The 56,164-nt window shown below is 71.5% G+C and carries 55 protein-coding genes, 1 tRNA gene and 2 pseudogenes (1 of these 58 running past the window's edge); 37 read left to right on the top strand and 21 right to left on the bottom strand.

What is annotated here, in order from left to right:
• Positions 1-3 carry the 5' portion of a carboxymuconolactone decarboxylase family protein gene (locus ACPA54_RS13515; protein ID WP_423529314.1) on the bottom strand. Its footprint begins 453 nt before the window's first position, so only the first 3 of its 456 coding nucleotides appear in the window; it begins with the start codon at positions 1-3; its stop codon lies off the left edge, out of view.
• Positions 4-200: 197 nt separating this feature from the next.
• On the opposite strand from ACPA54_RS13515, the gene ACPA54_RS13510 reads away from it, so the two are divergent.
• The gene (locus ACPA54_RS13510; protein ID WP_423529312.1) at positions 201-2,645 is read left to right on the top strand and encodes an ATP-binding protein; all 2,445 of its coding nucleotides are present in this window, start codon (positions 201-203) and stop codon (positions 2,643-2,645) included.
• 115 nt (positions 2,646-2,760) lie between these two features.
• Positions 2,761-3,498, top strand: coding sequence for an SAM-dependent methyltransferase (locus ACPA54_RS13505; RefSeq protein ID WP_423529311.1), 738 nt, complete (start codon positions 2,761-2,763; stop codon positions 3,496-3,498).
• 6 nt (positions 3,499-3,504) lie between these two features.
• Here the strand turns inward: ACPA54_RS13505 and ACPA54_RS13500 are convergent, their stop codons facing one another.
• Positions 3,505-3,759 carry a hypothetical protein gene (locus ACPA54_RS13500; RefSeq protein ID WP_423529309.1) on the bottom strand — a complete coding sequence of 85 codons (255 nt, stop codon included), beginning with the start codon at positions 3,757-3,759 and terminating at the stop codon, positions 3,505-3,507.
• Between the two features lie 235 nt (positions 3,760-3,994).
• Between ACPA54_RS13500 and ACPA54_RS13495 the strand changes: the two genes are divergently transcribed.
• Positions 3,995-5,488 carry an APC family permease gene (locus ACPA54_RS13495; protein WP_423529307.1) on the top strand — a complete coding sequence of 498 codons (1,494 nt, stop codon included), beginning with the start codon at positions 3,995-3,997 and terminating at the stop codon, positions 5,486-5,488.
• The gene (locus ACPA54_RS13490; protein WP_423529305.1) at positions 5,488-7,068 is read left to right on the top strand and encodes a serine hydrolase domain-containing protein; all 1,581 of its coding nucleotides are present in this window, start codon (positions 5,488-5,490) and stop codon (positions 7,066-7,068) included. Before ACPA54_RS13495 ends, ACPA54_RS13490 begins: the two co-directional genes overlap by 1 nt.
• On the opposite strand, the gene ACPA54_RS13485 is transcribed toward ACPA54_RS13490, so the two are convergent.
• Positions 7,032-8,624: a helix-turn-helix domain-containing protein gene (locus ACPA54_RS13485; RefSeq protein WP_423529303.1), complete on the bottom strand. Its 1,593-nt coding sequence runs from the start codon at positions 8,622-8,624 to the stop codon at positions 7,032-7,034. The genes ACPA54_RS13490 and ACPA54_RS13485 overlap by 37 nt on opposite strands.
• 183 nt (positions 8,625-8,807) lie before the next feature.
• On the opposite strand from ACPA54_RS13485, the gene lysA reads away from it, so the two are divergent.
• Positions 8,808-10,130: a diaminopimelate decarboxylase gene (lysA, locus tag ACPA54_RS13480; RefSeq protein WP_423529301.1), complete on the top strand. Its 1,323-nt coding sequence runs from the start codon at positions 8,808-8,810 to the stop codon at positions 10,128-10,130.
• Here the strand turns inward: lysA and ACPA54_RS13475 are convergent.
• Complete coding sequence (locus tag ACPA54_RS13475) at positions 10,127-10,558, bottom strand: hypothetical protein (RefSeq protein ID WP_423529299.1); 432 nt, start codon at positions 10,556-10,558, stop codon at positions 10,127-10,129. The two genes, lysA and ACPA54_RS13475, sit on opposite strands and share 4 nt — an antisense overlap.
• Before the next feature lie 175 nt (positions 10,559-10,733).
• Between ACPA54_RS13475 and ACPA54_RS13470 the strand changes: the two genes are divergently transcribed.
• The 3 genes from ACPA54_RS13470 (at position 10,734) to ACPA54_RS13460 (ending at position 12,787) form a co-directional block, all read left to right on the top strand.
• Positions 10,734-11,618, top strand: coding sequence for a LysR family transcriptional regulator (locus tag ACPA54_RS13470; RefSeq protein ID WP_423529297.1), 885 nt, complete (start codon positions 10,734-10,736; stop codon positions 11,616-11,618).
• A gap of 141 nt (positions 11,619-11,759) precedes the next feature.
• Positions 11,760-11,942 carry a 4-oxalocrotonate tautomerase DmpI gene (gene dmpI, locus ACPA54_RS13465; protein ID WP_423529295.1) on the top strand — a complete coding sequence of 61 codons (183 nt, stop codon included), beginning with the start codon at positions 11,760-11,762 and terminating at the stop codon, positions 11,940-11,942.
• Positions 11,943-12,406: 464 nt separating this feature from the next.
• Positions 12,407-12,787, top strand: coding sequence for a hypothetical protein (locus ACPA54_RS13460; protein WP_423529293.1), 381 nt, complete (start codon positions 12,407-12,409; stop codon positions 12,785-12,787).
• Between the two features lie 27 nt (positions 12,788-12,814).
• On the opposite strand, the gene ACPA54_RS13455 is transcribed toward ACPA54_RS13460, so the two are convergent.
• Both ACPA54_RS13455 and ACPA54_RS13450 read right to left on the bottom strand, forming a co-directional pair.
• Positions 12,815-13,255 (bottom strand): nucleoside deaminase, encoded by a 441-nt coding sequence (locus ACPA54_RS13455; protein WP_423529291.1) that lies wholly within the window; start codon positions 13,253-13,255, stop codon positions 12,815-12,817.
• A 206-nt stretch (positions 13,256-13,461) separates the two neighbouring features.
• Positions 13,462-13,644, bottom strand: coding sequence for a hypothetical protein (locus ACPA54_RS13450; RefSeq protein ID WP_423529289.1), 183 nt, complete (start codon positions 13,642-13,644; stop codon positions 13,462-13,464).
• Positions 13,645-13,992: 348 nt separating this feature from the next.
• Between ACPA54_RS13450 and ACPA54_RS13445 the strand changes: the two genes are divergently transcribed.
• From ACPA54_RS13445 to ACPA54_RS13435, 3 genes are all read left to right on the top strand, one after another.
• Entirely contained in the window at positions 13,993-14,553 is a 561-nt protein-coding gene (locus ACPA54_RS13445; protein WP_423529287.1) for an RNA polymerase sigma factor, read from the top strand.
• On the top strand, positions 14,550-15,941 hold the full coding sequence (locus tag ACPA54_RS13440; protein ID WP_423529285.1) for a hypothetical protein: 1,392 nt from the start codon (positions 14,550-14,552) through the stop codon (positions 15,939-15,941). Before ACPA54_RS13445 ends, ACPA54_RS13440 begins: the two co-directional genes overlap by 4 nt.
• Before the next feature lie 96 nt (positions 15,942-16,037).
• Entirely contained in the window at positions 16,038-16,289 is a 252-nt protein-coding gene (locus tag ACPA54_RS13435; protein WP_423529283.1) for a hypothetical protein, read from the top strand.
• A 191-nt stretch (positions 16,290-16,480) separates the two neighbouring features.
• Here ACPA54_RS13435 and ACPA54_RS13430 read toward each other — a convergent pair.
• A pseudogene (locus ACPA54_RS13430) lies at positions 16,481-17,339 on the bottom strand (IS5 family transposase).
• A 532-nt stretch (positions 17,340-17,871) separates the two neighbouring features.
• Positions 17,872-17,942, bottom strand: a tRNA-Gly gene (locus ACPA54_RS13425).
• Positions 17,943-18,171: 229 nt separating this feature from the next.
• Here ACPA54_RS13425 and dcd point away from each other — a divergent pair.
• Together dcd and ACPA54_RS13415 are read left to right on the top strand one after the other, a co-directional pair.
• Positions 18,172-18,747, top strand: coding sequence for a dCTP deaminase (gene dcd, locus ACPA54_RS13420; protein ID WP_345674130.1), 576 nt, complete (start codon positions 18,172-18,174; stop codon positions 18,745-18,747).
• 72 nt (positions 18,748-18,819) lie between these two features.
• Positions 18,820-19,317 carry a phosphoribosyltransferase gene (locus ACPA54_RS13415; protein WP_423529280.1) on the top strand — a complete coding sequence of 166 codons (498 nt, stop codon included), beginning with the start codon at positions 18,820-18,822 and terminating at the stop codon, positions 19,315-19,317.
• A 200-nt stretch (positions 19,318-19,517) separates the two neighbouring features.
• On the opposite strand, the gene ACPA54_RS13410 is transcribed toward ACPA54_RS13415, so the two are convergent.
• The 3 genes from ACPA54_RS13410 to ACPA54_RS13400 form a co-directional block, all read right to left on the bottom strand.
• On the bottom strand, positions 19,518-20,162 hold the full coding sequence (locus ACPA54_RS13410) for a bifunctional DNA primase/polymerase (RefSeq protein ID WP_423529278.1): 645 nt from the start codon (positions 20,160-20,162) through the stop codon (positions 19,518-19,520).
• 197 nt (positions 20,163-20,359) lie between these two features.
• Positions 20,360-21,433, bottom strand: a complete 1,074-nt coding sequence (locus ACPA54_RS13405; protein ID WP_423529276.1) for a Yip1 family protein — start codon at positions 21,431-21,433, stop codon at positions 20,360-20,362.
• 195 nt (positions 21,434-21,628) lie between these two features.
• Positions 21,629-23,890: a (Fe-S)-binding protein gene (locus tag ACPA54_RS13400; protein WP_423529274.1), complete on the bottom strand. Its 2,262-nt coding sequence runs from the start codon at positions 23,888-23,890 to the stop codon at positions 21,629-21,631.
• A 443-nt stretch (positions 23,891-24,333) separates the two neighbouring features.
• Between ACPA54_RS13400 and dnaK the strand changes: the two genes are divergently transcribed.
• The 4 genes from dnaK to ACPA54_RS13380 are packed head-to-tail and all read left to right on the top strand — an operon-like array spanning position 24,334 to position 28,516.
• Positions 24,334-26,187 carry a molecular chaperone DnaK gene (gene dnaK, locus ACPA54_RS13395; RefSeq protein ID WP_423529272.1) on the top strand — a complete coding sequence of 618 codons (1,854 nt, stop codon included), beginning with the start codon at positions 24,334-24,336 and terminating at the stop codon, positions 26,185-26,187.
• Complete coding sequence (gene grpE, locus ACPA54_RS13390; RefSeq protein WP_423529271.1) at positions 26,184-26,807, top strand: nucleotide exchange factor GrpE; 624 nt, start codon at positions 26,184-26,186, stop codon at positions 26,805-26,807. The genes dnaK and grpE overlap by 4 nt, the downstream gene beginning before the upstream one ends.
• Positions 26,808-26,844: 37 nt before the next feature.
• Positions 26,845-28,023, top strand: a complete 1,179-nt coding sequence (gene dnaJ / locus ACPA54_RS13385) for a molecular chaperone DnaJ (protein WP_423529270.1) — start codon at positions 26,845-26,847, stop codon at positions 28,021-28,023.
• A gap of 1 nt (position 28,024) precedes the next feature.
• Positions 28,025-28,516 carry a heat shock protein transcriptional repressor HspR gene (locus ACPA54_RS13380; RefSeq protein ID WP_423529268.1) on the top strand — a complete coding sequence of 164 codons (492 nt, stop codon included), beginning with the start codon at positions 28,025-28,027 and terminating at the stop codon, positions 28,514-28,516.
• Between the two features lie 58 nt (positions 28,517-28,574).
• Here the strand turns inward: ACPA54_RS13380 and ACPA54_RS13375 are convergent, their stop codons facing one another.
• Positions 28,575-28,916, bottom strand: a complete 342-nt coding sequence (locus ACPA54_RS13375) for a hypothetical protein (RefSeq protein WP_423529266.1) — start codon at positions 28,914-28,916, stop codon at positions 28,575-28,577.
• 102 nt (positions 28,917-29,018) lie between these two features.
• Positions 29,019-29,456: a pyridoxamine 5'-phosphate oxidase family protein gene (locus ACPA54_RS13370; RefSeq protein ID WP_423529264.1), complete on the bottom strand. Its 438-nt coding sequence runs from the start codon at positions 29,454-29,456 to the stop codon at positions 29,019-29,021.
• A 177-nt stretch (positions 29,457-29,633) separates the two neighbouring features.
• Between ACPA54_RS13370 and clpB the strand changes: the two genes are divergently transcribed.
• The 5 genes and pseudogenes from clpB (at position 29,634) to ACPA54_RS13345 (ending at position 35,030) form a co-directional block, all read left to right on the top strand.
• Positions 29,634-32,246, top strand: coding sequence for an ATP-dependent chaperone ClpB (clpB, locus tag ACPA54_RS13365; RefSeq protein WP_423529263.1), 2,613 nt, complete (start codon positions 29,634-29,636; stop codon positions 32,244-32,246).
• 96 nt (positions 32,247-32,342) lie between these two features.
• Positions 32,343-32,600 (top strand): type II toxin-antitoxin system Phd/YefM family antitoxin, encoded by a 258-nt coding sequence (locus ACPA54_RS13360; RefSeq protein WP_423529852.1) that lies wholly within the window; start codon positions 32,343-32,345, stop codon positions 32,598-32,600.
• Positions 32,601-32,630: 30 nt separating this feature from the next.
• Positions 32,631-32,942 (top strand): annotated as a pseudogene (locus ACPA54_RS13355) (citrate/2-methylcitrate synthase); the annotation flags it as partial.
• A 53-nt stretch (positions 32,943-32,995) separates the two neighbouring features.
• Positions 32,996-33,541 carry a SigE family RNA polymerase sigma factor gene (locus tag ACPA54_RS13350; RefSeq protein ID WP_423529261.1) on the top strand — a complete coding sequence of 182 codons (546 nt, stop codon included), beginning with the start codon at positions 32,996-32,998 and terminating at the stop codon, positions 33,539-33,541.
• Between the two features lie 154 nt (positions 33,542-33,695).
• The gene (locus ACPA54_RS13345; protein WP_423529259.1) at positions 33,696-35,030 is read left to right on the top strand and encodes a hypothetical protein; all 1,335 of its coding nucleotides are present in this window, start codon (positions 33,696-33,698) and stop codon (positions 35,028-35,030) included.
• Positions 35,031-35,095: 65 nt separating this feature from the next.
• On the opposite strand, the gene ACPA54_RS13340 is transcribed toward ACPA54_RS13345, so the two are convergent.
• Positions 35,096-35,461, bottom strand: a complete 366-nt coding sequence (locus ACPA54_RS13340) for a cupin domain-containing protein (RefSeq protein ID WP_423529257.1) — start codon at positions 35,459-35,461, stop codon at positions 35,096-35,098.
• A gap of 70 nt (positions 35,462-35,531) precedes the next feature.
• Between ACPA54_RS13340 and ACPA54_RS13335 the strand changes: the two genes are divergently transcribed.
• Positions 35,532-36,614 (top strand): RNA ligase (ATP), encoded by a 1,083-nt coding sequence (locus ACPA54_RS13335; RefSeq protein WP_423529255.1) that lies wholly within the window; start codon positions 35,532-35,534, stop codon positions 36,612-36,614.
• Between the two features lie 136 nt (positions 36,615-36,750).
• Positions 36,751-37,233 (top strand): type III secretion system chaperone family protein, encoded by a 483-nt coding sequence (locus tag ACPA54_RS13330; protein WP_345674150.1) that lies wholly within the window; start codon positions 36,751-36,753, stop codon positions 37,231-37,233.
• Between the two features lie 133 nt (positions 37,234-37,366).
• Here ACPA54_RS13330 and ACPA54_RS13325 read toward each other — a convergent pair whose 3' ends face one another.
• The 4 genes from ACPA54_RS13325 to ACPA54_RS13310 all read right to left on the bottom strand — a co-directional run bounded on the left by ACPA54_RS13325 (position 37,367) and on the right by ACPA54_RS13310 (position 41,772).
• Positions 37,367-38,266 carry a hypothetical protein gene (locus ACPA54_RS13325; protein WP_423529253.1) on the bottom strand — a complete coding sequence of 300 codons (900 nt, stop codon included), beginning with the start codon at positions 38,264-38,266 and terminating at the stop codon, positions 37,367-37,369.
• Positions 38,263-38,871 (bottom strand): RNA polymerase sigma factor, encoded by a 609-nt coding sequence (locus tag ACPA54_RS13320; RefSeq protein WP_423529850.1) that lies wholly within the window; start codon positions 38,869-38,871, stop codon positions 38,263-38,265. Before ACPA54_RS13320 ends, ACPA54_RS13325 begins: the two co-directional genes overlap by 4 nt.
• A gap of 131 nt (positions 38,872-39,002) precedes the next feature.
• Complete coding sequence (locus ACPA54_RS13315; protein WP_423529251.1) at positions 39,003-40,379, bottom strand: LPXTG cell wall anchor domain-containing protein; 1,377 nt, start codon at positions 40,377-40,379, stop codon at positions 39,003-39,005.
• A gap of 223 nt (positions 40,380-40,602) precedes the next feature.
• Positions 40,603-41,772, bottom strand: coding sequence for a pyridoxal phosphate-dependent aminotransferase (locus tag ACPA54_RS13310; RefSeq protein ID WP_423529249.1), 1,170 nt, complete (start codon positions 41,770-41,772; stop codon positions 40,603-40,605).
• Between the two features lie 290 nt (positions 41,773-42,062).
• Here ACPA54_RS13310 and ACPA54_RS13305 point away from each other — a divergent pair, with 290 nt between their 5' ends.
• From ACPA54_RS13305 to pyrE, 4 genes are all read left to right on the top strand, one after another.
• Positions 42,063-42,560, top strand: coding sequence for a DUF2617 family protein (locus tag ACPA54_RS13305; RefSeq protein ID WP_423529247.1), 498 nt, complete (start codon positions 42,063-42,065; stop codon positions 42,558-42,560).
• Entirely contained in the window at positions 42,557-43,441 is an 885-nt protein-coding gene (locus ACPA54_RS13300; protein ID WP_423529245.1) for a hypothetical protein, read from the top strand. The genes ACPA54_RS13305 and ACPA54_RS13300 overlap by 4 nt, the downstream gene beginning before the upstream one ends.
• A gap of 101 nt (positions 43,442-43,542) precedes the next feature.
• Positions 43,543-44,208 (top strand): SRPBCC family protein, encoded by a 666-nt coding sequence (locus tag ACPA54_RS13295; RefSeq protein WP_423529243.1) that lies wholly within the window; start codon positions 43,543-43,545, stop codon positions 44,206-44,208.
• Positions 44,205-44,744 (top strand): orotate phosphoribosyltransferase, encoded by a 540-nt coding sequence (gene pyrE / locus ACPA54_RS13290; protein ID WP_423529242.1) that lies wholly within the window; start codon positions 44,205-44,207, stop codon positions 44,742-44,744. The genes ACPA54_RS13295 and pyrE overlap by 4 nt, the downstream gene beginning before the upstream one ends.
• Before the next feature lie 133 nt (positions 44,745-44,877).
• Here the strand turns inward: pyrE and ACPA54_RS13285 are convergent, their stop codons facing one another.
• Positions 44,878-45,582: a DedA family protein gene (locus ACPA54_RS13285; protein WP_423529240.1), complete on the bottom strand. Its 705-nt coding sequence runs from the start codon at positions 45,580-45,582 to the stop codon at positions 44,878-44,880.
• Between the two features lie 152 nt (positions 45,583-45,734).
• Between ACPA54_RS13285 and ACPA54_RS13280 the strand changes: the two genes are divergently transcribed.
• Both ACPA54_RS13280 and fbaA read left to right on the top strand, forming a co-directional pair.
• The gene (locus tag ACPA54_RS13280) at positions 45,735-47,108 is read left to right on the top strand and encodes an FAD-dependent oxidoreductase (RefSeq protein WP_423529238.1); all 1,374 of its coding nucleotides are present in this window, start codon (positions 45,735-45,737) and stop codon (positions 47,106-47,108) included.
• A gap of 243 nt (positions 47,109-47,351) precedes the next feature.
• The gene (gene fbaA / locus ACPA54_RS13275; protein WP_423529236.1) at positions 47,352-48,374 is read left to right on the top strand and encodes a class II fructose-bisphosphate aldolase; all 1,023 of its coding nucleotides are present in this window, start codon (positions 47,352-47,354) and stop codon (positions 48,372-48,374) included.
• A gap of 114 nt (positions 48,375-48,488) precedes the next feature.
• Here fbaA and ACPA54_RS13270 read toward each other — a convergent pair whose 3' ends face one another.
• Positions 48,489-48,728, bottom strand: coding sequence for a hypothetical protein (locus ACPA54_RS13270; protein WP_423529234.1), 240 nt, complete (start codon positions 48,726-48,728; stop codon positions 48,489-48,491).
• A gap of 98 nt (positions 48,729-48,826) precedes the next feature.
• On the opposite strand from ACPA54_RS13270, the gene ACPA54_RS13265 reads away from it, so the two are divergent.
• Positions 48,827-49,240 (top strand): DUF3151 domain-containing protein, encoded by a 414-nt coding sequence (locus ACPA54_RS13265; protein WP_345674162.1) that lies wholly within the window; start codon positions 48,827-48,829, stop codon positions 49,238-49,240.
• A gap of 73 nt (positions 49,241-49,313) precedes the next feature.
• Here the strand turns inward: ACPA54_RS13265 and ACPA54_RS13260 are convergent, their stop codons facing one another.
• Positions 49,314-50,291 carry a diacylglycerol kinase family protein gene (locus ACPA54_RS13260; protein WP_423529232.1) on the bottom strand — a complete coding sequence of 326 codons (978 nt, stop codon included), beginning with the start codon at positions 50,289-50,291 and terminating at the stop codon, positions 49,314-49,316.
• Between the two features lie 122 nt (positions 50,292-50,413).
• Here ACPA54_RS13260 and ACPA54_RS13255 point away from each other — a divergent pair, with 122 nt between their 5' ends.
• The 6 genes from ACPA54_RS13255 (at position 50,414) to ACPA54_RS13230 (ending at position 56,144) form a co-directional block, all read left to right on the top strand.
• A complete protein-coding gene (locus ACPA54_RS13255) occupies positions 50,414-51,697 on the top strand; it encodes an adenylosuccinate synthase (protein ID WP_423529230.1) in 1,284 nt (427 codons plus the stop codon).
• Between the two features lie 101 nt (positions 51,698-51,798).
• The gene (locus ACPA54_RS13250; protein ID WP_345674165.1) at positions 51,799-53,151 is read left to right on the top strand and encodes an aspartate aminotransferase family protein; all 1,353 of its coding nucleotides are present in this window, start codon (positions 51,799-51,801) and stop codon (positions 53,149-53,151) included.
• Between the two features lie 259 nt (positions 53,152-53,410).
• Complete coding sequence (locus tag ACPA54_RS13245; RefSeq protein ID WP_345674166.1) at positions 53,411-54,121, top strand: GntR family transcriptional regulator; 711 nt, start codon at positions 53,411-53,413, stop codon at positions 54,119-54,121.
• A 69-nt stretch (positions 54,122-54,190) separates the two neighbouring features.
• Positions 54,191-54,796, top strand: coding sequence for a hypothetical protein (locus ACPA54_RS13240; RefSeq protein WP_345674167.1), 606 nt, complete (start codon positions 54,191-54,193; stop codon positions 54,794-54,796).
• Between the two features lie 137 nt (positions 54,797-54,933).
• Entirely contained in the window at positions 54,934-55,488 is a 555-nt protein-coding gene (locus ACPA54_RS13235) for an RNA polymerase sigma factor (RefSeq protein ID WP_345674168.1), read from the top strand.
• Positions 55,479-56,144 (top strand): hypothetical protein, encoded by a 666-nt coding sequence (locus tag ACPA54_RS13230; RefSeq protein WP_423529227.1) that lies wholly within the window; start codon positions 55,479-55,481, stop codon positions 56,142-56,144. The genes ACPA54_RS13235 and ACPA54_RS13230 overlap by 10 nt, the downstream gene beginning before the upstream one ends.
• The last annotated feature ends 20 nt before the right edge of the window (positions 56,145-56,164 follow it).

Raw genomic sequence — 56,164 nt, 5'->3', positions numbered from 1 at the left:
CATCAGGGGTGCTCCTCGTCGGTGCGGCTCTCGCGTTCTCCGGGGCCGGCGGCTTGCCGTCCCGGGCATGGCTCCATCACAGCCCGTGGGGATTGCCAGGACGACGGCGATGGGACAGCCTGGGACACCCGGAACACCGCTGACCAGCGACGATCCGGTCCGAATCGGAGACCGCGGGGCGGGACAGGAAGGCCGGAACGGTGGCGGGACAGCAGCACACGGAGACGACCGACGCGGCCGACGAGCTGGCCGCGCGGCTGCGGCTGCTGCAGGAGCGCTCGGGCCTCGGCGTCCGCGCCCTCGCCCGGGAGACCGGCCTCAGTTCGTCGTCGCTGTCCCGCTACCTGGGCGGCCAGACCGTGGCCCCGTGGCCTGCCGTCGTCGCGCTCTGCAAGCACACCCGCCGCGACCCGCGCCCGCTGCGCCCGCTGTGGGAGCGCGCCGCGAACCCGCTGCCCGCACCCCCGAAGTCCAGCCGTCAGATGCACTTCCCGCCGCGCAACGACCTGCCGCGCGACGCCCCCGACTTCACCGGACGCGCCGACCAGCTCGCCGCCGTGCTGGCCGCCGTCGACGCGCACCGCGTGGTAGCCCTCGACGGTATGGCGGGCGTCGGCAAGACCTGCCTCGCCGTCCACGCCGCGCACCGGCTCGCCGCCGACTACCCCGACGCCCAGCTGTACGCCGACCTGCACGGGTTCACCGAAGGCCGCGACCCGCTGGACGCCGACTCGGCGCTGCGGTCGCTGCTCACCGCGCTCGACGTGCCGTCCGAGAAGGTGCCCCGGGAAGGCGTCGAGCAGCTCGCCGCGTGCTGGCGCGCGGAGCTGGCCCGGCGCCGGGCCGTCGTGGTGCTCGACAACGCCGCCGACGCCGAGCACGTCCGGCCGCTGCTGCCCGGGGCGGGCCCGTCCGTCGTCCTCGTCACCAGCCGCAACCGGCTCGTAGGCCTCGACGAAGTGCCCCCGGTCTCCCTCGACGTGCTGACCCCGGAGGAGAGTGCCGAGCTCCTGGCCCGCGCCAGTGGCGAGCCCGGCGCCGGCGGCCGCCTGGACCGCGAACCCGAGGCGGCCGCCGAGGTGCTGCGGCTGTGCGGGCACCTGCCGCTGGCCCTGCGGCTGGCCGCGGCCCGGCTGCGGCACCGGCCGGGCTGGACGGTCGGCATCCTCGTCGAACGCATGGCCGAAGGCGCCGACGAGTTCGACACCGCGTTCGCCATGTCGGTGCGCCAACTCGACCGCACCCAAAGCCGCTTCTTCCGCCTGCTCGGACTGCTGCCCGGCACGTCGTTCGACGAATACCTGGCGGCGGCGCTGGCGGACGTCCCGCCGCGCACCGCCCGCGCCATCCTCGAAGACCTCCTCGACGCCCACCTCGTGCAGCAGCCGTCCGCCGGCCGGTACCGCATGCACGACCTCGTCCACCAGCACGCCCGCCGCGCCTCCGCCCACCAGGACACGCCTGCCGAGCAGCAGCGGGCCATCGGGCGCCTGCTCGACTACTACGTGCACGCGGCCGCGGCCGCCGACGCCGCCATGCCGTTCCTCAGCCGCGGCGAAGCCCCTGCCGCGGGCAATGCCCCGGCGGAGCTCCCGCCGTTCGCCGACAAGAACGCGGCCTTCGCCTGGTACGCCGCCGAGTACGAGAACCTCATCGCCGCCTTCGAGATCGCCCTCGCCACCGGCGCCGACGCGCACGCCTGCGAACTCCCGCGCTTCATGCGGGCCTTCTTCGCCCGCCGCTGCGGCACCACGCACCTGAACTTCCTCTTCGAGCGCTCCCTCGCCGCCGCCGAACGCCTCGGTGATCCGCGCCGCCGCGCCGAAATCCACAGCGACCTGGGCTTCGCCCGCTACAACGCGGGCCGGATGGCGGAGGCCCACGCCGAGTACCGGGCCGCCGCGGAGCTGCTCGGCGACGACCCCTGGATGCTGGCGGAACTCACCCTGCGCCGTGCCTACTTGACGTGGGACGAGGGCCAGGTGGACGCGCCGCTGGAACTGTTCCGCGAGGCCGGACGCCGCTACGCCGCCGCCGACTGCCCGGCAGGCGCAGCACACGCGACCGCCGCCGAGGCGTGGGCCACCCTCCAACTCGGCCACCGCGACGAAGCCGCCCGGCTGGCCCGCGAAACCCTCGCCGTCCCGCAGGCCGACCCGGCTTGGCCGCCCGCCCTGACCGCCCGGATCACCCTCGGCGTGGCCATCGCCCACGACCACCCTGACGAGGCCGCCGAACACCTCCACCAGGCCCTCGAACTCGCCCGCTCCGACGGGCACAAGCACAACGAGGCCTGGTGCCTCAACTGCCTCGGCGTCGCCCTGCGCCGCATGGGCCGCTACGACGAGGCCCTGGCCAGCCACCGGCAGGCCTTCGCGCTTCTCGACGAACTGTTCGAGGAGCACTGGAAGATCCACTTTCTGGACAGCTACGCGGAGACCTGCCGGGAGGCCGGGCTTCCTCAGTTGGCGTTGGAACTGCACCGGGAAGCCCTCGAATTGGCGCCGAAGGTCGGTTTCCGCCAGAAGGAGGCGCTGGCCCACGAAGGGATCGCCGCGGTGCTGGCCGCGAGCGATCCGGCGGCCGCGGCGGAGCACCGGGCCGCCGGGGAAGCGATCGTGCGGGAGCTTGGTGCGGGGGTGTAGGCGGTCGCGCGTGCGCCGGGCGCGTTCGTCCGGCTCGTGTGCCGCAGGGCGGTGACCTCGGCTTTCGGAACTCCGATGTGGTGACATCGCGTCCGCGAAATGCCAGGCTCCCCTGATGGATCGCGACGACATCTCCCGCCTGGCCCATGCCCACCACCCCATCGCGGCGCCGCTCGACGACGCTGCGGTGCACCGGCTGCTGGAGAGCGGCATCACCCGCGAGGACGCGCGCGTGCTGGATCTCGGGTGCGGCGGAGGGGAGTGGCTGGTGCGCGTGCTCGACGCGTATCCGGACGTGCGGGCCGAAGGCGTCGACGTATCCGAGCCGTCCCTGGAACGGGCCCGAACGGCCGCCCGCGGCCGCGGAGTCGAGGACCGGCTCGTCCTCCACCACGCGGACGCCGCGGAATTCACCACGGCCGAACCGTTCGACCTGGTGCTCAGCGTCGGCGCCGCGCACGCCTTCGGCGGCCTCCTCGAGACCCTCGCGGCCGCGCGCAAACACCTCGCCCCGCACGGCCGCGTCCTGATCGGCGACGGCTTCTGGGCCGCCGACCCCACCCCGGAAGCCGTGGACATGCTCGGTGCCCTCACCGATCTGCCGACCACCATCGACCGCGTGGTCAACGACGGGTGGACGCCGATCTACGGCCACGTCAGCACCCGCCACGAACTCGACGACTACGAGTGGTCCTGGACCGGGTCGCTGGCCTCCTGGGCCCTCGACCACCCCGACGACCCGTCCGGCCCCGACGCCCTCGCGGCGGCCACGGCGCACCGGACCGAATGGCTGCACACGTACCGGGAGGCCTTCGGCTTCATCACACTGATACTGCGGCCCACCGTCGGCTGAGCGCGGTCAGGCTGCGCCGGAGGCCTTCCTCATCTCCGCGTAGCCGCCCGCGGCGACGACGCACAGCCCGGGGACCACAATCCACAGCATGTGGACAGCGGCCGCCCGATCGCCCTCTTGCCCGGTGTACGTCCCGAGAGGTTGCGAGTAGCTGGTCCAGAAGGTCAGCGCGTCGAAACAGGCCAGCCCGAGCACGGCCAGCCCGGCGACACCCAGCACCATCCAGCGCGCCGGCCGCCCGATGAATCCCAACGCCCCCACCCCGCCCCCGCCTTGCGGCCAATCGTGAACCGATCAAACCAGGTCGGCACGCCGGTTCTCTCGAAGCCCCGGGTGACCTCGTCGCCCGGGGCTTCGTCGTGAGCCGGGCACATCAGCCCCGCATTGGTGGCCGCGTCAAATGACGGCCCGCGGCTTTGACGTTTGCGACGAGGACGGCCCCGGTGCCGGCCCGTACGTTGTGCCGACCAGGCGCGAACGGAGAGTGGGGCCAAGGATGAGCGAACTGATCCCGTCGGAGACCACGCGGTCGGCGCCCGGGGCGGGCAGACGCACGCTCGGCGTGCTGCCCTTGGTCGGAATCTTCTTCTTCACGGTGTCCGGCGGCCCCTTCGGACTCGAAAACTCGCTCTCCGGCGCCGGTCCCGGCATGACCCTGCTGATGATCGTCCTGGTGCCCGTGGTCTTCGGCGTGCCGAACGCACTGGTGGCAGCGGAGTTGAGTGCCGCGATACCGGTCGACGGCGGCTACTACTACTGGACGAAGATCGCGCTCGGCAAAGGCGCGGCATTCGTGTTCGGCGCCTGGAATTCGATCGGGTCGGTGCTCAACCTCGCCCTCTACCCGATCCTGCTGGTCGACTACCTGGCCACGTGGGTTCCCGGCATCGCCCGCGGAAACGGCCTGGTGATCGTGGACCTGTTCCACGGCGGTTTCGTCGTGGATCTCCACTGGATCGTCACCGTCGCGCTCATCCTCCCGATGGCGTACCTGAACTACCGCGGCTCCAAAGCGGTGAGCGAGTACTCGATCGGGATGATGCTGGCGATCCTCGCCCCGTTCGCGGTGCTGACGGTCCTCGGCATCTGGCATGCGGCCACCCACGGGATCAACGTGCTCTCGCCCTTCACGGTGCCGGACCAAAGCGTCCACGCGTCCGTGGCCGGCGCGCTCAGCGTGATCGTGTGGCTCTACCTCGGCTTCGACGGCCCGAGCACCGTGCTGGGCGAGATCGCCGACGCGCACCGGACCTACACCCGGGCCCTGCTCATCTCCGTTCCGCTGATCATCACCGCCTACCTGCTGCCCACCATGGCCGCCGTCGGCAGCGGGCTGCACCGGGATTCGCCCGCCGACTGGGTCCCGGGCGACTTCGTCGTGGTCGGCGACGCGTTGGGCGGGATCTGGCTGAAGGTCCTGATCTCCGTGGGATCCGGACTCTCCCTGGTAGGCCTGTTCATGGCGATCCTGCTGACCAGCACCAGGGTCCCGCGGGCGCTCGCCGCGGACGCGTACCTGCCGCGCTGGATGGCCCGGGACAGCAAACGCTTCGACACGCCCGTGGGTGCGCTGCTGACGAGCACCGCCGTCGTCATCGTGCTCGCCGCTGTGGACTTCAGCGCGATTCTGCAGGCCACGGTGCTGCTCACCCTGGCCGCGATCCTGCTGGAATTCGCGGCCTTCCTGGTCCTGCGCTGGAGGTTTCCGCAGATGCTCCGGCCGGTTCGGGTCCCGGGCGGCTGGCCCGGCGCGCTCCTGGTCGTCGCACTGCCGACGGCGATGATCGTGTACCTCGCTTGGAACACGGCACTCAGCGAACGCGCGACGTTCGGCACGAGTGTCGCGGTGGCGCTGCTGGCCGTGCTGCTGTACCCGTTGTGCCGACGGTTCGTGAAAGGCGACCGGCCCGACGCCGAGATCGACACGTCCCAGTTCGAGTTGGGGCCGGACCGCTTCGCGGGATTCGGTGCGCGGAAGGCGGGCGGCTGATGGACAGGCAAGCCGAGCTCTCGGAGCTTGCGGAACGGCTGCGGGCCTGGTGGCCGGTGCCGGGAATCGCCATCAGTGTCGTCGACCGAGCCGGCGAGTCCGCGTTCGTCACCGCGGGATTCGCGAACGCGGATTCCCAGGCGCCGATTTCGCGGCGCACGCGCTTCGAGATCGGCTCTGTCAGCAAGACCTTCACCGCCTTCTTGCTCGGCATCCTGGCGGACGAGGGGAAGGCGGACCTCGACGCGGCGGTCGCCGACCACCTGCCTTGGTTCGCCCCGAACGGCGGATCCCGCGCCATCACCATCCGGCATCTCCTGCAGCACACTTCCGGCCTGGTGGCCGGGGCCGACGCGATGCCCGATGCCGCCGCACGCGGCTACGCGCTGCGCCATGCGCGGACCTGGGCCGAACCGGGGGAGCTGTTCCACTACTCCAACGAGGGCTACAACCTGCTGGGGCTGATCGTCGAGCAGGTGACGGGGCAGTCCCTGGCGGACGCCATGGCCGAACGGCTGCTGCGGCCCCTGGGGATGCGCGATTCGGCGGCGCGGATCGTGCACGAGGACATCGCCGAACTCGCCACCGGGTACCGGTTCCTGCGCGACGACCGCCCGCCGCTGCCGTCGGCCCCCCTGGCCCCGGCCGGCTTCTTCGAGTATTCGGCCGCCGACGGGAACGTGCTGGCCACCGCTTCCGACCTGGGCCTGTTCGCCCGCATGCTGTTGGGCCAAGGCGTCCTGGACGGCACCCGGATCATCGGGCCGGAGCGTTTCCGGCAGCTCCTCACGCTGCCCGCCGACCCGGTCGATTCCGGCTACGCATGCGGCGTGGACGTGGAAGAGGTCGACGGCCACACCTGGCTGACGCACGCCGGCGGGATGGTCGGATACCGCTCGTACCTCGCCGTCGACACCGACGGCGGGCACGGCGTCGCCGTGCTGACCAACGCGCCCGGCGAGTGCCAGATCATCGACCGCTTCGCGCGCCACGTGCTCGCCGTCGTCCAGGGAGCCCCGGCGGACCCGGCGCTGTTCGACCCGGAGCGGATCCCCGACGCCCGGCGCTACGTCGGGATCCACGGAACGGCGGAACGCCGGATCCGCATCGAGTCCGCGGGGGACGACCGTCTCGCGCTCACCTCGGACGGGGTGACCGGCAGGCTCTACGACTCGGGGGACGGGCGGCTGGTGTGCGACCACCCGGGATGGTCCGCCTACCACCACTTGTGGGACGGACGCTGGCTCTACGGACCCGAGTCACTGGGCCCCGACCCCGCAACGCCGACCGACCCACCGCACCCGCTCGCGGGCCACTACCGGAGCTACACCCCCTGGTATCCCGCGTTCGGCATCGTGCAGCGGGCGGGGCGCCTGCACATGGTCGCCGCGACCGGCGTGGAAGCGCCCTGCGATGAACCGGAACTCGTCCCGCTCGACGACGGGACGTTCCGCATCGGAGCCGATCCCCGGCTGCCGGAGCGCCTGACGGCCGGCCCCGCACCGGACGGCTCGGTCCTCTGGGTCGACGTGGACGGGTGCCGCTACACGCGCTCGTTCCGGGACCGGCCGGAGCCCTGAGAAGCGCCCGTCCGCAGCTCGCGCACCCGGAGTTGGAGGTGCGCGAGCAGCATGGCGTCGGCATCGCCGAAGTCCAGCCCGGAGACCTCCCGGATACGGCGCAGCCGGTAGCGCATGGTGTTGGGGTGGATATGCAGGACTTCCGCCGCGGTGTCGGTGGCTCCCGCGGCGGCGAGATAGGCGGCCAGGGTTGCCGCCAGCGGACCATCCGGGCCCTCTTCTCGGCGCAGCCGATGCAACGCGCCGCCGGCATCGGGCAGGCCGAGCGCCTCCGTGGCATCGGCGAGGTGCAGCAGCAGCACCGCCAGTGCCATGTCCTCCACGGTGCGCACGGCCGGTCCGCGGTCGGCGGGATGCCGCAGCGCCCGCAACGCGGCGTCCGCCTGTGCCCGCACGTCGGCGATCCGGCCCATCGATTCGGCCGGGCCGCCGACGGCGACCACGTAGTCGCCGGCCAGCGGGGTCCGCGCGAGGAAGTCGCGGGCCAAGGCGACGGCCGACTCCAGGGCCGTGGCGTGTTCCGCGGGCCAGGCGGCCAGGACGTACACCACGCCGGTGCCCGCCACCACGGCTGAACGCGGGTGCACGGCCGCCAGAAAGTACTCCAGCGTGTCCGCGAACCGGCGCAGCCCGGCGGCGTCCAGCGCATCGGAACCCGTGCCCTCGGCCAGCCGCGGGGCCGCGGCCAGGACGCAGACCGGGCCGGAGCCCAGCTGCAGCCGGCTCGCCTCCACCGGTTCGGCCGCTCCGCCGAGTACCGCGGCGGCCAGCTCGCCGCGCTGGCGGCGGGCGTAGCTGGTCTCCGTGCGCAGACCCACCAGTTGCAGGGCGACCACCGGCGCGAATTCGCGGAGCCGGGCCGTGGCCGCCTCGTCGAGCGGCCCGGTGACGGCGGCCCAGATGTAGCCGAGGACGTCCGAACCGGCCCGGACCGCGATGGCAACCCGCGCCAGCTGATCCGCCCCGGTCGCCGCCATGTACACCGGTTCGGTGCTGGCGTGGAGCCGCTCGAACTCCTGGCGCTCGCGCTGTTCGGCGAGCGTCCGCTGGTGCACGGCCCGCCCCAGGATGGTCTCGATCCGTTCGGAGTCGGTCCGGTCCTGCCCCTGCGACCAGGCGACCAGGGCGGAGAAGCGGTCCTCGATGGTGACCGGGGCGCCGACGGCCTCGTAGACGGCGTTCGCCAGGGCGAACAGCTCCGCACCGCTGTCGGCCGAGCGCACGCGCGTCCTCGCGTCCGCGAGCAGCTGCTCGCGCACCGTCGTCGCGACGTGCATCCAGGACGCGTCCCGGTTGACCTCGATGATCGCGGGCGTGTCGTCGTCCGACGGCGGCACCGGGGCCTTCACCGCGAGCACTTCCGCGCCCGCCTCCCGCATGGCCGCGGTCAGCTCGCGCAACTCGGCTTCCGTGCTCACACCGACCCCCAGCACCACGCACCCGGGGCCGAGCCGTGCCGGCGCACCCGGGGCATGGATGGCGACGTCGGTGAGCGGCCCGCCGCTGCCGGTCCCCTCCTGGACGAGACGCAGCAGCGCGGGGCCGATGCTGTCCACGAGCTGACGGACGGGCGAGTTCCCCCGAGCGCCGGACTCCCGCATGGTGCACTCCCGACTCGACGGACTGTTGCGGCCGTCAAGTCTGGGAGGTCCATATTGACGATGTCAACGATGATCCGGAGTGCCCGGAGCGCGAGCATGGCAGGAGAGCAGGACGGATCAGAAGCACGAGGAGCACCGATGGCAGCGACGGAGACGCGGGCGGGCCGGGAACTGCTGGGGCTGTTCCCGCCCGGCACCACCCGGGACGGGAACGGCGGCCTGGTGATCGGCGGCGTGCCGGCGGGCGAACTCGCCGCGTCCTACGGCACCCCCGCGCTGATCCTCGACGAGGCGTCGGTCCGCGCCCGCGCCCGCCGGTACGCCGACGGCCTGGCCGCCCGTTGGCCGAACTCCCGTGTTGCCTTCGCCTCCAAGGCATTCCCCTGCACCGCCGTCATCCGGCTGCTCGCGGAGGAGGGCATCGGCATCGACGTGGCCGGCGGCGGCGAGCTGACCCTCGCCCTCGCCGCGGGCGCGGACCCGGACGGCCTCATCGTCCACGGCAACGCCAAGACCGAGGAGGAACTGCGCCTCACCGTCGACGCGGGCGCCGGGACGGTCGTCGTCGACAACTTCGACGACATCGACCGGCTGGAGAAGATCCTCGCCGGCACTTCGGCGGAGCAAGGCGTGCTGGTCCGGCTCACTCCCGGCATCCGCCCCGACACCCACGCGGCGGTGTCCACCGGCCAGAACGGCTCCAAGTTCGGCCTGCCCCTGCCGCAAGCCCGGGAGGCGATCGCGCGGCTGCGCGGCAGCGACCGGCTGCGGCTGGACGGCGTCCATGTGCACGTCGGGTCGCAGATCCTGGACCTCGCACCCTTCGCGCAGGCCGTCGAAGCGGTCGCTGAACTCGGCGAGTTCGCGGTCTACGACCTGGGCGGCGGCCTCGGCTCCCGCTACACGTACGCCGACCGGCCGCCCACGGTGGAGGCATACCTCGACGCCGTCACCGACGTCGCCCGACGCCTGCTGCCCGCCGACGCCCGCATCCTCCTCGAGCCGGGCCGCTCGCTGGTCGCCGAATCCGGCGTCTCGCTGTACCGGGTCGTCTCCGTCAAGCGCAGCGAAGGCCACACCTTCGTCGCCGTCGACGGCGGCATGGGCGACAACCTCGAAGTCTCCCTCTACCAGCAGCGCTTCGAGGCCGCCGTCGTCGGCCGCCCGACGGGTGAGGGCGAGCTGTGCCAATTGGTGGGCCGGCACTGCGAGTCCGGCGACACCCTCAGCTACGGCGTCCCGCTGGCGGACCCGCGCGTCGGCGACCTGATCGCCGTGCCGGTCACCGGCGCGTACACCTACGCGCTGAGCAACAACTACAACGGCGCGCGCCGCCCGCCGGTCGTCTTCGTCCGCGACGGCGAGCACCGCGCCGTGGTGCGCCGCGAAACGTACGCCGACCTGATGCGCCGGGATCTGCCGTACGCCGGGTCTGGTGGATCTACACCAGACAGGACCTAGGCGTCTTCCACGCCGAAGGGGGCGGCGTCCGGCGCCACCGAGATCCTCACGCCCGAGGTCGACCGGAACACGGCCTGGCTGCAGCCGACTTCGATCTCCGTGAAGGGGTTGGCGCACTCGAGGTACACGAGCCAGACGATTCCGCCGTCCGCAGCCAGTCTTCCGAAGAAGCCTTCACTGCCCCAAGAGCCTTCGCCGACACACAGGAACCCGCCGTCGGGGAGCGGCGAACGGGCGGTCGTCAGAACGTTGGTGACGTTCTCGGGCGACGATTCGAGCTGCACGCCCAGGTCGAACCGGGCGCCGACCCGCCCGCCGGACGGGGCGGCGGCGTCCACGGCGAAGTCATAGGCCCGTCCGTCGGCGAGGTACAGGCCGTCGCGGATGGGCAGCTGTTCCCGGGCCCAGAGGTCGGCAATAGCTGTCACGACTCACTATCCCCGCGTCCGCGTCCCTTTTTGCTTCCGCCTCTGTCGGACGCGCGGAGTGTATCCACGGGCGTAACGCGGCCGGTCGGATGCCTTCCCCGGGCCGACCGCCGCCTCGGCCGCGGCCTAGACTCATCACCATTCGTGATGAAGCAGTCGGCCGAAGGCAGAGCACATGGAACTGCGCCAGATCCGCTACTTCCTTGCGGTCGCGGAGGAGCTGCACTTCGGGCGGGCCGCGGAGCGGCTGCACATCGTCCAGCCGACCGTCAGCCAGCAGATCCGGCGGCTGGAACGCACGCTGGGGGTCGAGCTGTTCGACCGCAGCACGCGGAGCGTCACGCTGACGGCGTCCGGCGCCGCCTTCGTCCCCTACGCGCGCACCATCGTCGAGGCGGAACGCGCCGGGCGGGAGGCAATGGCCCGGTTCCGCGCGGACCAGGACGCGGCGCTCCGCGTCGGCACCAGCGTCGGCCTCGGCTCGCGCCTCGACCGCCTGCTCGCGGCCCTCGCGGAGAACAGCCCCGAGACCCCGGTCGAACTGGTCAGCTCCCCGCCCGCGACCCGCATGCGCCAGGTCCGCGACGGCGAGCTGGACGCGGCGTTCATCCGCGGTGTCGACGCCGTCCCCGGCCTCGACCTCGTGCCCGTCTGGCGGGACCGCCTCGTCGTCGCACTGCCCGCCAAGCACCCGCTCGCCCACCACGAGACGGTCGCGGTCGCCGACCTGGCCGGGCTGCCGCTGCGGATCGTCCCACGGGAGAAGAACCCGCACCTGGTCGACCTGATCCTCGGCCTGTGCCGCGACGCGGGCTTCGAACCGGTCGTCGGCCCGACGTTCACCACCGACCAGGACACCCTCGCCGCGGTCGGCTCCGGCCGGCCCAGCTGGACGGTGATGTACGCCACGAAGGTCGACCAACTGGCGGCCCGAAGCGTCGTCTTCCGCTCCTTCGCCGAGCCCGCACCGGCGATGCAGGCGTACCTGGCGGTACGCCCCGACGCCCAGGTCCGCCGCCTCGCCCCGCTCCTCGCCGCCTGCCACGCCCAGGCCGACTGAACCGGGCTACATTGATCATGATTCGTGATGAGTGTCATCGCGGACTGCGTCTGGGTCCGCGCCCCGATCTGCGATGGACTTCTTCCCGAAGCAACCCGGAACTCCCGGGACGCCGTCGGAACTCGGCACGAGGAGAAGACCATGCCTGTCATCACCGTTCAGCAGGGCCCGCGCAGCGTCGAACTCAAGCGCGAACTGGTCCGCAAGCTCACCGACGCGATGGTCGAGGCGTACCGGATCCCCGCCGAGGCCGTGCAGGTGTGGATCAACGAGACACCTACCGACAGCTGGGGGCAGGCGGGCACGCTGACGGCGGACAAGTAGTCGTGTTTCACCGGCCGGGGCCCGGCCCGGGATCGTGTCCTGTGCCGGGCTCGGGCCTCGGCGCCGATGTCGTCGCTGGTGCATGCGGGCCGACCGCCCGGCGCCGTCAGGCGAAGAACTCCACGAGAGCGGGACCCAGGACATCCGCGGCAACTTCGTACGTCTGATCGGCGAGCCTGACGGACCGCCCGTCGGCGGCCACGGCCGCAACCACGCGGGCCGGGGCGCGGAGGCTCTCCGGGCCGGCGCCACCGTCGAGGGCGAGGACCGGGACCGGGACCGGGTCCGGGGCACGTCCGCCATCCGCGCGGGGGCTGCCCGCTCCCGCGCCGCTGCCCGAGTCTCCCGGCAGGACTCCAACTCGACGGCCTGGAACCGGTTGTCCGCCAACGGGCATCCCAGTTCCGTGGCTCCCACCGTCAGCGGCTTAGCGGGAGCCGGTGGCCGACGAGGTGGGGGCAGCTGTGTCAATCGCGCGCAGGCTCAGGGGTGCCGTCGAACCAGGAATCCTGGTCGGCGGCGTCGGAGCGTTCGCGCTGAGTTACCTGCTCGCCAGGGCGTGGTCGACCTGCGACGTCGGCATCAACGACGCCGCCAATTCACTCGAGTTGCTGTTCGGGCTGCCCTGCCTCTGGGCCGTCAACACCACGATGTTCGTGATCGTCCACGCCGCACTCTCCGGCGAGACCCGAGGACGGCAGCTGCTCGCCCTCGCCGCCGGCACGGCCGCAGTTCTGGTCCTCGGCGTGGAACTCTTCGCCTGGCAGGGCACCCCCGGGACCTACCCCGACCCCATCTGCCCGGGCAACATCCCCCCGTGGTGGCCGTCGTGGATCCCGACGTGACCGGGCGACACCAGCAGCCTGCGGGGACTACTCCCCGATGTCCTCAAGCCACAGCTCGGGCCGGTCCGCAATGAACGCGGCCATCATCGCCACACACGCCTGATCGTCGAGGAGCGTCACGGCGACCCCGTTCTCGGCCAACCACTCGTGCCCGCCGACGAAGGTGCGCGCTTCCCCGACGACCACCGAGCCGATCCCGAACTGACGGACCAAGCCGCTGCAGAACCAGCACGGCGACAGCGTCGTCACCATCGTGCTGCCCGCATACGAACGCCTGCGCCCGGCATCCCGAAACGCCGCCGTCTCCGCATGCGCCGACGGATCCCCGTCCTGCACACGCCGATTGTGCCCCCGCCCCCAGACATCCCCCTCCGGCCCGATCAGCACAGCCCCGATCGGAATCCCCCCACCCGCCAGCCCCACCCGCGCCTCCTCAACCGCGAGCGCCAGCATCGCCTCCGGATCCATGCGGCCATGATGCCAGCCCCGGCCGCCGCGGCCCGGCTCGAGCGCAGCCGATCCGTAGGGGAGAGCAGCGCAACAGCCTGACGCTTACGGCCCTTGGCGCATCCCTGGCGGCCCGCGGATGGCGACGGCCGCCAGCGTGCGTTCACCCGCCGCCGGGCAGGACCCTCGGCCGATGCGGCATCGCGCGCTCGAGTGGAAGTCCGTACTCACCGGTAGGCGCCCAACGCGGTGAAGTACAGCGCCAACACGCTGACGGCCGCGCTGCCGCCGTACAGCAGCGCGTTCGCACCATGGGCGCCGGTGCGCTGCTTGAGGATGAACACAAGCAGCGCGCAGACGGTCGCCGCGAGGACGGCGGCGAGCAGCATGACGGCGTGCAGAACGCTCACGGGATGCTCCAGATACTGAAGTGGCTGATGTTGCCAACAGGAGCCCTGGAGCGACCGAATCGGGTTACAGCGGCAAACGGCGTCGGGACCGGATTCCCACGCTGCCACACCACGCGGCGCGGCAGCGCGGGGAGGGCCGGCAGGGGCCCAGAAGAAATCTTGAAACTCGCTGTAACCCGATCTCCTCCTCCGCGCCCTCCTAGGGATGGCGAGGCAACATCGGCGAGCGAGTCAGGAGGCCCGGTAGGTGCATCACGAGTCTGCGGAGCAGGACAGGGCGGTGTGCGACGACCTGCCGGACCGCCCCGAAACCTTTGTCGTTTCGGCGCATGCCCGGCGGTGCCCGTGGTGACCCCGCAGTACACCCCGCTGCCGGACACCGCACCGGATCCGCCCGCGCCCGCCGCCGTCGACGGACTCGCTCTGCTCGCCGACCGTTATGGCCAAGACATCCCCGACACGGTGGCATACCTCAAGCGCGCCTTTCCCGACCTGGCCGCGGAAGCCGAAGACATCGCCCACGACGCGCTCCTCGCCGTGCGCAAGAAGATCGTCGACGCCGCCAACCCGAGGGCCTACCTGCGCAAGGCCGCCCACAACCTCGCCCTCAAGGCCGTGTTGAAGCGCAACGGGCGGGTGCTGCTCGCCGACGACGACACCGGCCTGCACACGGTGGCTTCGGATGACCCAGCCGCGGAAGCCGCCTGGAGGGTGACCTTCGAGCAGTTGCTCGCGACCCTGACGCCCCGGGAACGCACCGTCGCGGTCTACCAGATCATCGAGGGCCTGGGACCCAAGGAGATCGCGGAGCGGATGGGCATTGCCGAAGGCTCGGTCAAGAGTCTGCAGCACCGGATCAGGGCGAACGCCAGGGGCATCTCCGGAAACCGGAAGGGGGGAGTGGCATGACGACGCGTGGACCGGACTACTTCGACGAGCAAATTCCTCCGCGTCGCGCCGCCCCGGTTCCGGTCTCCGACGAATTGGGCGGGTTCCTCGACCATGCGGGAGAGGGCTTCGACCCGGCGGCGGAGCAATTGACCCGGATCCAGGCCCTGACCGGCGCCGCCGCGCCGGTCAGGGCCTGCCCCGGCCGAGAACAAGACGACCTCGATGGGGGGCTCGACGTGGACGACGACGGCCTGCTGGCCATCCTCAAGGCAAAGGCCGCACGCGCCGAACAGGACCCTGACTACGCCGCGGACCTGGAGGAAGCGGCACTCGCCGCGCTGGAGGACGACTGGATCCCGGGCGAGTTCGAGGACCTTCCCGAACTTCACGCCGACGCGACGGACTTCATGTCCTGCTCGGAGCTCTGCGCTGACGAGGGGGATTTCCACCACCTACCGGAACCCCTCGCTGACAAGCCTGACCACAGCGCGGCGCCGGATGCCCCGAGCGCTTCGGAACGCGGCGTGAAGCGCTTCGTCGCCACCGAGCGAGAGCGAAGGCACTCCTGGCGCTCGTTCATGGACGAAATCGGATCGGCCGCCCTCGACAGCGCGAGCACGAAGCGATGGGAAGACCGCCGGTGTGGGGTGGAATTCTGGGCGACGCTCGACGAATCACTTCTGCGCTTCGCCGCGGACGACGGAGACGCCGATGCGGCCGCCTACCTGGGAAACCTCTACGAACGCCGTTACGACGCCGAAGGCGCGATGACCTGGTACCTGCAGTCCCATTACGGTGGCAGCGAGCTGGGGACCGTCGCACTGGTGCGCATCGTCTACGACCGAGGCGGACAAGACACCGCCGCCGCATTGCTCGCGTCGGTCTGGAAGACAGACACAGCAGCCATCAGCGCGGTCTTTGCCTCGTTGTCGGCCGCTCCCGGTTCGTCGTCCAGCGCTCGGCGTCCACGCTGCGTCGACGGTTCACCGCCTTCCGTGGCATCGGCACACCTCATCGTCGACAAGATCCGTTCCGGACTGCGCCAGATCCCCCCGCGACTCCCCGCCGACTCCTTCGACGCAGACGTGTGCCGCCGCGCCAAAGCAAAGATTCTCCTCTGGACACCGAGCCACCGCCCGGACGAGACCAGTCCTGACCCCGGCCTCGGCCGGCACTCGGAGCCTTTGACCCGCCTGGCAGGACGGTTGAGCCCCTCAACCCTCAACGCCTGGTCCGACGAGAGCGGCGCTGACACGAACCCCGGCCCCAAAGGCCGCCGACGCCGCCTCTCCGACGACCTGAGGAACCTCGAAGCCATGTGGTCCCTGCCGGAACACGCTCGAGAGCCGAGGCAGCCCGGGGCGGCCGGCAGCCGACCGGAGCTTTGTGGAACGGCGGACGAATGACGATTCGGCGAGATGGCGAACGGCGGTTGGGACTGGGGCATCGGCAACGGCTGGCCCGCTTCCGGCATGACCTGACGCATCGATTGAGGGAACACGATGTCGGAAGTCGGCGAGTGGGATGGCCCGTTCTATCTGGCACGTCGTGACGGCTATGAGATCGGCTGCCTCCTGGACCGCTGGCGCGGGAGCGGCGAGTGCTTGGACGGCGGCCACTTCTGGGTCTCGGACGGGCTGATCGTGCGCGAGCCCGGCCTTCCCGCCATGGTGCGCGTCATCGATCATCTGGTGGAGACCGGCGAGTACACCTCTGTCCTGCAACGCCTGGGACCAGAGGCCTGCGAGGAATGAGTGGATGAGCCCTGCCAGGCCCGACTCTAACGGGCCGACCACCCCCCAGATGCAGGCCGCGGCCAGAGGTGTCGCCACGACCGACGCGGGCGCCGAACCACCTTGGCAGCGTCGGCGACCGCCCAACACACAACGCTCGCAGCATGGCGATGCCAAAGCACTGATCGAGATGTGTGTCCTAGGTTCTGTCTTCAATGTGGTCGGAGCCAGAGGAGTGTTGCGGCGAGGGTGATGCCTGCTTCGTAGGAGACGGCGGTTTTGTCGTAGCGGGTGGCGATGCCGCGGAAGTGCTTGAGCTTGTTGAAAAGCAGCGTTCGACGACGTTGCGGCGGCGGTAGGCGTGTGGGTCGAAGCGGCAGGGCGGTTCGCCGCGGCGGATGCGTCCGTTCAGTTGGTCGATCCGTTCGGGGATGGTGTGCTTGATGCCGCGTCGGCGCAGGTAGGCGCGGATGGTCCGGGAGCTGTAGCCCTTGTCCGCGACCACCCGGTCCGGTCGGGTGCGTGGGCGGCCCGGCCCTCGTCGTGCGACGCGGATGCGCTCCATGACGTTCTCGAACTGGGTGCAGTCGTTGCGTTGTCCGCCGGTCAGGACGAACGCGAGGGGCCGTCCTTTGCCGTCGACGGCGAGGTGGAGCTTGGTGGTCAGTCCTCCTCGGGATCGGCCGAGGGCGTGATCTGCCGGTTCGTCCCCCGGCCGGTCCCCCTTTTCGCGCCGGCGGCGTGCTGGTGCGCGGGCACCAGGGTGGAGTCGACCGCGACCAGCCAGTCCACGTCCGCGGTCGTCTGCCGGTCGGCCTGGACCGCGGCGAGCATGCGCGTGAGCGTGCCGTCCAGCGCCCACCTGCGGAAACGGGTGTAGACGGACTGCCAGGGCCCGTACCGTGCGGGCACGTCACGCCACGCGCTGCCCGCACGGATCTTCCACACGATCCCGTTCAGGACCCGCCGGTCGTCCAGCCGCGGCCGCCCCTTCGGCGGCCGCGGCAACCACGGCTCCATCAACAACCACTCGTCGTCCGTCAGTTCATAACGCCGAATCACGACAGCCATGATCCCGCGTCACCGCTTTGAAGACACGCCCTAGGGGCGTTCGGTGAGCACGCACAGCTGTCGCCATGGATGCATGACGAACAGCGCTATCTAGACATGCTCAAACGGGAACGACGGCACTACGCGTGGGTATTGCGCCGCTGTGCCGATTACCCGCCGGAGCTTGCAGAGCGTGCCGCCAAAGACTTCTACGACTGGGAGCCGGCGGATGATCCCCACCTTGGTTGGTCGTCTACGACGAAGCAGGGCATTGGGCGCTTAGACGACCTTCGGCGTCCACTACGATCGCCGCCCGACCTGCACCTCGCCTGCGACGAGTACTGCGCTCTGGAGTGACCGGCGTGCCCATGCCATCCGCCGGAATCACGATGAACGGGCACGGCTCCCTGTGGTCGGCGCATCCCCACCACGAAACCCCCTCTTGGGCATACCGGGGACCGGGTGGCCTCGGAGTCCACGAAGGGCACGAGATGCTTCGACAGGTCCAGACAACAAACAAGGCCCGGGTCGATGACCTGGGCCTTGATACGGGAGCGGGTGACGAGAATCGAACTCGCGCTCTGAGCTTGGGAAGCTCATGTTCTACCATTAAACTACACCCGCATTGTCGCTGGTCCCTGAGGGGAGCGACGGTGTCACTGTACCTGATTCGGGAGAGTGGGTGCAGCAAGGTTTGCGGCGTCGGCGGGGGTCGTGGTGCCGCGGTGGGTGGGTGGAGTGGCGCGTTCGGTGCGCCGTTTGGTGGCCAGACGGGGTGACTCGCGCGTGGTGAAGGTGCCTCGCCCGGGGAGTCCCGTTTGGGTGTATCGGCTGCGGCGACTACCCTCTTTGCGTGCTGCTTTCGGACAAGGATATTCGCGCGGAGATCGACGCCGGTCGGGTGGGGATCGACCCGTTTGAACCGGAGATGGTCCAGCCGTCGAGTGTCGACGTCCGGCTTGACCGGTTCTTCAGGGTTTTCGAGAACCACCGGTACCCGCACATCGACCCTGCGGTGGAACAGCCGGATCTGACCCGGCTGGTGGAGCCCGAGGGGGATGAGCCGTTCATCCTGCATCCGGGTGAGTTCGTGCTGGCGTCGACGTACGAGGTCATCACGCTGCCGGACGACGTGGCCAGCCGGCTCGAGGGGAAGAGTTCGCTGGGGCGGCTGGGGCTGCTGACGCACTCGACGGCCGGGTTCATCGACCCGGGGTTCTCCGGGCATGTGACGCTGGAGCTGTCGAACGTCGCCACGTTGCCGATCAAGCTGTGGCCGGGGATGAAGATCGGGCAGCTGTGCCTGTTCCGGCTCTCGTCGCCGTCCGAGTTCCCGTACGGTTCGTCCGTGTACGGCTCGCGGTACCAGGGCCAGCGCGGTCCGACGGCGTCGCGGTCGTTCCAGAACTTCCACCGTTCGAAGATCTGAGTCCCGCAGGCCCCGCCCCGATCATCCAGCCCTGATCATCTCGTCCCGATCACCTAGTTAGGCCACCCCGACATGACCGACGTGCGCGAGAACCTCACCTGGGAGCTGCTCGGGGACGCCACCCGCGAGCTGGCCGAGAAGGTCGCCGAGGACGGTTACGAGCCGGACATCATCCTGTCCATCGCCCGCGGCGGGGTGTTCGCGGCCGGGGCGCTGGCGTACGCGCTCGACTGCAAGAACCTGCACCTGGTGAACGTGGAGTTCTACACCGGCGTCGGCACCACGCTCGAGATGCCGATCATGCTCGCTCCGGTGCCGAACATCATCGACTTCACGGACAAGAAGGTCCTGGTCGCGGACGACGTCGCGGATACCGGGAAGACGCTGAAGCTGGTGCGCGACTTCTGCGAAGGCGCGGTCGCCGACGTGCGCTGTGCGGTGATCTACGAGAAGCCGCAGTCGTCGGTGAAGTGCGAGTACGTCTGGAAGTACACCGAAGACTGGATCAACTTTCCCTGGTCGGTACTGCCCCCGGTGGTCAGCCGCGAGGGCCAGGTCCTCGACGCCTGACGCCTGACGCCTGAGGGTCCGAGGCCCTCAACACCCCAAGCCCCGCCAACCCGATCCGGGCAGGCGGGGCTTCGGTGTTCCGCGTCGGCGGCCCCGGGAGGCAGGGCCGGCCGGCGCTCATTCCGCTCCGGGGAGCCCCGGCGGTGAGGCCGGGCGGGCGGCCGCGGGGGCGGACTCCCGGGCGGGTGGGGAGGGTTCCGTCAACCACTCACCTCCTCCCGCGGGCACAGCGGGAACGCCGGCGCTCTGCCGTGCAGGCAGGCCCGGACCAGCGTTCCCAGCAGGTCGACCGCTTCGGGGAGCCGCCGCTCGGCGGGGTCCGGCGCGATGGCCCACCGCGGTTCCGGGCCGGCCGCCCCGGGGCCCGAGGGGGCCGGGACGACGTGGCCGGAGCCGTGGTGCCGGATGTCGAGGCGGGCGGCGTCGTTGTGGTCCACCGTGTACCAGTACACGTCGCGTGCGCCGGGGCGGACCAGGAACAGCAGCCGGTCGGACGGCAGGTGCACCACCGGGCCCGGGGGGAAGCCGAGTTCGTCGAGGTCGCGGATCGCCGCGTAGCCGACCGGCGCCGGGGTGTCCAGGACGTCGAACTCGTGGCCGGTGGCGAGGAGCACCGTGTACGGGCGGCGGCTCCACCAGGCGCGGACCACGTCCGCGGACCGGCTGGCCGCGCCGGGCCCCGCCGGATCGGCGGGGTGCGCGCCCGGCGCGGGGCAGTGGGGGGACCGGCACGAGCAGCCGTCGTCGTCGACGTACGCGCCGCGGAGGACAGGCCAGCCACGGTCGGTCGCGTAGAACAGGGCGGCGGCTTGGAGAGCCGTCCGGGTGCGGGTCCGCAGGAGCATGAGAGGTCCTTTAAGCGCGGGCGCCTTTCCCGGCGCCGGCCTCGGTGGTGTGCTGTCCCCGTGTACTCCACGAAACCGCGTGGGGCTTGGTGGCGGGAAGATCCATCCGAGGGCCGTGTGGGACCGCTTGCGGACCGGGTGGTCCGGTGGTGGTCCGGTTCGCGGCGGGGGCCGCCGTCACACCACCGGACCTTGGCTTACCCCGCGATCGGCAGCTTCAGCACCAGCAGCAACGCGATCAGCTGCACCGACACCGCCCCGAACGCGCGCGGCCACGGCAGTTCGTGCACGCTCCGGGCCGTCGCGGCGAGCAGCCACGCGGTGAGCACGAACGACAGCAGTCCGACCCCGACCACCAGCGGGCTTCCGTCGCGCGCGAACAGCGCGACCACCAGCCGCGGCGCGTCGGTCAGCCACGTCACGAGCATCGCCAGGGTGATGAACGGTCCGGCTTCGCCGTTCCCGCCGAACGTCTGCGCGAGCATGTTCGACACCCACCCGAGCACCGCGCAGAACGCGGGCACGAGCAGCGCCGTCATCAGCAGCGCCGGCACGCTCGTGCTGAGCGTCGACGTCACGACCTCGTCGCGTGCCTTGTCGTTGGCGACCATGGCGAGTATTCCGCCGATGGCCGCGATCGCCAGCGCGGACCACCAGAACGCCTGGTCGCGCGCGGCGTCCAGCGTCGCCATCGGCCGGCTGATCAGCCCCTGCAGGACTTCCTGCCGGGTGAGTCGCCGCGCGGGCGGCGCGTACACCGGCGGCGCCGGCTGATACGGCCGGCCGCCCTGGTACACCGTGCTGCTCTGTCCGCTGCCGGGCCCGCCGGCCTGCGGGGTCACCTGCGTGTACCCGTCCGGCACTTGGCCGTAGATGTACAGGCTGGTCTCGTCCGGCAGCGACAGCGGCCCGCCGGGGTAGGCACCGTCGCCTTGCGACCCCTGCCCGCCTTGCCCGCCCTGGCCGCCTTGCCCGCCGGGATAGCCCCCCTGCTGAGCCCCGTACCCCTGCTGCCCGCCGTGCGGCGGCCCGCCGTGCGGCGGCCCGCCCTGCTGCGGCCCGCCGTGCTGCGGCCCGCCGTGCTGGGGCCCGCCGTACTGCTGCCCCCCGTGCTGCGGCCCGCCGTAAGGTGCCCCGTCGCCCTGCTGCTGCCGGTACGGGTCCTGTCCCTGTTGCCCATACTGCTCACCCGGGTATCCGCCCGGGTACCCGCCGCCCCCGCCGGGGTAGCCGCCCCCGTCCGGGCGGCCGCCGTAGTAGTCGCCGCTCACACCCTTGACGGTACCGGGTCGCACGGCGGCCGGTGTCGCCGTAGGACTGGCGTATTGCCGCGAACGGATCGGCAGCAGCCCGGCGGACCCGCCACCGGCAGCCACCTCCCGACCACCCACCCGACGACAAGCGGCGGTGGCCCGGATTTCCGGACCACCGCCGCCGACACATCCGTCAAGCAGGCAACCGCGGGTCTACTCCGCCGGCACCTCGGCCGCTTCCACCGCCGGGCCGCCGGCCATCTCCGGCACCTTCACCGACTGCAGCAGCAGCTGCGACACGTCCACGACCTGCGTGGACTCCTTCGCCTGCCCGGTCTGCTTCTTGCCCGTCACCGAGTCCGACAGCATCACGAGACAGAACGGGCACGCCGTCGACACGATGTCCGGGTCGAGCGACAGCGCCTCGTCGACACGCTCGTTGTTGATGCGCTTGCCGATGCGCTCTTCCATCCACATGCGCGCGCCGCCGGCGCCGCAGCAGAAGCCGCGCTCCTTGTGCCGGTGCATCTCCTCGTTCCGGAGCCCGGGCACCTTGGCGATGATCTCGCGCGGCGGCGTGTAGATCTTGTTGTGCCGCCCCAGGTAGCACGGGTCGTGGTACGTGATGAGCCCCTCGACCGGGCCCACCGGCACGAGCTTGCCTTCGTCCACCAGGTGCTGCAGCAGCTGCGTGTGGTGGATGACCTCGAAGTGCCCGCCGAGCTGCGGGTACTCGTTGGCGATCGTGTTGAAGCAGTGCGGACAGGTCGTCACGATCCGCTTCTTCGACGCCGGGAGCTTCGTGGCCTCGTCCTCGTCGTCCTCGCCGAACGCCATGTTCAGCGTCGCGACGTTCTGCGCCCCGAGCATCTGGAACAGGAACTCGTTGCCCAGACGCCGCGCGGAGTCACCGGTGCAGGACTCCTCCTTGCCGAGGATCGCGAACTTCACGTCCGCGATGTGCAGCAGCTCGGCGAACGCCTTCGTCGTCTTCTTGGCCCGGTCTTCCAGGGCGCCCGCGCAGCCGACCCAGTACAGGTACTCGACCTCGGCCGGGTCGATGTCCTCGCCCATGATCGGGACCTGGATGCCGGTGGACTTCTTGAGTTCCTTGACCCAGTCGAGGCGCGCCTTGGGCGCGAGGCCCCACGGGTTGCCCTTGTTCTCCAGGCCCTTGAGCATCGTGGCGGCCTCGGACGGGAACGCCGACTCGATCAGCACCTGGTAGCGCCGCATGTCGACGATGTGGTCGACGTGCTCGATGTCGACCGGGCACTGCTCGACGCACGCGCCGCACGTCGTGCACGACCACAGCACGTCCGGGTCGATGATGCCGCCGTCTTCGGCGCTGCCGATGAGCGGGCGCTCGGCCTCGGCGAGTGCCGCGGCCGGGACCTTCGCGAGCTGGTCGGCGCTGCCCTTCTCGTCGCCGCCGAGGTCCTTGCCGCCGCCGGCCAGGAGGTACGGCGCCTTCGCGAACGCGTGCTCGCGGAGCGACATGATGAGCAGCTTCGGGGACAGCGGCTTGCCGGTGTTCCAGGCGGGGCACTGCGACTGGCAGCGGCCGCACTCGGTGCAGGTGGCGAAGTCGAGGAGGCCCTTCCAGGAGAAGTGCTCGACCTGGCCGACGCCGAAGATGTCGTCGTCCTTGGGGTCCTCGAAGTCGATCGGCTGACCGCCGGAGGTCATCGGCTGCAGCGGGCCGAGAGCGACGGCGCCGCTCGCCTCGCGCTTGAAGTAGATGTTGAAGAACGCGGTGAACCGGTGCCACGCCACACCCATCGACGGGTTGACGCCGATGGTGGTGGCCCACGCCATCGAGATGACGATCTTGACCAGCGCGACCGTGTACACGAGCGTCTCGAGCGTGTCGACCGACAGCCCGTCGAACGCCTTGATCAGCGGGTACGAGACCAGGTAGTGCGCGTCCCACGAGTCGATGCCGCGCAGCGCGCCTTCGAGCCCGCGCAGCAGCATGATGCAGATGCCGACTCCGAGCACGACGCCTTCGACGAAGTACGCCTGCCAGAACGTGGAGCCCGCGAACCGCGACTTGCGGCCGGCCAGGCGCGGGTGGCTGGCCTGGCGGATGCCGATGAGGACGAGGATGGCCAGGACCGTCATGAAGCCGAGGACTTCCTCGACGACGTTCCAGACGACCCAGTGCCCGATGAAGGGGATGGCGAATTCGGCGTCGAAGAGCTGGCCGTACGCGGTGACGAGGGTGAGGACCAGGGCCCCGAACCCGACCATGACGAACCAGTGGGCCGCGCCGACGATGCCCCACTTGAGCATCCGGGTGTGGCCGAGGATCTCGGTCAGCATGTTGGCCAGGCGCTTGCCGGCGGGGCCGGTGCGGCCGGGAACCGGTTGCCCGAGTCTGGCGTACTGATAGATGTACACGGCGGCGCGCCCGAGCAGGGCGAAGCCGACCACGCTGATGACCAGCGCTATGACGATGGCGGCGAGCTGCATCGCGGTTCTGCTCCTCCGGTGGGACGTCCCTTCCGGGGCGTGTATCGGCCGTCAGCGTACGGCCGTGCAGGGATCTTACCGACAAGTAACTTATCCGCTGAACGGATGATCTCTGTCACGGCGCCCGGGTTGCGGTGCACCGCTGATGTGACGACCCGTCAGTTTTCCTGTCGACATGCTGCCAGGCCCGGCGCCCTTCTCTCGACGGACCCCCTCTATTGGGACTGCGTTCTCCCTCACTCTTACACCGCGCCGCGAGCAGCCTTCGCACCGCACCGCGCGCCACTCTCCCGGTTGTCCCTCCTGCGGCCGACCCGAGCAGTAAAGTTGAGTCGGGAATACTCAAGCGGTTTGACGCCGTTGAACCGGTCGTTCATCCTTGAGTGCGTATCGCTCAACCCTGCCAGTACCCGTGACTCGGAATACCCCCGGAGGACCCCAACATGGCACGTGCGGTCGGAATCGACCTCGGTACGACGAACTCTGTCGTCAGCGTTCTCGAAGGCGGCGAATCGACCGTCATCACCAACGCGGAGGGGTCCCGGACCACACCGTCCGTGGTGGCCTTCGCAAAGAACGGCGAGGTGCTCGTCGGCGAGGTCGCCAAGCGCCAGGCCGTCACCAACGTCGACCGGACGATCCGTTCGGTCAAGCGGCACATCGGTACGGACTGGACCGTCCAGATCGACGACAAGAAGTACACGCCGCAGGAGATCAGCGCCCGCATCCTGCAGAAGCTGAAGCGCGACGCCGAGGCGTACCTGGGCGAGAAGGTCACCGACGCGGTGATCACCGTCCCGGCGTACTTCAACGACGCCGAGCGCCAGGCGACCAAGGAAGCCGGCGAGATCGCGGGCCTCAACGTGCTCCGCATCGTCAACGAGCCGACCGCCGCCGCGCTGGCGTACGGCCTCGACAAGGGCGACGAGCAGACCATCCTCGTGTTCGACCTCGGCGGCGGCACCTTCGACGTGTCGCTCCTGGAGATCGGCGACGGCGTGGTCGAGGTGAAGGCCACCAACGGCGACAACCACCTCGGCGGCGACGACTGGGACCAGCGGATCGTCGACCACCTCGTCGCGCAGTTCAAGAACGCGCACGGCGTGGACCTGGCCAAGGACAAGATGGCGCTGCAGCGCCTGCGCGAGTCGGCGGAGAAGGCCAAGATCGAGCTGTCCAGCTCGAGCGAGACCAGCATCAACCTGCCGTACATCACCGCGTCGGCCGAGGGCCCGCTGCACCTGGACGAGAAGCTGACCCGCGCGCAGTTCCAGCAGCTGACGCAGGATCTGCTGGACCGCGTGAAGGTGCCGTTCCACAACGTCATCAAGGACGCCGGCATCCAGCTGTCGGAGATCCACCACGTCGTCCTCGTCGGCGGTTCGACCCGTATGCCGGCCGTCGCGGACATCGTGCGCGAGCTGACCGGCGGCAAGGACCCCAACAAGGGCGTGAACCCGGACGAGGTCGTCGCCATCGGCGCCGCGCTCCAGGCCGGTGTGCTCAAGGGCGAGGTCAAGGACGTCCTGCTGCTCGACGTCACCCCGCTGTCCCTCGGTATCGAGACCAAGGGCGGCATCATGACGAAGCTGATCGAGCGGAACACGACGATCCCGACGAAGCGCTCGGAGATCTTCACGACGGCCGACGACAACCAGCCGTCCGTGCAGATCCAGGTCTTCCAGGGCGAGCGCGAGATCGCGAACTACAACAAGAAGCTCGGCATGTTCGAGCTGACCGGTCTGCCGCCGGCGCCGCGCGGCGTCCCGCAGATCGAGGTCACGTTCGACATCGACGCGAACGGCATCGTCCACGTGTCCGCCAAGGACCTCGGGACGGGCAAGGAGCAGTCGATGACCATCACCGGCGGCTCGGGCCTGCCGAAGGACGACATCTCCCGCATGATGCGCGAGGCCGAGGAGCACGCCGAGGACGACAAGAAGCGCCGCGAGGACGCCGAGACCCGCAACCAGGCGGAGCAGCTCGTCTACACGACGGAGAAGTTCCTCAAGGACAGCGGCGACAAGGTGCCGGGCGACGTCAAGTCCGAGGTCGAGGCCACCCTGGTCGAGCTGAAGGACGTGCTCAAGGGCGACGACATCGCGCAGATCCGCGACGCCGCGGAGAAGGTCGCCACGACGAGCCAGAAGCTGGGTTCCGCGATGTACGCGGGCGCGCAGCCGGGCGAGCCGGGTGCGCCGGGGGCTTCCGCGGGTAACACTGCGGGTGCCGCCGACGATGATGTCGTCGACGCCGAGATCGTTGACGAGGACAAGCGTGAGGGTGGTGCTGCGTGACGGAGGGGACGCACGGCTTCCCCGAGGAGCCGGTGATCCGCGACAAACGGCGCATCGATCCCGAGACCGGTGAGGTGCGCGGCGCTTCCGCGCAGGACGGGGCCGCCCGCGAGGGCGGTCCCGCCGCGGAGCAGGCCGGCGGCGGGTCGGCCGAGCTGGCGGAGGCGCGTGCGCAGGTGGCCGAGCGCACGCTCGACCTGCAGCGCCTGCAGGCGGAGTACGCGAACTACCGCAAGCGGGTGGACCGCGACCGGCAGGCCGTGGGCGAGCAGGCCGTGGTCAAGGTGCTGACCGAACTGCTGCCGGTGCTCGACGACATCGGCCGGGCGCGCGACCACGGCGAGCTGTCCGGCGGGTTCAAGTCGGTGGCCGAGTCGCTGGAGTCGGTCGTCGCGAAGATGGGCCTGCAGAGCTTCGGCAAGAAGGGCGAGCCGTTCGACCCGGTGGTCCACGAGGCGCTGCTGCACAGCTACGCGCCGGACGTCACCGAGCCGACGTGCGTCGAGATCCTGCAGCCCGGTTACCAGTTCCGCGAGCGGGTCATCCGGCCCGCGCGCGTGGCGGTTGCCGAGCCGGCGGACCCGGCGGACGCGCCGGCAGGCGAAGCGGACAACGGCTGAGCACGGGGCTGGACACCACGAAGGGAGGCGGGGCGCCGTGAGTACGAAGGACTACCTGGAGAAGGACTTCTACAAGGTTCTCGGCGTCCCCAAGGACGCCGGCGCCGCGGAGATCAAGAAGGCGTACCGCAAGCTCGCCCGCGAGTACCACCCCGATGCGAACAAGGGGGACGTCAAGGCGGAGGAGCGGTTCAAGGAGATCTCCGAGGCCTACGACGTGCTCGCCGACGAGAAGCGGCGCAAGGAGTACGACGAGGCCCGCGCCTTGTTCGGCAACGGAGGGTTCCGTGCGCCGGGCGGGGCCGGCGCCGGCAACTTCCCGTTCGACTTGGGCGACCTGTTCGGCGGTGGTGCCGCCGGGCAGGGCGCCGGGGGCGCGGGGGCGGGCGGCATCGGCGACTTGTTCGGCGGCCTGTTCGGCGGCGGGCGTACGGGTGCGCGGCAGCAGCCGCCGCGGCGCGGCCAGGACGTCGAGTCCGAGGTCACGCTGAATTTCTCGGATGCGGTGGACGGCGCGACGGTGCCGATCCGGCTGACGAGTTCGGAGGCGTGCCGGCACTGCAACGGGACCGGCGCGGCGGCCGGGACGATGCCGCGGACGTGTCCGACGTGCAGCGGCACCGGGCAGACCAGCCGCAACCAGGGCGGGTTCGCGTTCTCCGAGCCGTGCCGGGACTGCAAGGGCCGCGGCCTGATCGTCGACGACCCGTGCATCGTGTGCCACGGCAGCGGGCGGGCCAAGAGCGCGCGCACCATGCAGGTGCGGGTGCCGGCCGGCGTGCAGGACGGGCAGCGGATCCGGCTCAAGGGCAAGGGTGCGCCGGGTGAACGCGGCGGGCCCGCGGGCGACTTGTACGTGGTCGTGCATGTGCGTCCGCATCCGGTGTTCGGTCGGAAGGGCGACAACCTGACGGTGACGGCGCCGGTGACGTTCCCCGAGGCGGTGCTGGGCGCCGAGGTGACGGTGCCGACGCTCGGCGGCGCGCCGGTGACGCTCAAGCTGCCGGCGGGTACCAAGAACGGAGCGACGCTGCGGGTCCGGGGCCGCGGTGCGGCCCGCAAGGACGGCACCCGGGGCGACCTGCTGGTCACGGTCGAGGTGCTGGTTCCGCAGGACCTCGATGCGAAGGCGCTGGAAGCGTTGGAGGCCTACCGGGTCGCCACGTCGACGGAGGACCCGCGCGCGAAGTTGATGGAAGCCGCGAAGGGAGCGTGACATGAGAGCGGACGGAGGGGGGCCGCGGGGCGGAGTTCCGGGCGGCCGCGGCGGGCTCGGGCCCGGCGGGCCGTACGAGCTGAACGATGTCACGCCGGTCTACGTGATCTCGGTCGCCGCCCAGCTGTCCGGTCTGCACCCGCAGACGCTGCGCCAGTACGACCGCCTCGGCTTGGTCTCGCCGGACCGGGCGGCCGGTCGCGGGCGGCGGTACTCCGCCCGCGACATCGTGCAGTTGCGCGAGGTGCAGCGGCTCTCCCAGGAGGAGGGCATCAACCTCGCGGGTATCAAGCGCATCCTCGAACTGGAGAACCACGTCGAGGCGTTGCGCATGCGCGTCGCCGAGCTGGAGGCGCAGGTCGCCGAGGCGGGCACGGTGCAGGCGCAGCGGGAGGCCGCGGTGCACGCGTCCTACCGGCGCGATCTGGTGCGGGTGCAGCCGCAGGGCACCGCGCTGGTGGTGTGGCGCCCGAAGCGGGGCCGCGGGGACTGAACCGGTGTCGCGCGTCGCTGCGGGGGTGGCGTGTGGGGCTGCCGGGTAACTCCGGGTCTCAGCGGGTGCCGAGCCGGTCGGCGGCGTCCGCGAACCAGGTGTCGACTTGGGTGCGGTCGTAGCCGCGCCGCACGATGGTGAGGCCGTTGGCCGCGCCGTCGGCCCGCAGTTGCGCGGTGTCGACGGTGGACCGGCTTCCGGCCAGGGCGCGTTGGACCTCGGCGACGCGGGCGTCGACTTGGGCGCGGTCGTAGCCGCGGCGGACGAGGTCGAACTCGGGGGATTCCGGGGGGTCCGGGGATTCCGGGGATGCGACGGATGAGGGCGCGGGTTCGGCGGAGGCCCGCCTGGCGGGGACCGCCGTCGGGTCGGTGTCCGTGCCGCGTTTCCACCACGCCATTGCCGATCTCCCGCCCGAGTGTGCCGCCGTGCGCCGGACCGGAGCGACTGTACGCCGCGGGGACGGTTGCCGGGAGGCCCGGTGCCGCCCGATGGTGGGTGCTCAGCCGCGGCCGAGCGTGCGCGTTACCCGGATCTCGATGACCACCCGGTCGGGGTTGGCGCGCGGCGTGCGGTAGCGCTCGGTGTAGCGGCGTTCGGCGTCGGCGACCGCGGCCGGGTCGTCGACGACCACGGCGATGCCTTCCAGGGTCGCCCAGCGGGCGCGGTCGACCTGGCAGACGGCGACCCGGGCGCCGGCCGGGCCCGCGGCGGCGACGTTGCGGGCTTTGCGGCTGGTGCGGCTGGTGATGACCCGGGCGATGCCGGTCTCCGCGTCGTAGGTCGCGCCGACCGGGACGACGTGCGGGGTGCCGTCCGGGCGGAGTGTGGTCAGCGTGCACAGGTGGTACTCGCGCCAGAAGGCCGCGTAGGCCTCGGAGGCGTCGGGCGACTCGGAAGCCTGGTCGGTTCCGGCGGGTGCGGTCGCGGCGGTGGTCATGCGGCGACGGTAACCGGGGCCTGCCGGGCGGCCGCCGCGGGGGTCGTCGGCGCCGGAAAATCGGGCCGTGTTTCTCTCCCTCCAGAAAGTTGAGCGGAATACACTCAACTTTGGCCGGCGTTGTTCCAGGCAGCAACGCAAACCCGTCGTCGTCAGCAAAGGAGTCGCGTCGCGCACATGGATGCCAACAAGCTCACCACGAAGGCCGCGGAAAGCCTGTCCACGGCGGTCCGCAAGGCGGCGGTGTCCGGGCACCCCCAGGTGGAGCCCGCGCATCTGCTCGCGGCCCTGCTCGAACAGCCCGAAGGCACCGCGGTGCCGCTCCTCGCCGCGCTCGGCGTCGACGCGGCCCGGGTGAAGGCCGAGGCCGACCGGGCGCTCGACCGGCTGCCCCGCGCCCAGGGCTCGACCGTGTCCGCGCCCCAGCTCGCCCGCGAGACGCTGGCCGCGCTGGAGGACGCCGGGAGCCGCGCCGACGCGCTCGGCGACGCGTACGTCTCGACCGAGCACCTGCTCGTCGGGGTCGCCGAGTCCGGCGGCGCGATGGCCGACCTGCTCAAGGCGCACGGCGCCGGGCCGCAGGCGCTCCTCGACGCATTCACCAAGGTCCGCGGCAGCGCCCGGGTGACGTCGCAGGACCCGGAGAGCACCTACCAGGCGCTGGAGAAGTACGGCCGCGACCTGACCCAGGAAGCCCGCGACGGCAAGCTCGACCCGGTGATCGGCCGCGACGCCGAGATCCGCCGCGTCGTCCAGGTGCTGTCCCGGCGTACCAAGAACAACCCCGTGCTGATCGGCGAACCCGGCGTCGGCAAGACCGCCGTCGTGGAAGGCCTCGCGCGGCGCATCGTGGCCGGCGACGTGCCCGAGTCGCTGCGCGGCAAGCGGCTGATCGCCCTCGATCTGGGCGCGATGGTCGCGGGCGCGAAGTACCGAGGCGAGTTCGAAGAGCGGCTCAAGGCCGTGCTGACCGAGATCAAGGACAGCGACGGCGAAGTCGTCACCTTCATCGACGAGCTGCACACCGTCGTCGGTGCGGGCGCGACCGGCGATTCGGCGATGGACGCGGGCAACATGCTCAAGCCCATGCTCGCCCGCGGCGAGCTGCGCCTGGTCGGCGCGACCACTCTCGACGAGTACCGCAAGCACATCGAGAAGGACCCCGCGCTGGAGCGCCGGTTCCAGCAGGTGCTGGTCGGCGAGCCGAGCGTCGAGGACACCATCGCGATCCTCCGCGGCCTCAAGAGCCGCTACGAAGCCCACCACCAGGTCCAGATCGCCGACGCGGCCCTGGTCGCCGCGGCCACCCTCTCGGACCGCTACATCACCGCGCGGTTCCTCCCCGACAAGGCGATCGACCTGGTCGACGAGGCCGCGTCCCGGCTGCGCATGGAGATCGACTCGTCCCCGGTCGAGATCGACGAACTCCAGCGCTCCGTCGACCGCCTGCACATGGAAGAGCTGGCGCTCGCCAAGGAGTCCGACCCGGCGAGCAAGGAGCGGCTGCAGAAGATCCGCCGCGACCTCGCCGACCGGCAGGAGCAGCTCAGCGGCCTGACCGCGCGCTGGCAGCAGGAGAAGGCCGGGCTCAACAAGGTCGGCGAGCTGAAGAAGCAGCTTGACGACCTGCGCGGCGAAGCCGAACGCGCCCAGCGCGACGGCGACTTCGAGTCCGCGTCGAAGCTGATGTACGGGCGGATCCCGGAGCTGGAGCGCGAACTCGCCGACGCTTCGCACACCGCGGAATCCACGGCGCCCGCGTCGATGGTCAAGGAGGAAGTCGGCTCGGACGACGTCGCGGACGTGGTGTCGTCATGGACCGGAATCCCCGCCGGGCGCCTCCTGGAAGGCGAACGCGGCAAGCTGCTGCGCATGGAGGACGAGATCGGCAAGCGCCTGATCGGCCAGAAGTCGGCCGTGGCGGCGGTGTCCGACGCGGTGCGCCGGGCCCGGTCCGGCATCGCCGACCCGGACCGGCCGACCGGCTCGTTCCTGTTCCTCGGCCCGACCGGCGTCGGCAAGACCGAACTCGCCAAGTCCCTGGCCGACTTCCTGTTCGACGACGAACGCGCGATGGTCCGCGTCGACATGAGCGAGTACGCCGAGAAGCATTCGGTCGCCCGCCTCGTCGGCGCGCCTCCCGGCTACGTCGGCTACGAGGAAGGCGGCCAGCTCACCGAGGCCGTGCGCCGCCGCCCCTACACGATCGTCCTGCTGGACGAGGTGGAGAAGGCGCACCCGGAGGTCTTCGACGTCCTGCTCCAGGTGCTCGACGACGGCCGCCTCACCGACGGCCAAGGCCGCACCGTGGACTTCCGCAACACGGTGCTGATCCTCACCTCCAACCTCGGCTCGCAGTTCCTCGTCGACCAGACGCTGGAACCCGCCGACCAGAAGGCGCGCGTCATGGACGTCGTGCGGATGGCGTTCAAGCCGGAGTTCCTCAACCGGCTCGACGACATCGTGGTGTTCGACGCGCTCGGCACCGGCGAACTCGCGCACATCGTCGACCTGTCCGTCGCCCGGCTCGGCGCCCGCCTGGCCGACCGCCGGATCAGCCTCACGGTGACCGACGCCGCCCGCGAGTGGCTCGCCCTGACCGGCTACGACCCGGCCTACGGCGCCCGCCCGCTGCGCCGCCTCGTGCAGACGTCCATCGGCGACCGCCTCGCCCGCGAACTCCTCTCCGGCGAGGTGTCCGACGGCGACACCGTCGTCGTGGACCTGGACGAGTCGCGCGACCAGTTGACGGTCACGCCGCAGCGGGAGAAAGCCGCGAAGACGCTGTAGCCCCGAGAACCGGTCGGGCCGTGAGGCAAACGCCTCGGGCCCGACCTTCTTTTGTGCACTCACTGTAAGAAAGATGCAGAAGTGTACAGTTGATACCTGACCGAGATACTGACGATTACCGAAGCCCGCGCCCAGTTCGGCACGTTGGTCCGGCGTGCGGCGCACGGCCACGAAGAGACCGTGATCACCGACCACGGCCACGTTGCGGCGGTGATCGTCAATGCCGCCGACTTGGCCGAGCTGCGGTACCAGCTCGAAGAGGCACGCGCCGTCGCGGACCACGACAAGAGTCGTGCCAAGGGAACAGCGTCCTTCCTGCCGCACGACGAAGTACGAAGGCGGCTGGGGTTGTGACGCATCGGGCGGTACCGCGTGATGGTCGGGATCGAGTTCGCGGGGCAGGTCGAGCGTGAGGTCGTGGACGTGCTCGCGGAACTCAAGCCGGGCCGGGAACTGCACACGAACGTGGAGTTCTGGGCGGGGGTGGTGATGGAGCTGTGCGGGCTGCCGCGGACGATGTTCACGCCGACGTTCGCGGCGAGCCGGGTCGTGGGGTGGACCGCCCACGCGCTCGAGCAGGCCGCGGACAGCAAGATCATCCGGCCGTCCGCGCGGTACGTCGGCCCGCCGGCGCCGCAGCCCGTCCCGGCCGTGCGTCGACCGGGAACCGCCGGAAAATCCGGGCGGGGGGTGTAACGCGGAGGGGCGAACGCCGCATCTCCGATATGTGACCACAGCGGGGGAGGCCCATGGCGGACCAGCCGCAATACCCCACGCCGTCCCGGCAGGAGCGGCGTGCCGCCGCGGACGCGGACTACCTGGAGTTTGCGGCCGCGCGCAGCCCGTCGATGATGCGGATGGCCTGCCTGCTGACCGGCGACTGGCATCTCGCGGAAGACCTCGTGCAGGAGACCCTCGGCAAGGTCTACGTCTCGTGGCGCCGGGTCAGCACGGCGGACTCGCCGAAGGCCTACGCCGACGCGATCCTCATGCGGACGTTCCTGTCCTACCGCCGCAAACGCAGCTCCGGCGAGCTGCCGACCGGGGACATGCCGGAAGGCGGCTACGAAGCCGACGACCCCGGCCTGCGCATGGCGCTGCTCGACGGCCTCGCGCGGCTCTCCGCCCGTGACCGTGCGGTGCTCGTGCTGCGGTACTGGGAGGACCGCTCCGTCGAGGAGGCCGCCCGGGCGCTGGACATGACCGCGCCCGCGGTACGCGTGCAGTCGCTGCGCGCGCTGCGGCGGCTCCGGGCCCTGCTGGGCGACCAGCTGCCGGAGCTTGCCCGGCGGTGAGCGGCCGCACGATCCGCTCTGCCAGGATCCGCTCGGATTCACCCAGATATGCCCGGATCCCCTGTGATCTGCCCAGATATGCCGCGTCCTGCACCCGCGGCGGGCAAGACGACCCGAACCACCCGACCTTCGGACCGGAAGACGGTGACTGTGCATGTCCGATCCCCGTACGCGAGGCGAACCGGTGCCCGGTGACCCCGCCGACCCGGTGGAGAGTGCCGCGGACCGGGAGTTCGCGGCCCTGCTGCCGGGCGCACTGCGCGGTGCGGCCGAGGCGTTTCCGCCGGTCGGGGTCGATCTGGCGGGGCGCGGGTGGACCCGCGGGCGGCGCCTGCGGCGGAACCGGAACCTGCGGGCCGGCGCGGCCGCCGCGGCGGTGGTGGCGCTGATCGGCGGCGGCGCGTACGCGCTCGGCGGGGTCGGCGGCCTGGGCGACGACCCGCCGGTTTCGGTGGCGTCCCAGGGGTCGGCGGTGCCCTCGTCGACGCCTGACGGGCCCGGTCCGATGACCGCGGACCAGCTGGTCGCGACGCTGAAGGGCGTGCTGCCTTCCGGCGGCACCGCGACCGCGGGCATCGGTCGAGGGACACAGCAGGACCCCACCGCGTACTACGCCGGAGGCTGGGCGGAGCTGCTCTACGGCAACGCCGACGGCGCGAGCCTGGTGCGGGTGTCCCTCACGAAGGCGTTCGGGCTCCGGTCCTGCGGGCCGGAGCAGGTCGAGCCGGGCATGAGCTGCGAGGCGACCCCGTTGCCCGGCGGGACGCTGATCACCATGCGGCGTGCCGTGCCCGGTCCCGCCGCCCGGAACGGCGCCGGGCAGGTGCGCGCCGAGTTCGTCCGACCGGACGGCTCGTCGGTCGTGGTCTCCGCGGTCGCAGTCGGGCAGAGCCCGGACGGAAAGTCCGCGCCGAAACTCGTCGTGTCGGCGGAGCAGGTCGCCGCCATGGCGCAGGACCCGGTGTGGCAGTCCGCCGCCGCATACGTGGCGCAGTCGACGTCCGCCGCCGACCCGCGTACCGCGAGCCTGGCCGCCGATGCCGGCGCGATGCTGAAGCTGCTGCGGTCCCGGCTCCCGCAGACGCTCACCACCACGGAGGAGTACCGGCAGCCGGGCTACGTCGCGCTCCAGCTCGACGACGGCAAGGGCGGGTCGTTCCTGGGCGTCAATGTGCGGGAGGGGCAATTCGGGGGTCCCGCCCTCACGTGCGCTTCCCACGCGATTTCGTGCACGTCGTCGATGCGCCCGGACGGCACGCGGTTGAACGTCATGGAGGTGCCCAACGACAAGGCGGGGACCTGCCGCGTGTGGCTGACCGAGGCACAGCGGGCCGACGGCATGGTCGTCAGCGTGCGGCTGGTCGGCTCGTCGGCGGAGGCGCTGGCCCCGACCCGGCTGTCCCCGATCCTGACGCCCGAGCAGCTTCGCGAGCTGGCCGCCGATCCGGCCTGGGCGACGCTGCCACAGGTCACCACTCCCGGCCGGTGACGGGGGTGGAGACCTGAGGCGCCCGCACCCCGCACCCCGCGGCCCTCAGCCGCCCTCAGGCACCCTCACTCAGAGTCCCGGTGCACCGTCTCCGGGGCGAAGCCCGGCAGGCACACCGCGATGTAGTCGGCGCCGTCCTCGCCGCGGGTGCTGTAGCGGACCCACTCGCCCGCTTTGGTGTGGATCCCCTGCCCGGCGGCGACCTCCCGGACGCCGCCCGCGTACTCGACGGTCAGCACGCCGCGCAGCACCACCGTGTACTCGTCGAACTCGGGCGTCTGCCCCGGTTCTTCCCAGCCGCCCGGCGAGGACATGTGGGCGATGCTCACGCCCCCCTCGCCGGTGTTGACCCGGCCGACGTACTCGCGGATGACCTTCGGAATGTTGCCCGCGGCCTCGACGACCGTCGGCTTCTCGATGAATTTCGGCATGCCGCCATCTTCACCCGAAGCCGGGGAAAACCGTTGGCTGGGTGCTCTGTCCGGGTGTCACCCTGCGGGCATGTCCACACTGAAGGTCACCGCGGAGCGGTTGACCGTGCACACCCATCCGAACGCCGACGCACTGGAGCTCGCGCAGGTCGGCCTCTACCGGGCTGTCGTGGCCAAAGGGCACTTCCGGGACGGCGATTGGGCCGTCTACATACCCGAGCAGTCCGTGCTCCCGGACCCGCTCGTCGACGAACTCGGCCTCACCGGCAAGCTCGCCGGGTCGGCGCACAACCGGGTCAAGGCGATCCGGCTGCGCGGCGAACTCTCCCAGGGCATCGTCTGCCGGCCGCGTGCCCTCGACGGTGTGGACCTGGCCGCCGCGCACGCCGAAGGGCGCGACTTCGCCGCCGAACTCGGCATCGTCAAGTGGGCGCCGCCGATCCCCGTGCACATGAGCGGCGACGTCGCGTCCGCCGCCGACCTGCTGCCGTGGATCGACATCGAGAACATCAAGCGCTACCCCGGCATCTTCGCCGCGGGCGAGCCGGTGGTCGCCACCGAGAAGATCCACGGCACGGCCTGCCTGTACACGCGCACCCCGGACGGCGAGTTCGTCTCGTCCAAGGGGTTCGGTGCGAAGAACCTCGCGCTCAAACGCGACGAGAAGAACCTGTACTGGCGGGCGGTCCTCGGCCACCGGGTTCCGGAGGCCGCGGCCAAGCTCGCGGCGATCTTCGGCGCGGAGCGCGTCGGGATCTTCGGCGAGGTCTACGGGCAGGGCGTCCAGGACCTCGCCTACGGTGCCAAGGCCACCGCGGAGCTGCCCGGCTACGCCGTGTTCGACGTGTCGTTCTCCGACGCGACCGGCGCGGTGCGCTGGGTCGACGCCGAAGACCTCGCGGGCGTCCTGGCCGGCCTGTCGGTCCGCCTGCCGACCGTGCCGCGGCTGTATGCCGGGCCGTACGACGAGGCGGCGCTGGTCGCGCTCGCGGACGGCCGCGAGACGGTGTCCGGGACCGCCGCGCACCTGCGCGAAGGCGTCGTAGTGCGGCCCGCCCGCGAGCGGCGCAGCGACGTCACCGGCTCGCGGGCGATCGGCAAGCTGGTGTCCGACGCCTACCTGACCCGCAAGGGCGGCACCGAGTACGAGTGAGCCGCGCCCGGCCGCAGGGGGCCGGCTCGTGCACGTCCGGGCAACGCCCGGTGACGGCGTGTGAGCGGACTCACGGTGCGTCCCGACATGGGGGAGGATGGCCGTGAGACGTCAGCAGAGGAAGACTGAGGAAGACATGAGCATCGACCCGTCCTCGATCCCGAGTGCCAACTTCGTGCCCGCGGCCCCGGTCATCCGGCCGAGCCAGGAGCTGATCAAGCAGGTGCTGACCGAGCTGGAGGTCAACCACTTCGTCGACGAAGAGGGCGATATCGGCGCGCCGTGGGAGGGCTTCCGGATCTACTTCATGCTCAAGGGCGAGAAGTCCGAGATCTACACGATCCGGATGTTCCTCGACCGCGAGTTCGACGTGACGGACAAGCCCCGGGTGCTGGAGATCCTGGACGACTGGCACCGCCAGTACTTCTGGCCCAAGGCCTACACCCACGTCCACGACGACGGCCGGCTGCGCATCATCGCCGAGTCCCAGCTCGACCTGGAGCCCGGCATCAACCGCGAGCTGTTCGTCTTCACCACGCGTGCCTGGATCAGCACGTGCATCTCGTTCAACCAGTGGCTCAACGCGCAGCTCCCCCCGGCGGAGACCCCGGAGGCCTGACCGCACGCAGTCCGCAGTCCGCAGTCCGCAGCCCCGGCGCCGCCGAGCGCCGGGGCCGCGGTGCGTCCGCAGGCCGTTCGACGGTGCCTGCGGGGCTTTGCCGAGCCGTTTGCCGGGCTCTCGGGCGGAGCGGTCAGTCGTCGGTGACGCGGAGTGACGCCACCAGGGCTTCGACGGCGGCGTCGTAGCGGGCGTCGAGGCCGTCGGTGTTCACCGTCAGCGGGAGGTCGGCGATCCACCAGACCCGCGTGGTGAACGTCGTGCCGCCGCCGCATCCCACTTCCCATGCGCGGAAGGCCGCGGTGCGGCCCGCCACCGGGCGCGACTCCGAGGTGACGATCTTCTGGGAGCGCGGGTGCGACATCGGGCCGACCGATCCGGCCGCGTAGCAGTACGGAGCGATGGCGTCGTCGTGCCAGCCGTCGTCGGCGTCGATCGCCTCCGCGTTCGGCCAGGCCTTCTTGTGCAGCGATATCGTCACGCCGCCCGGCGAACAGCCGTCCACCGTGCGGTTCGTCGGCGGGCGCACGCAGATGCGCCGGTTGTCCCGCGGCCCGGACGGACCGGTCACCGTCCAGCCGTCGGGCACCCGCACGGTGACCTCGCCGTCGATGCCGGCGGTCCGGCCTTCCGGCGCGGGCCCCTCCGGGGCCGCCGACGGGCCCTGCGCGGCGGCCGTGCTCGCGGGCGGCTGCACCGGCGGCGTGGGCGTATCGCTCGGCGAGGCCGCCACCACCCGGCTCGGGGACGGCCCGGGGTGCGCGGGGCCGGCCGACGTCGCGGTGCCGACGACGACCGCCGCCACCGACGCGGCAACGAGCAGCGGAAGTCCGGCCCGGCGCACGGTCCGCAGCCGGCGGCGTGCCGCACACGCGCCGTCGTCCGCGGCGGCCGGGGGCGCGGGCGGGCGCAGCGCGCCGGGCGCGACGAGCTCGGCCCGCTCCTTCAGCGCCGCGGCGAGCAGGAGTTCGACCGGCGTCGCAGGCCTCTCCTCCGCGGCCTCCGCCGCTCGGTCGTCCGGCGTTCCGTTCATGGCTGCGCCTCCAGCGCCTTCTCCAAGGAATCCAAAGCCCTGCTGGCGGTGGATTTGACGGTGCCCCGGGACAGGCCCAGGGCATCGGCTATCTGGGCTTCGCTCATGTCGGACCAGTAGCGCAGCACGAGGACTTCGCGCTGCCGTTCGGTCAAATTCCCCAACGCCGCCAGGACGCGGCGGTGTTCGTCGGACAGCAGAACGGCGTCCTCGGCGGAGCCGGCGTCGGGCTCGTGGGGCGGAGTGTACGCACGTGCGGTGCGCCGCCGCCGCAGAGCCGAGCGGCCGAGGTTGACGACGCTGGTGCGCAGGTAGGCAAGGGCGTTGTCGACGTCGTCGAGGGTCTCGCCGTGCCGCGAGTACAGCGCGGTGAAGGCGTCCTGCACGATGTCCTCGGCCAGCGCCTGGTCGTCGACGAGCAGGACGGCCAGCCGCACCATGGCGAGGCGTTGGGCGTGGTACAGCTCGGTCAGGGTGGGGCGTGGTGGCGCCGCGTCGTCCGGGGTGCCGCGCAGCAGCCGGAACCGGCCGCGGCGGCTCCGCGGCTCCGGGTTCCGGTCCGGGGCGGGCACACCCGATGTCGCGTCCCGTCCGGGAATGCTCAACAGCGCCACCAGTCCCCCGTTTCCTCGTGCTGTGCGACGTACGTGGCGGTCGGCGCGCCCCCGGCGCCGTCGGCCTCCCACATGGGGAGACGTCCGAGGGACGCCGGGGTTGCGCCGCGACCGTGCCCGGCTCAGCTCTGCGGCCGCCGCCGCGCCCGCGACGCGGTGACGGCACCCGCGCCGGCGAGGACCAGCAGGCCTCCCGCACCGACGAGCGCCGGGGTGTCGCCGGAGGCGCCGGTCTTGGGGAGGGCGCCGGTGGGGACGGTGGTGGGGGTGGTGACGACGGAGACGTTGTCGGTGCGGGATTGGGTGGATCCGGGCTTGGAAGTGTCGGGGTCGGTGCCCGACGCGAGGAGGCGGAGCGTTGCGTCGGTGGGCTTGGGGGCGTCGTAGCCCGACCCCATGCCGAACTGCAGGTAGAGATTCCGTAGTGCCGCGGGGGCGGAGTCCTTGACGGTCACCCGCACGTCGGCCGACGACGTCTGGTGCGGCTTCCCTCCCGGGTGGGGGACGCCGACGTAGAGGACACCCGGCGCGTACTGGGTCACCGTGAGCCGGGCGTACGTCCCATCGGCGGCACGCCGTTCGACGACGACGTCGTCGGGAGTGAAACCGGGTGCCGAGATGTGCTGGGGATCGTCGCCGTTTCCGATGAACAGCCCGGTGTTCCCGAGCGGCCGGAAGTCGGTGTCGGTGGGGTTGCCGACGGACAGGGACACGGGGAACGGGCGACCGCGGACCGCACTGCTCGGCAGACCCGACAGCGACAGCTTCAGACGCTCCATGTCGGTGACGCCGTGAACGAGTTCGAACGCCTGTGTGGCCTGGCTTCCGCCGGCCTCGTTGACGCCGACGGTCAGGCTGCCCTCGGTGGTGACTCCGCCGGTGAAGCCGCCGAACGTGATCGCCAAATCCACGGTCGACACGGAACCCGGGTGCCCGCCGCCGGAGACGACCACCGGGGCCGAGAAGGTCCCGGATCCGGATCGGGTGAAGACCACCTTCGTGCTGAGGCCGCCCGGCTGCCGGTAGCTTCCGGTGATCCGGCCGTCGAACTTCTCGTGGACGTTCACGACGGCGCGCAGCGGGATGCGGCCCACCTCGACCGAGGACGTGTTGGTGACGGTGATCTTGGCGTGGACGGTCGAGTCCGCCGAGACCGTGGACGGGAACGCGAGCTTGACGCGGACGCCTTCGTAGTACTTCGCGTCCTCCTTGGGCGTTTCCTCCTTGGGCCCGTCGGTGCCCTCGGGCTCCGTCGTGCCCTTCGGCGGCGCCTCGTCGGACGGCTTCTCCGGGGTCTTGGGGGACTCCGAACCGGCAGGCTTCCCGGGGGTCTTGGGGGTGTCGTCGGTGGCGGGCGCGGCGGTGGTCCCGGGTGCCGGGGTGTCCGCCGTCGGCGTCGCGGCCGCGTCGGACGGCGCCGTGCTGGTCGACGGGTTCGGCGCGGCGCCGGCCGTGCCCGGCGCGAGCAGCGGTGCGGCGCATGCGAGCAGCAGCGCCACGGCTGCTCCCGGCAGGCGGCACTTCACAGAGAATCGGGACAAAAAGGTCACAGGCATGACGCGGCTCCCCCTGGAACGACGTTCGGTGCGACAACGCGGAGCGGAGATCCCGCTCGCTCGAGAAGGGGCGCTCCCGCCCCGTGCTCTCACTCGTACAGACGTCCGTCCCCGGGCGGGGTTGCGCCCCGCCCGGAGACTTTTTCCGTGAGTCTCGGAGACGCGGTCAGCGCAGCGTCGCGAGGCGTTCGGCGGCCTCGGTCAGCACGGACTCCCGCTTGCAGAAAGCGAACCGCACGAGCGGGCGGCCGATCTTCTGCGACTCCTCCGTGTCGTCGAAGAAGACCTTCTCCGGAACCGCGACCACGCCGCACAGTTCGGGCAGCCGACGGCAGAAGTCGAGGCCGTCGTCGAAGCCGAGCGGGGTGATGTCGGTGGTGACGAAGTACGTGCCGCGCGGCCGGTAGACGGTCAGCCCCGCGGCCTCCAGGCCGGCCGCCAGGATGTCCCGCTTGGTGCGCATGTCCGCGGTGAACTCGGCGAAGTAGGCGTCGGGCAGGCGCAGGGCCGCGGCCACCGCGGGCTGGAACGGGCCGCCGGACACGTAGGTCAGGAACTGCTTGGTGGTGCGGACCGCGGCGACCAGTTCCGGCGACGCGCACACCCAGCCGATCTTCCAGCCGGTGAAGGAGAACGTCTTGCCCGCCGAGCTGATGGTGACCGTGCGCTCCCGCATGCCGGGCAGGGTGGCGAGGGGGATGTGCTCGCCTTCGAACACCAGGTGTTCGTAGACCTCGTCGGTGATGACCAGCAGGTCGTGGGCGACGGCGAGTTCGGCGACCGCGGTGAGTTCCGCGCGGGTGAGGACGGCGCCGGTGGGGTTGTGCGGGGTGTTGATCATGAGGACGCGGGTGCGCGGGGTGATCGCGGCGCGCAGCGCGTCCACGTCCAGGCCGAACGCGGGCGGGCGCAGCGGGATGCCGACGCGGACGCCGCCGGCCATCGCGATGCAGGCGGCGTACGAGTCGTAGAACGGTTCGAGCGCGACGACTTCGTCGCCCGGCTCGACGAGGGCGAGCAGGGCGGCGGCGATGGCCTCGGTGGCGCCGGTGGTGACGAGGACTTCGGTGTCCGGGTCGAACGTCTGGCCGTGGAAGCGCTGCCGGTGTTCGGCGATCGCCTGGCGCAGGTCGGGGTAGCCGGGCCCGGGCGCGTACTGGTTGTAGCCGCCGCGCAGGGCTTCGACGGCCAGTTCGCGGACCGCGTCCGGGCCGTCGGTGTCGGGGAAGCCCTGGCCGAGGTTGATGGAGCCGGTGGCGGCGGCGAGCGCGGACATTTCGGCGAAGATCGTCGTGCCGAGCCCGTCCAGACGTCGGTTCAACAGCGGTCGGCCCACGGAGGCACCTCTTCCTGTCTTCCTGGTGGTTGTTCCTGGCGGTCGTCCGGTTCCGGGCCCGGTTCGGCGTTATTCCGGTCAGGTCCGGTCCGGGGCGAAAGGTGTCACCCGCACGAGTGAACATCTTTCACCGTCAAGGGTGACGACGGGTACGCGGCCAGCCCCTACCGTGAAACGAGCTTCCCGGGCCCGAAGCCACGGCCCGGCCGCGGGCGCCTCACACCGCCCGGGTCGGCCGCCCCGTTCGCGGCTCGCAGCCCCATCCGCCCCTCAGCCCCTGTGCGTAAGCGATGCATGCCGAATTAAGCACCACGTACTCCGACACCCGCGCCGACGCCCTCGGCTGGTTCCTGGGCCTGCGGCCGCTGCACCCACTGGCCGTCCGCACCCTCGACCTCGGCGACGCGCACCTCGAGCTGCGCCTGCTCGGCGCCTCGCACCAAGTGTTGGTGCGCGCGCCCGCGGGCCTGTGCTCGGAGACGGTCGCGTGCCTCGGCGAGGCCCGCACCCCGCTGCCCGCCCGGGCCGCGCAGAGCGTCGACGGCTGGGACTACGAGTTCACGTCGCTTGCCGAGCACTTGCCGCGCGACCGGTTCAGCGCGCGGGTGCGCGAACTGGTCGCCGAGGTCGACGCGCATCCCGGCGGCCTCATCGGCGCCTACCCGGGCTTCCCGGACGCGGTCACCGCGATAGTCGCGGACCGCCGCGACGGCGTGCTGCGCTGGTCGACCTGGCACACGTACCCCCAGGAAGGGCGCATCGTCAGCACCCGCAGCCGCGCGGCGTGAGCGCCCCCGCGACCGGGCCCGGAGCCCCCGGCACGTCCGTCCGCCCGACGGGCCGGCACCGCCGCGCGACCGCGGAGACGCCGCCCGGTCCGGACACCGCCGTCCGCTCCCCGTGCTCCGAAGCCGACGCCGAACCCGCGACCGACCTGCCGCTGCCGCCCTCGGTCGCACGCTGGGTCGTGCTCGCCGCCGTGCTCGTGTGCTCGGCGTGCGGCCTCGTCTACGAACTCGCACTCGTCGCCTTGGGCGGCCAGCTCCAGGCCGATCCAGTGGCCGAGACGTCGGTCGTGCTGTCCGTCATGGTCTTCGCGATGGGCCTCGGCGCGCTCGCCGCCAAGCCGTTCCACGCCCGGCCCGCCGAGATGTTCGCGCATGTCGAGGCCGCGCTCGCGGTGGTCGGGGGCACGTCCGTCCCGGTCGTGCACGCCGCCGCGCAGGGCCCCGGGCTGTACCGGCCCGCGATGATCGCGGTGTGCCTCGCCACCGGCATGCTCGTCGGCGCGGAGATCCCGCTGCTGATGACGCTCGTCCAGCGGATCCGCCGCCAGGACGCCGGCCACGCGGTGGCCGACCTGTTCGCCGCCGACTACGTCGGCGCGCTCGCGGGCGGACTGCTGTTCCCGTTTCTGCTGCTGCCCGCACTCGGCCAGGCCGGCACCACGGCCGTCGTCGGCGGCACGAACGCCCTCGTCGGCACCGGTGTGGTGCTGTGGCTGTTCCGCGCCGACCTCGGCGCCCGCGCCCGCGCCCGCGTGTGCGCCCTGGTCGGCGCCGCGCTGCTGGTGCTCGCCGCGGTCGCCGCCTACGGACCCGCGCCCGCGGCCGCGACGCGCAAAGCCGACGCGGCGAAGTGCTCGTACTCCTGTAGTACTGGTGCGTAGGCTGCCTCTGATATCGCAGATATCGCACAGATGTGCTTCCCCGCCCGGGGTCCCGCGGGGCGCGCACGCTGTGCCCGCGCGCGGAGGAGGCTGACGAACCGATGGTTTACGAGGTCGTGGTGCCGATCCCGGTCCGGCTGGTCTGGAGCGTGTTCCACGACCCGGCCAGGCTCGCCGACTGCGTGCCGGGCTGGTCCGACGACGCGCCGCCGCGCAAGACCGGCGACGGCGCCGCCCTGACCGGGCGGCTGCGGCTGCGGGCCGGCAGCACCACCATCACCTACCGCGGCTCGGCGTCGGTCACCGAAGCCGAAGACCTGCCGCTGGCCGTCGCGATCACCGCCGAAGGCATCGAGGCGCGCGGCGAAGCCCCGGTCAAGGCCCTGCTGACCATCCGCCTGGACGACGCCGGCACCGACACCAAGCTCGTCTTCGACGGGTCGCTCACCGCCCAGGGCCGCACCGCCGAACTCCCGCCCGTGCAGCTCGCCGCCGCGCTGCGCCGGGTCGCCGACCGGTTCGCGTCCGCGCTCGCCGAGGAACTCGCCCCGGTGCGCGACCAGGAGACGCCCGACACGGTCCCGGACCGCCAGGCCGCGCCGCGCGCGGCCGCCGAACCGCGTCCGGTGGTCGTCGCCGCGGCCGAACCCGAGCCGCCGCGCCCGGGCCTGCGGCGCTTCGCCCGCCCGGCCCTCGCGGCCTTGGTGGTGCTGCTGCTCGTCCGCGTGCTGCGCCGCCGATCGCAGGGCCTACGCTCTTCCGCATGAGTTCCGACCGTGCTGCGCTGCTCGCCCAGATCAAGGACAAGGCCGTCGTGCACGGCCGCGTCACGCTGTCTTCCGGCAAGGAAGCCGACTACTACGTCGACCTGCGGCGCGTCACCCTCGACGCCGAGGCCGCGCCGCTCGTCGGCCGCGTGATGCTGGACGCCGCCGCGGACCTGGACTTCGAGGCGGTCGGTGGACTCACACTCGGCGCCGACCCGGTCGCCGCCGCCATGCTGCACGCCGCCGCGGCGCAGGGCCGCAAGCTCGACGCCTTCGTGGTCCGCAAGACCGGCAAGGCGCACGGCCTCCAACGCCGCATCGAGGGCCCGGACGTGGCCGGCCGCCGCGTCCTCGCCGTCGAGGACACCTCCACCACCGGCGGTTCGGTTCTCACCGCCGTCGAGGCGCTGCGCGAGGCGGGCGCCGAGGTTGTCGGCGTCGCCGTCATCGTCGAACGGGGCGCCGCCCCGGCCATCGCCGAGGCCGGCCTGCCGTACATCACGGCCTACACCCTGGCCGACCTGAACCTGGGCTGACCCGCCCGGTCCCGACGGGACCGGTCCGCCGCACCGGCGGACGCCGCAGCGCCCCCGGCCGGAACTCCGGCCGGGGGCGCTGTGGTTGAACGGGCTGTGACGTGCGGCGAGCGCGGTGGTGCGGGCTGCGGGGTCAGCGGGCGCGGTGGCTGACCGGGCGCTCGGTCTGCTCGGCGGCCGGGGGGCCGCCTTCGCCGCGCTTCTTCGCCTTCCGGTCGCGGATGACCTCGATGATGATCGGCAGCAGCGAGATCACCACGATCAGCGCGATGCCGGGCAGCAGGTACTTGTCGATGCTGTCGCCGATCGCGTCGCCGAGGAAGTAGCCGGCCAGGATGATGCCGACCGTCCAGATGACGCCGCCGACCACGTTCCAGACGAAGAACTTCTTCGCGGGCATCTCCAGGACGCCGGCGACCGGGTTCAGGAACGTGCGCACGATGGGGATGAAGCGGGCCAGGACGACGGCCTTCGCCGGGCCGAACTTCTCGAAGTAGTACTCCGCCTTGTCGACGTACTCCTTCTTGAAGAGCTTCGAGTTCGGCTTGTTGAACATCTTCGGCCCGGCCTTGGCGCCGATGAGGTGGCCGAGTTGGGCGCCGGCGATCGCGCACAGCGGTGCGCCGATGAGCATCGCGGGCAGCGACAGGCTCGTGCCGACGATTTTCTCGGCCGAGCTGGATGCGGCGACTCCGGCGAGGAAGAGCATCGAGTCACCCGGGAAGAAGAACCCGACCAAGAGGCCGGTCTCCGCGAAGATGATCACGAGGATGCCGATGAGTCCGAACGTCGAGATGAGTGACGTGGCGTCGAGCACGTTCACAGCAAGGGAGTCCACCCGGGCAGAGTAGCCGCCATTCCCGGGCCCGGTGGTAGCCGGTGCACCCCCGGGAGCATCGTCGGGGTGACTCCATGGAGGGATTCGCCCTGGTCAAGGGTAGGTAAAGAGACTTAAAAGTCGAGGGAAAAATCTTCCGGAGGAGTGCCGGCATGGAACGACTGGTGGTCATCGGCGGCGACGCCGCGGGAACGAGCGCGGCCTCGCAGGCCCGCCGCAGGCGCGGCACCGGCGACCTGGAGATCGTCGTGCTGGAACGCGGCTCCTACACCTCCTACTCGGCGTGCGGAATCCCGTACTGGGTCGGCGGCTTGGTGGACGGGCCCGACGCGCTCATCGCCCGCGCCCCCGAAGTGCACCGCGCCCGCGGCCTCGACGTGCGGCTGGGCACCGAGGCCGAAGGCATCGACCTCGACAAGCGCGAGGTCGCGGTCCGCGACACCGCCACCGGCGAGGCCGCCCGCATCGGCTTCGACCAGCTCGTCGTCGCCACCGGCGCGACGCCCAAGCGCCCGCCGGTGCCGGGTATCGACGCGGACGGCGTCTTCGGCGTCCAGACCCTCGACGACGGCCGCGCCCTCATCGACGGCCTCGCCCCGCACCGGCGCCGGGCCGTCGTCATCGGCGGCGGCTACATCGGCATCGAAATGGCCGAGGCCATGAAGGAACGCGGCCTGGACGTCGTGGTGCTCGACCGCGGCGCCCAGCCGATGTCCACGCTCGACCCCGACATGGGCGTCCTCGTGCACGAGCAGATGGAAGCGATGGGCATCGACGTGGTCGCCGGCGCCGACGTCCAAGGCGTGGAGACCGGGCCGGACGGATGGGTGCGCGCCGTCGTCACCGCCGACGGGACCCACCCCGCCGACCTCGTCGTGCTCGGCACCGGCGTCCGCCCCGCGAGCGAACTGGCCCGCGATGCCGGGCTCCCGCTCGGCGACAGCGGCGGCATCCGCACCGACCTGCGCATGCGCGTCTGGGGCCGCGACCCCCGGCACGACGGCATCTGGGCGGCCGGCGACTGCGTCGAGGTGCTCAACCTGGTGTCCGGACGCTTCCAGCACGCTGCCCTCGGCACGCACGCCAACAAGCAAGGACGCGTCGTCGGCATGAACATCGGCGGCGAGTACGCCACGTTCCCCGGCATCGTCGGCACCGCCATCAGCAAAGTGTGCGACCTGGAGATCGCCCGCACCGGGCTGCGCGAGAAGGACGCCGACGCGGCGGGCTTCGTGTACGAGACCGCCACCATCGAGTCCACCGGCCGGGCCGGCTACTACCCGGGCGCCGACAAGATGACCGTCAAGATGCTCGCCGAGCGTGCCAGCGGGCGGCTGCTCGGCGTCCAGATCGTCGGCCGGGACGGCGCCGCCAAACGCATCGACGTCGCGGCGGTCGCCCTCACCGCACGCATGACCGTCGAAGACCTCACCGCGCTGGACCTCGGATACGCGCCGCCGTTCTCGCCGGTCTGGGACCCGATCCTCGTCGCCGCCCGCAAGGCCGCGCAGAAGGTCGCCCAGTAGGTCGGCCCAGTAGATCGCACAGTAGGCCGTCGGATGGGCCGTCGGATGGGCCGTTGAGTGCGCCGTCGGCTGGGCCGTCCGGTTGGCAGCGGAGCGCCCCGGGCGGCAATCGGAGGTGGCGCGCGGCCGACGGGTGGGTGTAGGTGCCGGGGCCGGTCTGCCAGGATGGGCGGCAGCGGTGATACGGCCATCCGTGTCGAAACCCTCATATCCGCCGCAGGCTCGTTCACAAGGAGCTAACGCATGCCCATCGCAACTCCCGAGGTCTACGCCGAGATGCTCGACCGGGCGAAGGCCGGCCGATTCGCCTACCCGGCGATCAACGTGACCTCGTCCCAGACCCTGAACGCCGCCCTGCGCGGCTTCGCCGAGGCGGAGAGCGACGGCATCATCCAGGTGTCCACCGGTGGTGCGGAGTTCCTCTCCGGCACCACCGTCAAGGACATGGTCGTCGGCTCGGTCGCCTTCGCCGAGTACGCGAAGGTCGTCGCCGAGAAGTACGCGGTCAACGTCGCGCTGCACACCGACCACTGTCCGAAGGACAAGCTGGACGGCTTCATGCGTCCGCTGATCGACATCTCCGCCGAGCGGGTGAAGAAGGGCCAGGACCCGCTCTTCCAGTCGCACATGTGGGACGGCTCGGCCGTGCCGCTCGACGAGAACCTGGCGATCGCGCAGGAGCTGATCGCCAAGTGCGCCGCCGCGCGCATCGTCATGGAGCTGGAGATCGGTGTCGTCGGCGGCGAGGAAGACGGCGTCGACAACGAGATCAACGACAAGCTCTACACGACCCCCGAGGACGCGCTGAAGACCGTCGAGGCCATCGGCCTGGGCGAGAAGGGCCGCTACATGCTGGCCGCGACCTTCGGCAACGTGCACGGCGTCTACAAGCCGGGCAACGTCGTCCTGCGCCCGTCGATCCTCAAGGACATCCAGGACGCGGTCGCCGCCAAGTACGGCCAGGACAAGCCGTTCGACCTGGTGTTCCACGGCGGTTCCGGCTCGCTGCTCGAAGAGATCCGCGAGGCTGTCGACTACGGCGTCGTCAAGATGAACGTCGACACCGACACGCAGTACGCCTTCACCCGCCCGATCGCGGACCACATGCTCCGCAACTACGACGGCGTGCTGAAGGTCGACGGCGAGGTCGGCAACAAGAAGCAGTACGACCCGCGTTCCTACGGCAAGGCCGCCGAGACCTCGATGGCCGAGCGTGTCATCGTCGCCTGCCAGGACCTGCGTTCCGCGGGCACCCGCATGAAGTGAACCCGGTCGCGGATCGCATGATCCGATAACGGTCGGAAACGTGGACCGGCCCGGCACCCTCCGAGGGCGCCGGGCCGGTCCGCGTTCGCACGCGTGGGCGGCAACGGCCGTGAACTAGCCGCGCTGCCAGGGCAGGCGGTGTGGCGCCACCGGCGGCTTCCGCAGATCCCGGTGCGCGGGCTGGACGTTCGGCGCCGTACTCCCGGCCGGGTGCTCGCCCGCGGCCGGCTTCCGGTCGGTGCCCTTGCTCCCCGAACTGCCGTCCGCGCAACCCGACGCCGAGGCCAGGCCGACGGTCACGACGAGCGCGGCGAGCACGGTCGCGACGCGGGTGCGGCGGTGCCGCGTGTCCATGGATCCCCCTGGGTCCCCCGGGAGACGGCCGACGGCCGTCCACAAGGGGAAGACGATAGCGCTCCGGCGAATGCCGGGCGACAAGGCAGGATGGGGCCATGACGATCGACCAGAACCTGTTCGGCGGCCCCGACCCCACGCTGCTGCCCGAGGACCCCGCGAACGAACTCCTCGACGGCGGCGCCGATCCCGTCGACGTGGCCGCGAAGTACCCGGCCTCGTCCGCCGCGTGGGCCGCGCTCGCGGACCGCGCGTTCGCCGCGGGCCACCCCGTCGAGTCCTACGCCTACGCCCGCACCGGCTACCACCGCGGCCTCGACGCCCTGCGCCGCGCGGGCTGGCGCGGCCACGGCCCCGTCCCGTGGGAGCACGAGCCCAACCGCGGCTTCCTCACCGCGCTGCACGCCCTGGCCCGGGCCGCCGGGGCGATCGGCGAAGAGGAGGAAGAGGTCCGCTGCACGCTGTTCCTGCGGGAGAGCAGCCCGACGGCGGCGGACGCGCTGCAGGGCTGACCGGCGGCCGACCCCGGCCGACCCCGGCCGGCACCGGTTCACGCAGATCCGCGCCGCCGCGCGCCGGCCTGCGTCAGGCCGGCGGCTCCGGCACGTACAAGCGCCATGCCGCCGGCCGCACGGTCCACGTGCGTAGCCGCACCGGGCCGGTGGTCAGGGTGTCCGCCTCGTAGGTGAAGTCCGGCCCGCACACGGTGATCTCCCGGGCCCGGACGTGCAGGCGCCGGGTCGGGGTCTCGTCCGCGCCGCGAGTCTGCGCGGGCAGCCCGAACCGCCCGGCACCGGGGGAGCCGGTCACCGACACCGCGGCGGTGCCCGGCGTGATCGTGGTCAACCGTTCCTGCGCGGCCGCGGGCGGCATCCCGCCGTCGCCGTTCGCGCCGCCCACCGGGGGCCCCGCCGAACTGTCGCAATCGTCACATCCGACGTGCACCGCGAACACCGGGCGGTCCACGTCGGCGATGACCCGGCCGTCCGCCTCGATCCGCAGCCGCTGCCCGGTCGGCCCGACGGCCGCCGACACGCTGTGCGCCGCGCGGTCCCAGATCGACCGCAGCGCCCGCCGCGCGACCGCGCCCGCGGGGGCCGCCGTGCGGGTCGCGCGGACCCCTTCGCCGATCCGCACCGAGCGCAGCGCGACGCCGCCGAGATCGTCCGTCAGGAGGTCCAGGCACCGCTCCCGATCGCCGAGCGCGACCCGGGCCGCCTTGGCCGGTTCCGCCGGAAGGCCCAGCGCACGGGCCAGATGGCCGCCTCCCGACGCGCCCGGGCGGGTGTCGACCGGGACGACGCCCAAGGGGGTCCCGGAGAGCTCTCCGTGCCGCTCCAGGACGCGCACCACGGCGTGCATCCCGCCGTCGCCGCCGACCAGCACGACACGCCGCCGGCCACGCCGGACCAGGGCCCTTTCCAGCTCCGCGGCATCGGAGGGGACGACGATCTTGGCGGGTGCCGCGGCCCGCAAAACGTCCAGCGCGACCCGGACCGACTCGCCGTCCACCGAGCGTGCCGCAGGGTCCGTGATCACGAGCAGCGCGCGCTCGGCCGACACCGGTCGTCCTTCCTCAGGTAACCTCTCCCCGCAAGAGCCCCTTGCGCACAGGCGTCAAGGGGCTTGGACTTTCCGGGGCTCCCGTGAACAAACATGCCCCGCCAGGAAGGGGTGTACGCCTCATGCCCGCACTCGTACTCGTCGGTGCCCAATGGGGAGACGAGGGCAAGGGGAAGGCCACCGACCTGCTCGGCGGTTCCGTCGACTACGTGGTCCGCTACCAGGGCGGCAACAACGCCGGCCACACGGTGGTGATCGGGGACCAGAAGTACGCGCTGCACCTTCTGCCCTCCGGCATCCTCACACCGGGGTGCACCCCGGTCATCGGCAACGGAGTCGTCGTCGACCCCGGTGTGCTGCTCCAGGAGATCCGCACCCTGCAGGACCGCGACGTCGACACGTCGAAGCTGCTGATCTCCGGCAACGCGCATCTCATCACGCCGTACCACCGGACGCTCGACAAGGTGACGGAACGGTTCCTCGGCAAGCGCAAGATCGGCACCACCGGGCGCGGTATCGGCCCGGCGTACGCGGACAAGATCAACCGTGTCGGCATCCGCGTCCAGGACCTCTTCGACCCCGGGATCCTCCGGCAGAAGGTGGAGAGCGCCCTCCACGACAAGAACCAGATGCTGGTCAAGATGTTCAACCGGCGCGAACTGTCGGTGGAAGCCATCGTCGAGGAGTACCTGGAGTACGCCGAGGCGCTCCGGGACTACGTCGCCGACACGACGTACATCCTGAACAGGGCCCTCGACGAAGACAAGGTCGTCCTGCTGGAAGGCGGCCAGGGCACGCTCCTGGACGTCGACCACGGCACGTATCCGTTCGTCACGTCGTCCAACCCGACCTCGGGCGGCGCGTGCGCCGGGTCCGGCATCGGCCCGACCAAGATCAGCCGGGTCATCGGCATCCTCAAGGCCTACACGACCCGCGTCGGTTCGGGCCCGTTCCCGACCGAGCTGCTCGACGAGGACGGCGAGAAGCTGCGCGCCATCGGCCACGAGCGCGGGGTGACCACCGGCCGCGACCGGCGCTGCGGCTGGTTCGACGCGGTGATCGCCCGCTATGCCACCCGGGTGAACGGCCTCACCGACTTCTTCCTCACCAAGCTGGACGTGCTGACCGGCTGGGAGCAGATCCCGGTGTGCGTCGCCTACGAGATCGACGGCAAGCGCTACGACGAGATGCCGATGTCGCAGACCGACTTCCACCACGCGAAGCCGGTCTACGAGATGCTCCCGGGCTGGAGCGAAGACCTCACCCAGGCAAAGACGTTCGACGACCTGCCGAAGAACGCGCAGGCGTACGTCAAGGCGCTGGAGGACATGTCCGGCGCGCCGATCTCGGCGATCGGCGTGGGCCCGGGCCGCGACCAGACGATCTCGCTGCGCTCGTTCCTCTGACACGCGTGCACCCCCGGGGCTGACACCCTGTCGGCCCTGGGGGGCAACGGCTGCCACTGTGCCGGTTTCGGGTGCCTTGTCGCCTCCTTAGGCTGTGCGCCATGACCACTGTGGACCCGGCGGCCGGCAAGGCCGTGTACGAAGCAGACCGTGCGCACGTCTTCCACTCCTGGTCCGCGCAGGGGCTCATCGCGCCGCTGCCGGTCGCCGGGGCCGAGGGCGCCTACTTCTGGGACTACGAGGGCAACAAGTACCTCGACTTCGCGTCCCAGCTCGTGAACAGCAACATCGGCCACCAGCACCCCAAGGTCGTCGCGGCGATCAAGGAGCAGGCCGACAAGCTCTGCATGATCCAGCCCGCGTTCGCGAACGACGCGCGCAGCGAGGCGGCCCGTCTCATCGCCGAGCTGGCCCCGGGCGACCTCAACCGGGTGTTCTTCACCAACGGCGGCGCCGAGGCCAACGAGAACGCGATCCGCATGGCGCGCCTGCACACCGGCCGTCAGAAGGTGCTGTCGACGTACCGCTCGTACCACGGCGCCACGGCCAACGCGATCGCGCTGACCGGTGACCCGCGCCGCTGGCCGAACGAGACCGGCGTGTCCGGCATCGTGCACTTCTGGGGCCCGTACGCCTACCGCTCCGCGTTCCACGCCGCCGACGAGGCGCAGGAGTGCGAGCGCGCGCTGGCGCACCTCGAGAACACCATCGTGTTCGAGGGCCCGGCCACGGTCGCGGCGATCGTCCTGGAGACCGTCGTCGGCACCGCCGGCATCCTCGTGCCGCCGGCCGGCTACCTCGCCGGCGTGCGCGCCCTGTGCGACAAGTACGGCATCATCCTCATCGCCGACGAGGTCATGGCCGGCTTCGGCCGCACCGGCGCCTGGTTCGCGGTCGACAACTGGGGCATCACCCCGGACCTGATCACCTTCGCGAAGGGCGTCAACTCCGGTTACGTCCCGCTGGGCGGCGTGGTCATCTCCGACCGCATCTACGAGACCTTCCGCGAGCGCCCTTACCCGGGCGGCCTGACCTACTCCGGCCACCCGCTGGCGTGCGCCGCCGCGGTCGCGACGATCAACGCGATGCGCGACGAGAAGATCGTCGAGAACGCCAAGTGGCTCGGCGAGACGGTCATCGGCCCCGAGCTGCGCGCGCTGGCCGAGCGCCACCCGTCGGTCGGCGAGGTCCGCGGCCTCGGCGTGTTCTGGGCCGTCGAGCTGGTCAAGAACAAGGAGACCCGCGAGCCGCTGGTGCCGTACAACGCGGCCGGCGCGGACGCGAAGGCGATGAACGACTTCGCCGCGGCGTGCAAGGCGCGCGGCCTGTGGCCGTTCGTCAACATGAACCGCACGCACGTCGTTCCGCCGTGCAACTCCACCGAGGCCGAGGTCAAGGAAGGCCTCGCGATCCTCGACGAGGCGCTCACGGTCGCCGACGCGTTCTGCGTCTGAGCCGCGAAACGGACCCCGTCCGCTCCCCGAGTACCGGCATACGGGGGAGCGGGCGCGGTTTCGCGTGCCCGCGGGCCGGCGCGGCACGGTGAGTGCGGCGGCGGGTTCGCCGCAGGAGTTCCGCGGCTCCGGCCGTCTTGGCGGATTTTTGCCGTCCGCCCGGTGCGCAAACCGGACATCCCTTCATATGATCGAGCGGATCGGATGGGGGATGCCCGCCGGTGCGGGGGCATCGGCGGCCGGGTGGAAAGAGACCGACGTGCAGCCGGCCGAATCCAACGTGTTCACCGGCATCTCGTTCGCGGGCGCGGTTCGCCGCATCAGCCTGCGCGAGGAGATCGCCGAGGCACTGAGTGACGACTTGGTCACCGGGCGCCTGCCCGCGGGCGCGTCGCTGACCGTCAACGACGCGGCACGCCGCTTCGGCGTGTCCGCGACGCCCGTCCGCGAGGCGCTCATCCACCTGGCCGCGCACGGCCTGTTCACCGGCGGCCACCACCGCGGCTTCCAGGTCGCCCGGTACACGTGGGCCGACTTCACCGAGATCGTGGAGGCCCGCAAGCTCATCGGCGTCCCGCTCGTCGGCCGCATCGCCCGCACGTTCCCCGAGGAAGCCGGCCCGGGGCTGCTGCGGTTGGCGGACCGCCTGGACAACGCCCGCTGGCACGGCGACCCGGCGGAAACCGCGGCGCTCGACCGCCAGTTCAACGGGGACATCGGCCGGCTGTGCGGCAACGGCCGTCTGGAAGGCATGCTGCGCGCCCTGCGGGTGCAGACCTGGATGTATCTGGGCCCTTATATGCGCGCGGCGATCGCCCCTGCCGACGCGTGGCGGCGGCACCGCGACCTGGTCGAACGCATGGTCGCGCGGGACGCGGAGGGCGCCCAGGCGGTCATGCGCGACAACCTCGCCGAGCTGCGGCCGTTCGCCCGCCGCCTGGTCGGCGAGGGCGAAGGGGACCTGGGCTAGGTTGTCCACCGCGTAGATCCCCCGACGCGCGCCGTGCCGGCGCGCCTCCGAGGCCCCGGGAGCCCCGCTGTGGACTGTGACGTCTGGCTCGTACCGCTCGTCGACGTGCTGTGCCACAGCCCGGAGAACCCCTTCAAGGACGAACTCGCGGCCTACGACGCGGTCCTGACGGCGGGTGGGCTTCCGCCGGTGCCGGTCTACACCTGGACGGAGGGCCTGGACAAAGGCGTGTGCACGGTCGGCGCGTTCGACCACGAGTCCCTGCACTACCTGCGCCGCGCCTACCTCCTGCACCGCACCGGCTTCCCGGTGACCCCGGTGGCCGCCCTCGGCGAGGACTACGACCACCTCCTGGAAACGTTCGAAGCGGCCGCGCAGCACTCCCACTTGGTGTGGCACTTCGACCACGCGGGCGCCTACCTGCCGATCGATTTCCCGCGCCCGCTCAACGACGAGCCGCTGCCCGAGGACGGCGGGCCGCTCGGGTCGAGCCTGGGGATGCTGCGCGAACTCGAAGACCTCGCGCCGTACATCGGCGTGGACCTGCTCGACCCGCCGATGCCGGCGCCGGCCTACGACGCGTCGCCGTACGCCCGCGAGCGGCATGTGTGGGCCGTCCTCTACCGGGCCGCGCAACTCAGCGTGCACCAGGGCTCGATGATCGTCTTCGCCTGACCGGGCCGATATCGCCCGCTTCGCCCCCCGCCTCCGGGGCGTCCGCGGAAAGCCTGGAAAAAAGTTCGGCGCGGCCTGCAAGGAACCGCAGGCATCCGGACATAGACAGGCGACGGTATTGGGGGCAGGGGGTGCAGGTGGGGCGGGACGAGGCGTTCCGGGACGTGTTCCGGGAGCACTACAACGCCGTGTTCCGTTACGCCTGGCGCCGCGTCGGCCCCGATGCCGCACACGACGTCGCGGCCGAGGTCTTCCTGATTGCGTGGCGGCGCTGGGAGACCGTGCCGCGGCTGGACCCTCTGCCGTGGCTCTACGGAGTCGGCCGCGGCGTCGTGCTGAACCACCTGCGCGCACAGAACCGCGGCCAGATACTCGAGGCCCGGCTGATGGTCGAACCCGACCTGCCGGTCCGCGATCTGGCCGACGGTGTGGCGGCGCGCGGCCTGGTGCTGGCCGCGTGGCAGAGCCTGGGGGGCACCGACCGCGAAGTGCTCGCGCTGATCGGCTGGGAAGGTCTGGACGTCGCCACCGCGGCGCGCGTCATGGACTGCTCGGTACCGGCGTTCACCGCACGCCTGTACCGCGCCAAACGCCGGCTGCGCGCGGCACTCGAATGCCAGGACAAGGCAGCCGAGGACACCCCGGAACGGGTTGTCCCGGCCCGATTGGGTTTGGAGGAGCGATGCGTCTGACCGACGAGGTCCGCGCGCTGATGCAACCGAACGACCCTGCCCCGGTGCCCCCCGATTCCGGAGAACTCCCCGACCGCGCGCGCTACACCCTCGAGGACATCCTCGTCTCGCGCCCCGGCGCGGTGTCGACCCGTACAGGGGTCGGGCCGACACCGCGCCGGTCCCTGATCCCGAGGTCGAGGCGCGGGTGGCTGATCCCGCTGACGGTGTGTGTCGCGGCGTCGACCGGCGTGGCGATCGGGGGCGTGCTCCCGGGGCCGACGACGCCGGGTGACACCAACGCGGTGCGCTGTTACGCGGACACCGAGGTGGCGGCCGACCCGTTCCACGGGGCGTACGCGAGCGGCACCGGCGACCACGGAGCCGTGGACGCGGCGCAGCAGTGCACGGAGCTGTGGCGGCTCGGCCTGCTGAGCAGCTCGCCGCCGTACAGCATCCCGCCGAGAGTGGCCCGGCCGCAGAGCGTGCCGCCGCTCGTCACCTGCGTTTCGGAGGGTTTCGCGGCGGTGTTTCCCGCGGGACCGGACTTCTGCAGGGCCGCGGGGCTGGCGCCGTTGGGGCCGGGGGGCGCCCCGGGCCCACGGGCCAGGGGGGGCCCCAAATGGACGGCCGAAGCCGGTTGGGTGTTGGCCCCCGGCACGGCGGGGTGTTTTTAAAAAAAGGGGGGGGCCGCCAC

Origin of the sequence: Uniformispora flossi, assembly GCF_049534875.1 — a bacterium.
Lineage (GTDB): Bacteria > Actinomycetota > Actinomycetes > Streptomycetales > Streptomycetaceae > Yinghuangia > Yinghuangia aomiensis.
Note: the sequence above shows the minus strand (reverse complement) of the source record. Positions and strands in the feature narration are given on the sequence as shown.

Coding starts and splice junctions, on each gene's coding strand:
- ACPA54_RS13505 (WP_423529311.1), top strand. CDS start 2,761: ATGGATCGCGACGACATCTCCCGCCTGGCCCATGCCCACCACCCCATC.
- ACPA54_RS13495 (WP_423529307.1), top strand. CDS start 3,995: ATGAGCGAACTGATCCCGTCGGAGACCACGCGGTCGGCGCCCGGGGCG.
- ACPA54_RS13490 (WP_423529305.1), top strand. CDS start 5,488: ATGGACAGGCAAGCCGAGCTCTCGGAGCTTGCGGAACGGCTGCGGGCC.
- lysA (WP_423529301.1), top strand. CDS start 8,808: ATGGCAGCGACGGAGACGCGGGCGGGCCGGGAACTGCTGGGGCTGTTC.
- ACPA54_RS13470 (WP_423529297.1), top strand. CDS start 10,734: ATGGAACTGCGCCAGATCCGCTACTTCCTTGCGGTCGCGGAGGAGCTG.
- dmpI (WP_423529295.1), top strand. CDS start 11,760: ATGCCTGTCATCACCGTTCAGCAGGGCCCGCGCAGCGTCGAACTCAAG.
- ACPA54_RS13455 (WP_423529291.1), bottom strand. CDS start 13,255: ATGGATCCGGAGGCGATGCTGGCGCTCGCGGTTGAGGAGGCGCGGGTG.
- ACPA54_RS13440 (WP_423529285.1), top strand. CDS start 14,550: ATGACGACGCGTGGACCGGACTACTTCGACGAGCAAATTCCTCCGCGT.
- ACPA54_RS13435 (WP_423529283.1), top strand. CDS start 16,038: ATGTCGGAAGTCGGCGAGTGGGATGGCCCGTTCTATCTGGCACGTCGT.
- ACPA54_RS13415 (WP_423529280.1), top strand. CDS start 18,820: ATGACCGACGTGCGCGAGAACCTCACCTGGGAGCTGCTCGGGGACGCC.
- ACPA54_RS13410 (WP_423529278.1), bottom strand. CDS start 20,162: ATGCTCCTGCGGACCCGCACCCGGACGGCTCTCCAAGCCGCCGCCCTG.
- ACPA54_RS13400 (WP_423529274.1), bottom strand. CDS start 23,890: ATGCAGCTCGCCGCCATCGTCATAGCGCTGGTCATCAGCGTGGTCGGC.
- dnaK (WP_423529272.1), top strand. CDS start 24,334: ATGGCACGTGCGGTCGGAATCGACCTCGGTACGACGAACTCTGTCGTC.
- ACPA54_RS13380 (WP_423529268.1), top strand. CDS start 28,025: ATGAGAGCGGACGGAGGGGGGCCGCGGGGCGGAGTTCCGGGCGGCCGC.
- ACPA54_RS13375 (WP_423529266.1), bottom strand. CDS start 28,916: ATGGCGTGGTGGAAACGCGGCACGGACACCGACCCGACGGCGGTCCCC.
- ACPA54_RS13370 (WP_423529264.1), bottom strand. CDS start 29,456: ATGACCACCGCCGCGACCGCACCCGCCGGAACCGACCAGGCTTCCGAG.
- clpB (WP_423529263.1), top strand. CDS start 29,634: ATGGATGCCAACAAGCTCACCACGAAGGCCGCGGAAAGCCTGTCCACG.
- ACPA54_RS13350 (WP_423529261.1), top strand. CDS start 32,996: ATGGCGGACCAGCCGCAATACCCCACGCCGTCCCGGCAGGAGCGGCGT.
- ACPA54_RS13345 (WP_423529259.1), top strand. CDS start 33,696: ATGTCCGATCCCCGTACGCGAGGCGAACCGGTGCCCGGTGACCCCGCC.
- ACPA54_RS13340 (WP_423529257.1), bottom strand. CDS start 35,461: ATGCCGAAATTCATCGAGAAGCCGACGGTCGTCGAGGCCGCGGGCAAC.
- ACPA54_RS13335 (WP_423529255.1), top strand. CDS start 35,532: ATGTCCACACTGAAGGTCACCGCGGAGCGGTTGACCGTGCACACCCAT.
- ACPA54_RS13330 (WP_345674150.1), top strand. CDS start 36,751: ATGAGCATCGACCCGTCCTCGATCCCGAGTGCCAACTTCGTGCCCGCG.
- ACPA54_RS13325 (WP_423529253.1), bottom strand. CDS start 38,266: ATGAACGGAACGCCGGACGACCGAGCGGCGGAGGCCGCGGAGGAGAGG.
- ACPA54_RS13305 (WP_423529247.1), top strand. CDS start 42,063: ATGCATGCCGAATTAAGCACCACGTACTCCGACACCCGCGCCGACGCC.
- ACPA54_RS13295 (WP_423529243.1), top strand. CDS start 43,543: ATGGTTTACGAGGTCGTGGTGCCGATCCCGGTCCGGCTGGTCTGGAGC.
- pyrE (WP_423529242.1), top strand. CDS start 44,205: ATGAGTTCCGACCGTGCTGCGCTGCTCGCCCAGATCAAGGACAAGGCC.
- ACPA54_RS13280 (WP_423529238.1), top strand. CDS start 45,735: ATGGAACGACTGGTGGTCATCGGCGGCGACGCCGCGGGAACGAGCGCG.
- fbaA (WP_423529236.1), top strand. CDS start 47,352: ATGCCCATCGCAACTCCCGAGGTCTACGCCGAGATGCTCGACCGGGCG.
- ACPA54_RS13270 (WP_423529234.1), bottom strand. CDS start 48,728: ATGGACACGCGGCACCGCCGCACCCGCGTCGCGACCGTGCTCGCCGCG.
- ACPA54_RS13265 (WP_345674162.1), top strand. CDS start 48,827: ATGACGATCGACCAGAACCTGTTCGGCGGCCCCGACCCCACGCTGCTG.
- ACPA54_RS13255 (WP_423529230.1), top strand. CDS start 50,414: ATGCCCGCACTCGTACTCGTCGGTGCCCAATGGGGAGACGAGGGCAAG.
- ACPA54_RS13250 (WP_345674165.1), top strand. CDS start 51,799: ATGACCACTGTGGACCCGGCGGCCGGCAAGGCCGTGTACGAAGCAGAC.
- ACPA54_RS13230 (WP_423529227.1), top strand. CDS start 55,479: ATGCGTCTGACCGACGAGGTCCGCGCGCTGATGCAACCGAACGACCCT.